The 57,671-nt window shown below is 45.5% G+C and carries 39 protein-coding genes (1 of these 39 only partly in view); 38 read left to right on the top strand and 1 reads right to left on the bottom strand.

Annotated features, from left to right (window positions below):
• The 5 genes from AC58QM_RS10345 to AC58QM_RS10325 form a co-directional block, all read left to right on the top strand.
• On the top strand, positions 1–51 hold the final stretch of the coding sequence (locus AC58QM_RS10345; RefSeq protein WP_497283599.1) for a LacI family DNA-binding transcriptional regulator. The gene continues 972 nt to the left of window position 1, outside the view; 51 of the gene's 1,023 nt are visible here — the last part of the coding sequence; the start codon falls outside the window, past its left edge; its stop codon occupies positions 49–51.
• 79 nt (positions 52–130) lie between these two features.
• Positions 131–3,271 (top strand): alpha-mannosidase, encoded by a 3,141-nt coding sequence (locus tag AC58QM_RS10340; protein WP_497283597.1) that lies wholly within the window; start codon positions 131–133, stop codon positions 3,269–3,271.
• Positions 3,272–3,473: 202 nt separating this feature from the next.
• The gene (locus AC58QM_RS10335) at positions 3,474–4,892 is read left to right on the top strand and encodes a spore germination protein (protein WP_497283596.1); all 1,419 of its coding nucleotides are present in this window, start codon (positions 3,474–3,476) and stop codon (positions 4,890–4,892) included.
• Between the two features lie 19 nt (positions 4,893–4,911).
• Complete coding sequence (locus AC58QM_RS10330) at positions 4,912–6,009, top strand: GerAB/ArcD/ProY family transporter (RefSeq protein WP_497283594.1); 1,098 nt, start codon at positions 4,912–4,914, stop codon at positions 6,007–6,009.
• The gene (locus tag AC58QM_RS10325) at positions 6,006–7,145 is read left to right on the top strand and encodes a Ger(x)C family spore germination C-terminal domain-containing protein (protein WP_497283593.1); all 1,140 of its coding nucleotides are present in this window, start codon (positions 6,006–6,008) and stop codon (positions 7,143–7,145) included. The genes AC58QM_RS10330 and AC58QM_RS10325 overlap by 4 nt, the downstream gene beginning before the upstream one ends.
• 360 nt (positions 7,146–7,505) lie before the next feature.
• Here AC58QM_RS10325 and AC58QM_RS10320 read toward each other — a convergent pair whose 3' ends face one another.
• Positions 7,506–8,729, bottom strand: coding sequence for an amidohydrolase (locus AC58QM_RS10320; RefSeq protein WP_497283591.1), 1,224 nt, complete (start codon positions 8,727–8,729; stop codon positions 7,506–7,508).
• Between the two features lie 309 nt (positions 8,730–9,038).
• Between AC58QM_RS10320 and AC58QM_RS10315 the strand changes: the two genes are divergently transcribed.
• The 33 genes from AC58QM_RS10315 (at position 9,039) to AC58QM_RS10155 (ending at position 57,573) form a co-directional block, all read left to right on the top strand.
• A complete protein-coding gene (locus tag AC58QM_RS10315; protein ID WP_497283590.1) occupies positions 9,039–10,016 on the top strand; it encodes an ABC transporter permease in 978 nt (325 codons plus the stop codon).
• Complete coding sequence (locus AC58QM_RS10310) at positions 10,016–10,885, top strand: carbohydrate ABC transporter permease (RefSeq protein WP_497283589.1); 870 nt, start codon at positions 10,016–10,018, stop codon at positions 10,883–10,885. Before AC58QM_RS10315 ends, AC58QM_RS10310 begins: the two co-directional genes overlap by 1 nt.
• Positions 10,886–10,948: 63 nt before the next feature.
• A complete protein-coding gene (locus tag AC58QM_RS10305) occupies positions 10,949–12,556 on the top strand; it encodes a type 2 periplasmic-binding domain-containing protein (protein ID WP_497283587.1) in 1,608 nt (535 codons plus the stop codon).
• 83 nt (positions 12,557–12,639) lie between these two features.
• Positions 12,640–14,415, top strand: a complete 1,776-nt coding sequence (locus tag AC58QM_RS10300; protein ID WP_497283585.1) for a sensor histidine kinase — start codon at positions 12,640–12,642, stop codon at positions 14,413–14,415.
• Complete coding sequence (locus tag AC58QM_RS10295; protein WP_497283583.1) at positions 14,412–15,848, top strand: response regulator transcription factor; 1,437 nt, start codon at positions 14,412–14,414, stop codon at positions 15,846–15,848. The genes AC58QM_RS10300 and AC58QM_RS10295 overlap by 4 nt, the downstream gene beginning before the upstream one ends.
• Positions 15,849–15,873: 25 nt before the next feature.
• Positions 15,874–18,180: a glycoside hydrolase family 95 protein gene (locus tag AC58QM_RS10290; protein WP_497283581.1), complete on the top strand. Its 2,307-nt coding sequence runs from the start codon at positions 15,874–15,876 to the stop codon at positions 18,178–18,180.
• A 420-nt stretch (positions 18,181–18,600) separates the two neighbouring features.
• The gene (locus tag AC58QM_RS10285; RefSeq protein WP_497283579.1) at positions 18,601–19,941 is read left to right on the top strand and encodes an ABC transporter substrate-binding protein; all 1,341 of its coding nucleotides are present in this window, start codon (positions 18,601–18,603) and stop codon (positions 19,939–19,941) included.
• Between the two features lie 69 nt (positions 19,942–20,010).
• On the top strand, positions 20,011–20,964 hold the full coding sequence (locus tag AC58QM_RS10280; protein WP_497283578.1) for a carbohydrate ABC transporter permease: 954 nt from the start codon (positions 20,011–20,013) through the stop codon (positions 20,962–20,964).
• Positions 20,961–21,842, top strand: coding sequence for a carbohydrate ABC transporter permease (locus tag AC58QM_RS10275; protein ID WP_497283576.1), 882 nt, complete (start codon positions 20,961–20,963; stop codon positions 21,840–21,842). Before AC58QM_RS10280 ends, AC58QM_RS10275 begins: the two co-directional genes overlap by 4 nt.
• Positions 21,843–21,853: 11 nt before the next feature.
• Positions 21,854–24,577 carry an alpha-mannosidase gene (locus AC58QM_RS10270; protein WP_497283574.1) on the top strand — a complete coding sequence of 908 codons (2,724 nt, stop codon included), beginning with the start codon at positions 21,854–21,856 and terminating at the stop codon, positions 24,575–24,577.
• Positions 24,574–25,491, top strand: coding sequence for a class II fructose-bisphosphate aldolase (locus tag AC58QM_RS10265; protein WP_497283573.1), 918 nt, complete (start codon positions 24,574–24,576; stop codon positions 25,489–25,491). Before AC58QM_RS10270 ends, AC58QM_RS10265 begins: the two co-directional genes overlap by 4 nt.
• A gap of 28 nt (positions 25,492–25,519) precedes the next feature.
• On the top strand, positions 25,520–26,245 hold the full coding sequence (locus AC58QM_RS10260; RefSeq protein ID WP_497283571.1) for an MBL fold metallo-hydrolase: 726 nt from the start codon (positions 25,520–25,522) through the stop codon (positions 26,243–26,245).
• A 51-nt stretch (positions 26,246–26,296) separates the two neighbouring features.
• Positions 26,297–28,732, top strand: coding sequence for an alpha-mannosidase (locus tag AC58QM_RS10255; protein ID WP_497283569.1), 2,436 nt, complete (start codon positions 26,297–26,299; stop codon positions 28,730–28,732).
• A gap of 176 nt (positions 28,733–28,908) precedes the next feature.
• Positions 28,909–29,715 (top strand): DeoR/GlpR family DNA-binding transcription regulator, encoded by an 807-nt coding sequence (locus AC58QM_RS10250; protein ID WP_497283567.1) that lies wholly within the window; start codon positions 28,909–28,911, stop codon positions 29,713–29,715.
• Between the two features lie 394 nt (positions 29,716–30,109).
• On the top strand, positions 30,110–31,108 hold the full coding sequence (locus tag AC58QM_RS10245; protein ID WP_497283565.1) for a LacI family DNA-binding transcriptional regulator: 999 nt from the start codon (positions 30,110–30,112) through the stop codon (positions 31,106–31,108).
• A gap of 16 nt (positions 31,109–31,124) precedes the next feature.
• The gene (locus AC58QM_RS10240; protein ID WP_497283564.1) at positions 31,125–31,997 is read left to right on the top strand and encodes a carbohydrate ABC transporter permease; all 873 of its coding nucleotides are present in this window, start codon (positions 31,125–31,127) and stop codon (positions 31,995–31,997) included.
• 14 nt (positions 31,998–32,011) lie between these two features.
• Positions 32,012–32,863 carry a carbohydrate ABC transporter permease gene (locus tag AC58QM_RS10235; RefSeq protein WP_497283562.1) on the top strand — a complete coding sequence of 284 codons (852 nt, stop codon included), beginning with the start codon at positions 32,012–32,014 and terminating at the stop codon, positions 32,861–32,863.
• A 144-nt stretch (positions 32,864–33,007) separates the two neighbouring features.
• Complete coding sequence (locus tag AC58QM_RS10230) at positions 33,008–34,315, top strand: ABC transporter substrate-binding protein (RefSeq protein WP_497283560.1); 1,308 nt, start codon at positions 33,008–33,010, stop codon at positions 34,313–34,315.
• Positions 34,316–34,382: 67 nt separating this feature from the next.
• On the top strand, positions 34,383–35,654 hold the full coding sequence (locus AC58QM_RS10225; RefSeq protein ID WP_497283558.1) for an amidohydrolase family protein: 1,272 nt from the start codon (positions 34,383–34,385) through the stop codon (positions 35,652–35,654).
• Positions 35,651–37,684, top strand: a complete 2,034-nt coding sequence (locus AC58QM_RS10220) for a hypothetical protein (protein WP_497283557.1) — start codon at positions 35,651–35,653, stop codon at positions 37,682–37,684. The genes AC58QM_RS10225 and AC58QM_RS10220 overlap by 4 nt, the downstream gene beginning before the upstream one ends.
• A 14-nt stretch (positions 37,685–37,698) precedes the next feature.
• Positions 37,699–39,078 (top strand): sedoheptulokinase, encoded by a 1,380-nt coding sequence (locus tag AC58QM_RS10215; RefSeq protein ID WP_497283556.1) that lies wholly within the window; start codon positions 37,699–37,701, stop codon positions 39,076–39,078.
• Positions 39,068–39,733: an aspartate/glutamate racemase family protein gene (locus tag AC58QM_RS10210; RefSeq protein WP_497283555.1), complete on the top strand. Its 666-nt coding sequence runs from the start codon at positions 39,068–39,070 to the stop codon at positions 39,731–39,733. The genes AC58QM_RS10215 and AC58QM_RS10210 overlap by 11 nt, the downstream gene beginning before the upstream one ends.
• A gap of 61 nt (positions 39,734–39,794) precedes the next feature.
• Positions 39,795–40,715: a class II fructose-bisphosphate aldolase gene (locus AC58QM_RS10205; protein ID WP_497283554.1), complete on the top strand. Its 921-nt coding sequence runs from the start codon at positions 39,795–39,797 to the stop codon at positions 40,713–40,715.
• A 16-nt stretch (positions 40,716–40,731) separates the two neighbouring features.
• Positions 40,732–43,164 carry an alpha-mannosidase gene (locus AC58QM_RS10200; RefSeq protein ID WP_497283553.1) on the top strand — a complete coding sequence of 811 codons (2,433 nt, stop codon included), beginning with the start codon at positions 40,732–40,734 and terminating at the stop codon, positions 43,162–43,164.
• Complete coding sequence (locus AC58QM_RS10195; RefSeq protein WP_497283551.1) at positions 43,165–43,824, top strand: class II aldolase/adducin family protein; 660 nt, start codon at positions 43,165–43,167, stop codon at positions 43,822–43,824. It abuts the gene before it with no gap.
• Positions 43,821–45,110 (top strand): four-carbon acid sugar kinase family protein, encoded by a 1,290-nt coding sequence (locus AC58QM_RS10190; RefSeq protein WP_497283549.1) that lies wholly within the window; start codon positions 43,821–43,823, stop codon positions 45,108–45,110. The genes AC58QM_RS10195 and AC58QM_RS10190 overlap by 4 nt, the downstream gene beginning before the upstream one ends.
• Positions 45,111–45,134: 24 nt before the next feature.
• Positions 45,135–45,767 (top strand): D-sedoheptulose-7-phosphate isomerase, encoded by a 633-nt coding sequence (locus tag AC58QM_RS10185; protein ID WP_497283547.1) that lies wholly within the window; start codon positions 45,135–45,137, stop codon positions 45,765–45,767.
• On the top strand, positions 45,764–46,735 hold the full coding sequence (locus AC58QM_RS10180) for an ROK family protein (RefSeq protein ID WP_497283545.1): 972 nt from the start codon (positions 45,764–45,766) through the stop codon (positions 46,733–46,735). Before AC58QM_RS10185 ends, AC58QM_RS10180 begins: the two co-directional genes overlap by 4 nt.
• A 14-nt stretch (positions 46,736–46,749) precedes the next feature.
• Positions 46,750–48,888: a Sip1-related alpha-galactosidase gene (locus AC58QM_RS10175; RefSeq protein WP_497283543.1), complete on the top strand. Its 2,139-nt coding sequence runs from the start codon at positions 46,750–46,752 to the stop codon at positions 48,886–48,888.
• A gap of 17 nt (positions 48,889–48,905) precedes the next feature.
• Complete coding sequence (locus AC58QM_RS10170; protein ID WP_497283541.1) at positions 48,906–51,914, top strand: FAD-dependent oxidoreductase; 3,009 nt, start codon at positions 48,906–48,908, stop codon at positions 51,912–51,914.
• A gap of 31 nt (positions 51,915–51,945) precedes the next feature.
• The gene (locus AC58QM_RS10165; protein WP_497283540.1) at positions 51,946–53,475 is read left to right on the top strand and encodes an FGGY-family carbohydrate kinase; all 1,530 of its coding nucleotides are present in this window, start codon (positions 51,946–51,948) and stop codon (positions 53,473–53,475) included.
• A 37-nt stretch (positions 53,476–53,512) separates the two neighbouring features.
• Positions 53,513–54,982, top strand: a complete 1,470-nt coding sequence (gene gtfA / locus AC58QM_RS10160) for a sucrose phosphorylase (protein ID WP_497283539.1) — start codon at positions 53,513–53,515, stop codon at positions 54,980–54,982.
• Between the two features lie 29 nt (positions 54,983–55,011).
• Positions 55,012–57,573 (top strand): glycoside hydrolase family 2 protein, encoded by a 2,562-nt coding sequence (locus AC58QM_RS10155; protein ID WP_497283538.1) that lies wholly within the window; start codon positions 55,012–55,014, stop codon positions 57,571–57,573.
• Positions 57,574–57,671 lie beyond the last annotated feature (98 nt).

The raw sequence follows: 57,671 nt of genomic DNA, 5'->3' as shown, positions 1-57,671 counted from the left end.
ACGACGACAATCATGGTGCCATGTCAGTTAGTCTTGCGAAGCAGCATCTAATAGGTAAGCAGTGAAGAGGATTACGGCGCCTCTTACGCTTTGATAACACGTTATATCACTTAAAAACGGAGGTTTCTACATGCTATGGACGTATGAGAAAATCGCTAAGCGAGTAGACGAGCTTAAAGGATATAGGTATCGAGATGCTATTGTACTGGATGAATTTAATTTTCGTTTGGATCAAGAGGGCGACATTGGAGCGTATCCTTCAGAGGAAGGGGACTGGGAGAAGATAAAGCTTGGCGCTACGTGGCAAGGGTATGACCAGTATGCCTGGCTAACGTCCAACGTCACGATTCCACAAATATGGACCGGGAAGAAGGTCGTGGGCCGCTTTGATTTTGGGCAGACGGGAGGTGGGAATAACAGTGGCTTTGAATCGCTGCTATTCGTGGATGGCCAGCCATATCAAGGCGTTGATAGTAATCATCAAGAGGTGTTCTTGGAAGAGGGATGGATCGGAAACAGCGTCCAATTGAGCTTTCGGTTATGGTCCGGACTAAGGGGCTATGATCCCAATCCGGCGCCTATCCAGCATCAGCTGCAACTCGCCGAACTCTGCTGGCTAGATGAAGCAGCGGATGACTTGTATTTTACGGGGAAGGCAATTATTGAAACGGTCAAAATACTGTCGGAGCATCAGCATGAGAAGCATATCCTATTGTCGCTTGTGGATAAAGCTTTCCTACAAATGGATTGGTCAAGACCAGGATCGGATCTTTTCTACGATTCCATTCGAATAGCTAGAAACTTGCTCGTCGAGGGTCTTGAACAGCACCCCAAAACGAGTGAAATCATCGTTCAATGTATCGGTCATACGCATATCGATGTGGCTTGGCTGTGGCGGCTTAGCCATACAAGGGAGAAAACAGCGCGATCCTTCTCTACGGTGCTGAGACTGATGGAGCAATTTCCTGACTATATCTTTTTGCAAACACAACCGCAACTTTACGAGTACATCAAGCAGGATTATCCTGAGATTTACGATAAAATAAAAACGCGCATTGGAGAGGGTAGATGGGAAGCGGGCGGTGCGATGTGGCTCGAGGCTGACTGCAACTTATCTTCCGGTGAATCACTCGTGCGCCAAATCTTGTATGGTACGCATTTTCTGCAAAAAGAGTTTGGCGTAGCCTGCAGCTATCTGTGGTTGCCGGATGTGTTTGGATATAGTTGGGCACTGCCACAGATTTTAAAGAAGAGCGGCATTACCATGTTTATGACGACCAAAATTAGCTGGAATCAATATAATCGCATGCCGCATGATACGTTTCGTTGGCGCGGGATTGATGGTTCGGAGGTACTGACACATTGTATAACAACACCTGAATTAGGGGCTACGGAAGGGTCGTTCTATTATACGTATAATGGCGGGATTACCCCCTACTCCGTTAAGGGCATCTGGGAAGCGTATCAGGATAAGAGCTTGAATCGTAAGCTACTGCTGTCTTATGGATACGGAGATGGTGGCGGTGGCGTCAATCGGGAGATGCTGGAGATGAGGCGCCGATTAGCTAAAATGCCAGGGTTGCCGCAGGTGACAACGGGCAGAGCGGATTCCTTTTTCCAGGAGCTAGAGAGGGAAGTAGCTTCATCTGACAACTATGTGCATACATGGGATGGCGAACTGTATTTGGAGCTTCATCGCGGTACGTACACGAGTCAGGCTTATAATAAACGGATGAATCGCAAGCTCGAACTGCTGTATCGGGAGACGGAATGGCTGGATGTATTCGCTAGGCTAGAAGCAGGGGAACGAGGGGGGAATGCACCGGAAACCAAGCTGCAAGAAGGCTGGAAAATCATACTGCGTAATCAGTTCCATGACATTATCCCAGGCTCTTCCATCCGTGAAGTTTATGAAGACAGTCGAGTTGAGTATAGGCAGGCTGAACAGTTTGCTTCGGAAGTGTGGACAGCGGCAGCGGAATTGATAACAGCATCTCCAGTGAAAGAGGGATACACGGTTATCAATAGCTCATCCTGGCAGCGAACAGATCTGATTGAGGTTCCAGATTGTGTCGATGGGGAGGACATCCAGTGGGGGACGGCTGCTGGAGCACTTTGTAGAAGGCAAAAGACGAGCAAAGGCTGGCTTGTTGAGGTACCGGATCTACCTGCAATGGGTTATCGAACGCTTACACCGATTCAACAGCAGTCAAGCGAGGAACTGGATGAATCGAGTTTTCATTACCAGGGGAATAACTTAGTAACACCGCATTATCAACTTAGCTGGGACGAGAGCGGTAGGTTGACTCGTTTGTTTGACATTCAAGCTCAGCGTGAAGTGCTTGCAGCAGGTGAACTGGGCAATGTTCTGCAGGTCTTCGAAGATAAACCGAAGGGGCGTCACGAGGCGTGGGATATCGATATTTTCTATACCGAGAAGCAGAGGAATGTCGAGGTATGCACGAATATAAGTGTTATCGAATTAGGCCCTTTGCGTGCTACGGTGGCATTCTCTTGGGTATATGGGGATTCAACCATCGTTCAACACATGAAGCTCTACGCACATAGTCGACGCATTGATTTTGAAACGAGAATTGACTGGCATGAACAGCGTCAATTGTTAAAGGTTGCTTTTCCAGTGGCAATCCGATCGACCGAAGCGACCTATGATATCCAATTCGGCAATGTTAGACGTCCGACTCATTGGAATACGAGCTGGGACTATGCCCGTTTCGAGACAGTGGGACATCAATGGGCCGACTTGTCGGAGCGCGATTATGGCGTAAGCCTCTTGAATGATTGCAAGTACGGTTACGACATCAAGGATCATGTTATGCGGCTTACGCTCATTAAGTCGGCTATGGTGCCTGATCCCACTGCCGACCAAGGTGAGCATGTGTTCACCTATGCTTTATTGCCGCATAGCGGCGATTGGTTCGAGGGTAGGACGGTTCAAGAAGCATGGTCACTAAATAACCCAATTTCTATCATCCAAGGCGTATCAGCTTTTGAGGCTTTGCGGTCGCTTCTCACCCTATCAGCAGCTCATGTTATGATCGACGCCGTGAAGTGGTCAGAGGATGGAACAGGGATTATTGTACGTGTACATGAGTTTGCTGGAGCACGCGGCCCACTCACGATGGAGACGGGATTTAGCGTAACAACGTGGCAGGAAACGGATCTGATGGAACGTCCAATAGGCGATGAGATGACAGGCAGGATAAGCTGTGAAATCTTGCCTTATGAAATCAAAACATGGCTCATTAAATAAGTCGGATATGGATGTCTTCTTAGGCGTTTACTCAAATTGAGTGAGCGCTTTTTTAGTTGCCAAATTTAATTCTCAGTAATTATGACACCACACAGCGGGTTTATTTTATATATGTATTGACTTCACCAAAAATTGGAATATAAAAAGCTACATAAGGGGAAAATAACCGAAACTTTCCATTCAGAGAAGAGAGGGAACTCAAATGAAAGTCGATCCATCTCTAAACGTCAACGAAACATCGCTGCGAAAGTTGCTTTTCGACAGCGCTGACTTTAAATCGAGCACCTTTCAATCCGGTAGCCGTAGTTATCGGCTCTTATATTTAGATACCATGATTGAACTTGCTGTGGTACAAGAGCACATCATTCGACCCTTGCTTCAGCAAACGGAAGAACTCAATCTTCGTGAAACTGTGTCCGTATTGGAATTTTTGGAGACGGAGCTGCTGAGCGATGCAGTGAAAGCACTTGTGGAAGGTAAAACGGTGCTTCAAATCGACGGAGAAGTGAAGCTTTATTTACTTGGAACGGAAGTGAAGAAAGAACGTGCTGTTAACCTGCCTGTGAATGAACGAGTACTGCGCGGATCTAATGAAGCGTTGATTGAAAATGTGAATACAAACATTAATTTACTGCGCAAAATGATCGTCACACCTGACCTTGTTGTCAAATACTATCATCTTGGCAGACGATCGAATACGAAAGTCGCCTTACTGTACCTGCAAGAGCTTGCTAACGAAGAAGTTATCCAAGAGTTTGAGCGTAGAATTGGCCTTATCGACATCGATTATGTGGAAGCACCAGGCTTTATTCAAGAACTTATTGAGGATCGGAAATTTTCTTTATTTCCACAAATGATGATTACAGAAAGACCAGATCGCGTTAGATCCTACTTAATGAACGGAAAAATAGGAATCCTAACCGATGGTTCGCCGGATTGCATTATAATTCCCATCTCCTTCTGGGCATTCTTACAATCCCCTGATGATTATCAAATTGGTTGGTTACTTGGCAGTGCCTTCAGGTTTCTTCGCATAGTAAGCTTTATTACTGCAATGAGCTTGCCTGGAGCGTATGTTGCGTTAGTCACATTTGATCCGCGTATGCTTCCTTTTGAAATTTCATTAACTCTTCAAAGCACTATGCAATACGTTGCCATGCCCCCAGTGCTCGAAGCGATGTTCATGTTGGTTACGCTCGAAATATTAAGGGAAGCGACTGTAAGGTTAGCAAGTCCAATTGGGCAAACCATAGGTGTTGTTGGCGGTATCGTCATAGGAACTGTTGTTGTTCAGTCAAATCTAGTTTCCACCATGATGGTCATCGTCGTTGCTTTTACGGCTGTCGCGTCCTTTAGTATTCCGTCTTATGAAATGAGCAGTGCCGCACGTTTATTATCATTTCCTTTCATTATAATGGCCGCAGCCTTTGGCTTAATTGGCTTGGAATTGTCATACCTGATTGTGCTGACGCATTTAGCGCGTTTAAATACAATGGGACTCCCTTATTTTTACAGTGGACTTAATAAAAGTACAATGATGGATACCTTTTTCCGAGGGCCTATTAGGAGTCTAAGGGAACGTACGAAAGAGAGCTTGTCCAAAGATAAAACGAGAATCTGAATGCAAAGGGGGGAAGTGGATGATTCACCTTAAGAAGCTTTCTTTAACACAGCTTTTTAATCTCATTATTTTAACGCAAGTTGGTGTATCCGTCTTAACAATCCCCTTTGCAGAGTCCTCACACGCAGGTTATGACTCATGGATATCTGTATGCATTGGAGGGGTGATTTCGCAAGCAATTATCACGATTATCTATTGCCTTAGTGCAAGGTACGCAGATCGGGCGTTGCCTCAATATATGACTAACATTGTTGGAAAAGTTATGGGATCTATTCTGAATTTGGTCATCGGATTATATTGTGCCGAGTCTAGTCTAATGGTCATTGTTTCTTATTCCGATGTGTTAGGTAGGTGGGTATTGATTAGAACGCCCTGGTTAGTACTAGTTGGCATCTCAATTGGAATTGCTGCCTACATCGCTTCTTCTTCACTTCGATCAATTGCTGTAATTACACAGAATATTATGATTATGTTTTTTCTTGCCATGCTCATCATATTTATCAGTGGGATAGGGAAAGGGGATATACGTCATTTATTTCCAATCGGCAGTCATGGGATGGGAGCTATTCTGAAAGATGCTATTCCAGCCTTTTGGGCTTATGCAGGTTATGAACTCCTTCTGTATGTCTTTCCAACATTAAGTTACCGAAAAAAGAAAGATGTCTTTCTTGTAATGACTGCCGCTAATGGGTGTACCACCCTCTTTTATATGTTAATCGCTTTAATTGTAACGTTTAATTTCAGTGAAAATCAGCTTAAAGTAATCCCTGAACCGATGGTCTTTATACTCCGCCAATTCAAATGGCCTGTCGTGCAAAGTTTAGATATCGTTTTCATGACAATTTGGCTCTCGGTCACGACTGTCACAGCGTATGTGTATTTGTTTTTGGCAGCTCGATACGTTTCTTTTTCTTTTGGAAAAGAGAGGGGGAACCATACGATCATCGTCTGGTTATTAGCACTCTTTTGTTTCATATTAGGTGTATTTGGATCAGACCGTAAAGTGATTTTCCAACTTTCCAGCTATCATAGTTTTGCAACAATTGTCGTTATTGCCGTAATACCGTTTCTCCTTCTGTTAATTTCGATAATGCGGGGGAAGGTGGGGGCAAGATGAAAAGGGTTGTAGGAAGTATTATGATCTTGTTCCTTCTCACCGGATGCTGGGACAGATTGCCGCTGCGTAATCTTAAAATAGTTGATTTAGTTGGGGTCGATTATGATGAGAAGAGTAGCAAAGTACTGCTGAACTTTGTTGTTACCAAATTAAGTAAAGCCGGGCATGGGAGCGGTGAGTCTGTTTCGGAGTCAACAGAGATTTCAGATTCAAGTGTAATCAAAGCGGTTGGACAGGGGTTATATCGAGACCAGGGTCCGTTTATTGGAATTAATACAAGATTGTTTTTAATGAGTGAAAAATTCGCAGCCCATCAACCAGTGCGAGAGCTTGCTTTTTTGCTCGGTACGCCATTTACGACAATTAATTCGCCGGTAGTCATTCTGGACGATCAAGATTCACCATTTTTCAAACAGTTTAATGGCAGCACAATCACAGATAAAACGAAAGTGTTGAATGATTTTGTGAAATCCTTAGAACCATATGGTATTGTCCCTAACATTACAATGATGGATTTTCTTTTATCTAAGGAAGAGCCATTAAATGATTTCGCTTTACCTGTCATCAAACATGTTAATTCTCGAATGGAATTTAATGGAGCTTTATTATTTCGTCAGAGCGAAAGCACAGGTATTAAACTTAATAATGAACAAGTTCAGAGCATCATGTTTCTGGTAGGGAACGGGAATGTTATGCAGAAATTAAAGGGATTTTCATCCAAATTCAATTATGGGCGGGTTACCAAAACAGGACATTTGGATGACAAGGATTACGCTTTTTTTATCAAGAAAATAAACAGCAAAATTATCGCAAGTCAACAGTTGAGTGAACTTCCGGATATTACGATTAGGGTAAGTATGAACATAAATGCAACCGAACTTGGAGAAGAGATTAAGGGTCTTAAGACTGAATACGTCAATGAAATGGAAAAAGCACTTAGTCATCATTTAAACGAATTGGCAAGTAAGTCGATAAAAAAAATACAAGAAGCGAATTCGGACGTGCTTGGCATCGGAAAGGAGTTAAAAGCATTTCATCCAGATCTATGGAAAACGTTGGAGTGGAGAAAGGATTATCCTCAATTGTTGATTAAGCCAGATTTTGAAGTTAGGATTTTAAATACAGAGATTGAATGATAAGTTGAAAAAATAGGCCTGTGATTCTTAGTTCCATAGGGAGCTGAAAGTCAGAGGCCTTTGTTTAATTCTAATGATTGCTGTGTTTTTTCATTGCTGTTATAGTGGTCTACGTAGTTGCTCATAAAAGGTGACTATCGGCATTATCCCCTTCGCTCAGACAGGTTGACCCTCAACATGGATATGGATAATATTTCCATATAGTTTCTTCGGTTACTTCAAGCATACCATCAGGTGCTTAACTAGTTAGCGTGTCGTTTTGAAACACGTAACCCCAAATAGGGGTTATCGTGTAGTTGAAAAACTAATATGATATATTAACTTTTTTTTGTGATTTGAATTGTCATCATTAAGATAGCTTCACAGAGAACCGCTAACGAGTGCTCCCTTGTACCAAACGGCTTGACGTTTCGATCTTCGCGCTACGGCTTCTGCTGAGCAGCTGGCAGACAAGAGTACAAAGCTTGCGGTATCACCGACCTTTGGCCATACTTGTTCCCCTTTGTGGTCGAGCGGCGTGATCCCGCCAGTAATGAATCCAAGGGACTGAGATAGCGAATACTCATCGTTATACCCATAAAGTTCAGCGAACCGTCCAGCTCTCTCTAACTGATCGCCACTTCCAAAGGGAGACCAGTGATCTGTCAGGCTGTCTGTTGCTAATTTCACTTGAACACCCTTGCTATGCAGCATCGGGAGAGGCATTGTTGATTTCCCGATTGGCACTGTCGAGGCAATGGACATGCCCAGAGATGACATCCTTGCAGCTACTTCTTCGGATTCCTGCTTAGTAGCACTAGCAAACCAAAATGCATGGCTAACGGTCACTCTGCCTTGTAAGCCAGCTTCTTCTGTCAAATCAGCCAGCCGCAGCAAAGTTTGCTTCCCGGCTTCATTGCCATCATGCAAGTGCAGATCGATGCCGGCATTGTTCATAACCGCTAATTCTACCATGGTCTGCAGTGATTTTTCAATGTTGCCATCTACCGTATAGGGATCTACGCCGCCGACAAGAGTTGCTCCTTCTGCCAAGGATTGCTTTACGAGCCCAACAGAATCTGATCGAAGCAGTCCGTGCTGTGGGAAAGCAACGATTTCAGAGGATATTTTACCAGAGAATGTCTCCAAAGCCAGCATGGTTGCTTCCAAACGGTGTAGTCCACTGATGGGTTCAATGTTACAATGGCTGCGGACATGGGTGGCACCAAACCCTTGAATAAGCGCTAGAATGCTCTCGGCTTGTTGTCTTGCCATAGGGAGCAGTCTAGGCAATAATCGTTGTTCTTCTTCAATCCGCTCGAAAATGCTGGAGACTTTGTTGACAGCTTTCCATGGCCCGTCATAATACGTTTTATCTAAATGGATATGCGCCTCTTCGAAAGAGGGCAGCAGCAGGAATTCCTTACAATCGTACCTCGGAAGGTTCCCTTGAGGCTCTAAATCCGAGCTGATCACTTCAGCTATGGCTTCACCGTTGATCCTAACATGACATATTTTCGTGTGCGTACCAACTACTTGACCGTCTTCTTTGACATAGCCCTGCTCTAATCTCACATTGGTTAACCAATAAGAAGCATTTAACACAATATCCCGTCCTTTTCTCAGAATTAACGACAATTCATTTTACAATAAAGTTGAGAAACAACAAAACTATGTTCGCGATACGCAAGAGTTACATCGTAAAACGCCAGCTGCGCAATCCGCGTTAACGGTACAGGTAACTAAGTAAAATTGGTTCTGACGAAGAACGATTACTGACTTCACTCAGTAGTCGTTTTTTCTTATGTTAAACCTTAATACTTTCCATAGCGATGCTTAGTTGACTCCATACAAGTGACAACGCTTCCATACTACAATAGATGTAACAACATCACAGATGAAGGAGGAGCGCAATTGGCATCATCAACAGAAACATTTAGGCAGACGCATTCGGTTGATCTAAAGAAAACCAACAGTAAGAGCAAGAGCAAATACGGTAAAGTCATTTGGGAAGCTAGATATTTATTCATTTTACTGCTGCCCATGCTCATCTATTATGTTGTATTCCATTATGTGCCGATGTACGGCTTGCTGCTGGCATTCAAGGAATTGAATTTTAAAGAAGGGATAATGGGTAGTCCTTGGGTGGGATGGAAGCATTTCGAAACCATGTTTGGGTTACCGGATTTCACCAGAGCATTCAAGAATACGTTAATCATTGCCTTCGGGAGACTGGTATTCGAGTTTCCGGTTCCTATCGTATTAGCCATTATCATCAATGAAGTTCGGCATAAGGCGATGAAGAAATTTTATCAAACGGTATACACCTTCCCACATTTTCTTTCTTGGGTCATCATCTCGGGAATTATGCTGAATTTCCTTGGCAATGATGGGATTTTCAATCAACTGCTGCAGGGTCTCGGATTTGAGAAAATAAGTTTATTACTCGATGCTGATAAATTCAAAGGGTTGTTGTACAGTACAAACATTTGGAAAGAGATGGGATGGGGGACCATTATTTATTTGGCAGCGATTGCCGGTATTAACCCCGAATTGTACGAAGCAGCCTCGATGGATGGAGCGAATCGTTTTCAAAAAATTGTTGCCATCACGTTGCCAGCGATGAGAGGCACGATCCTCGTACTACTCATATTAGCACTCGGGAATATCATGGGTGGCGCTGGCTTCGATCAAATTTTCAATATGGAAAATCCGGCTGTGCGAGATACGTCAGAAATATTGGATACGTACATTTACCGAGCTGCCTTTACGCAAGGAGCAGGATTTGGATTAACGACGGCAGCTGGCTTGTTTAAATCAGTCATCAATTGTCTCATGCTGTTGGCTGCCCATTATATCGTCAAATCCAGAGGGCATGGAGGACTTTTCTGATGAAACCCAAATTCACACCTGTCGATACAGGCATTCACGTCATCCTTATGCTCGCTGCCGTTGTGATGGTGCTTCCTTTCTACACGGTTGTCCTTCAATCCTTTGCAACGCCTGCCGCAATAGCGAAACAGCCGATTTACCTCGTGCCGACAGTGATTGACTTTGCAGCTTACAAAACGATATTTGAAGGCAAGGAAGTTTGGAGCTCGCTTGGCAATTCGTTTTTCGTAACGTTAGTTGGAACTGCCATTAACATGCTCCTTACGACATGCGGAGCTTATGCACTTACGAAAAAGCATTTGCCTGGACGCGCATTCTTTGTAGGTCTAATCATCTTCCAATTCCTATTTCACGGAGGACTCGTTCCAACCTACTTAACCGTGAAAAACATTCATTTGCTGAACAGCATCTGGTCCATGATTTTGCCGGTTGCCGTCAATACCTTTTATTTAATCATCATGATGAATTACTTCCGAAGTGTGCCTGAAGCGCTGGAAGAATCGGCTAAGATTGACGGAGCTAACGATATTCAAATTTTGTTCCGTATCATATTGCCGATTTCCATGCCGATGATCGCTGCAATTACTTTGTTTTATGCGGTAGACCGTTGGAATGAATGGTGGAATGCGATGTTGTACATCCAAGATGCAGGGAAGTATCCGATGCAATTGTATTTGCGTGAATTGTTATCGGATTTAAGTAAATTAATGTCGGCTGATGCAGCTGCAGATTTCATTAATAAAGATGTGTTTACCAATGGTGTCAAAATGGCACTCGTCGTTGTCACCGCACTTCCCGTACTGCTCGTGTATCCGTGGCTGCAGCGCTATTTTACCGCTGGTGTTACGTTAGGGTCCGTCAAAGAATAATTGATTTTAAGAGCTTGTGCTTAAAATAAATCTAAGTATGATTACATTGTGGGGGGATTATCAATGAAATACGTAACAAATTGGAAGAAGCACACAGCCGTTGCTGCAGCTTTAACACTAACGATTGCATCGCTTGCAGCTTGCGGATCAAAGGAAGAGTCTGCTTCAGCTCCAGCTAACAGCGCAGCGCCGGCGGCTGCGAGCACTGCACCAGCTAAACCGACAGAAGTAACAGTCGCCCTGTGGGATATCGGAAAGGCCCTCGCTCAACCGGACACGGATGATTTGCTGCAATACATTCAAAAAGAGACCAACATGATCTTTAAGCCGCTGAACGTGACTGCCAACGATTACAAGGAAAAATTCCAACTATGGGCCGCTTCTGGTGAACTGCCGGACATGTTCATGACGGATTCCCGACTGACGCCGACGGTGGAGCAGTGGGTTACACAAGGTCTAATTCGTCCTCTTCCGGATCTTAGCAAGTATCCGAACTTAAATAAAATCGCGCAAATGCCCGATTCTCAAGCCTTAAAAATTAACGGGAAGTTTTACTTCCTTCCACGTATCTCCAAGCTGTCTACGGATGAGTGGGCATTGGAGCGCGGTTTTGTCGTGCGTAAGGATTGGCTAGAAAAGCTGAATATGAAAGAGCCGAAAACTTTTGATGAGTATAACGAGATGTTTAAGGCTTTTGCAACGAAGGATCTGGATGGCAACGGGAAGAACGACACCATAGGGATGACGCATAACTTCCTCGATGTCCTCAATACGACGCTAAGACTTGGCTCTTCTGTACCTAATCTAGGTGGCTGGATGCAGGAAGACGGCAAGTGGATCCCTTCTTTTACATCGAAAGGGATGGCAGATTTCCTAACGAAATTTAAAAAGATTTACGCAGACGGCGGTTTGGACAAAGACTTTGCGCTGTTGAAAGCAGGAGATGGAACGTCCAAATTCGCACAAGGGAACGTTGGTGCTCTGAACATTCAAATTAATGATGGCTCACTGAAAAAAATTAAGGACGAGTGGGACAAATTTAATCCGAATAAATCATTCGAAGATGCGATCACTATTCTACCTATTTGGCAGTCGCCAGATGGCAATACGTATCGCCAAGGCGGTTCCATCGCTTACTCTGATCTCTACTTCAATGCAAAGCTAGATGACAAGAAGTTGGATGCGATCTTGAAGTTCTTGGATTTTAACCTATCGGATAAAGGAAAAGATGCATACTCGTACGGGGTAGAAGGCAAGGATTATAAAAAAGATGGTGGCAAAATTGTAGCCCTCCGTCAAAAACCAGCCTATCCAAGTAGTGGTTTCTTCTCCTTCGTGGAGGGGATTGGCCACAGCATGAATACCTCTCGTGATGCGAAGTACAATGCCATTCCGAAAAAACTGGTTGATATGGCGTATGACAAGTACGATTGGCTTCTTAAGAACACGAAAGAGCAGCCAATTAATTATAATGTAGAGTTCATTAGTTCACCTGCCAAAAATCAGCTGCAAGCGCTAAATACGAAAATGTACGACAATGTCGTCAAAGCCGTTCTTTCCAAAGAGGATCCAATGATCACATGGGATAAATTCCTCAAAGAAAATCAAGCGCAAATTGATTCAGCAGTCAAGGAAGTTAATGACATTGTAGTCAAACAAGGCATTAAGTAATTAAAATAAACGTAGAAAGTCTGGAAATCAGACCTTCTACGTTTTATTATCATGAGTAGAACTTCATGGAAGGGGGAGCAGTGATGCTGGGATTTTTGAAAAATCGAGCGATAAAGGTACAGCTGCTTGTTGTATTCACGATAACGTTCTTCCTGATGTCAGTCGTTCAGTATGTGAATTACTGGAAAACGACGGACGTTATCTATCAGAAAAACAGCGAATACGCGACGGAGCTGATGAACAACGTAGAAACGACCTTATATGCCAATGTCGAATCGGTGAATCGCATTATGACAGCGCTATCCTTTAATGATACGGTACAAAATTTTTTCGTTGAGACGGATCCCGTCAAAGACTTTGAGCTGCATCAGGAATTAACTGGTTTTTTGGATAAAATGAAAGAACTGAAGCAGGGAATCGCAGAGTTTATTTTAGTTGGTGATAAAGGAAGATCGTTCAATGTAGGCTTCTCAGAAAGACTTGCGGATGTTGGGGCGATTATGCAGGACATTTCAATTCATAAAGAGCAGAAAGCCAAGTTCAAGATCCTTGGTTTAAGGTCTGTCTATTTAAACGATAAACGGGATAATTATGTCGTAGCTAGCACACCAGTTCGGTCGATTAAACAAGGAAGCTCTTACGGACAGGATGTCGGCTATTTGCTGATGCTGATGGACGTGAAAGCGATCAGTCCACAAATCGAAGATTTCTCACAAAAAACATCGGGTAACTTTTATGTCCTAGATGCCGCAGGATCTGTGGTTACGAGTAATGATAAGTCAAGTTTAGGGACGACTTGGAAGAAGGATGCTGGGGATGATACGATTACGAGAGAAAAGCATATCCCCAATATCGGTTTTACGATGGTCAGCGCTACCCCCAAGAATGAGCTCTACAAAGGGCTGCAGCAGGCCAGGCTGACGACGATTTGGTTATTTTTAGCCATGATTCTCATTGTGTATGTTTTGTATAAAGTCATTGCGAACAACTTTGTACAGCCGATACGCGCTTTTGGCGAGTTCATTAATCATATTCGAGGTAAAAATGTCCATCTCCTCACGGAACGTGTGCAGCTTGACGGCTATGCGGAAATAGGGAGTATGGCGGGGAAGTTTAACCAGCTGCTCGATGAAATTCGGGATTTGACGCAAAAGCTGCTCCACTCCCACTCGCAGGTCTATGAGCTGGAACTGCTGAAAAAGCAAGCCGAAATCGGCTTTCTGAACAGTCAAATTAATCCGCATTTTTTGTATAACACATTAGAATGCATTCAGGGCATTGCGGTTGTCAGAGGCGCACCGGAAATAGGCAGGATGACCTCTAATTTAAGCCATATTTTTCGATATAGCATTAAAGCCGCCGATGACGTTACGCTACAGGAAGAGATGCAGATTGTTAAGCACTATGTATCGATACAAAAAATCCGTTTTGATGAACGATTTGACGTGCAGTATGATTTTACGGATGAAATGCTCGCCTTTAACGTAAAGAAAATGATTCTGCAACCAATTGTTGAAAATGCGATTTTCCATGGGATTGAGCTGAAAATGGAGAAAGGTCATCTCTTGATTCGAGGTGAGCTTGATGAGAAGAGAAACCTGCGTATTACTGTACAAGATGATGGAATTGGAATGAGCAATGAACAGCTTCAGGAGTTGCAAAAGCGTTTGGATGTTGAACTTTCGAGCGAATCTCAGTTATCGAAGGACGGGAATCAATATCGCGTGGGGCTTTCCAATGTGAATCAACGAATCAAACTTGCGTATGGCAGTCCATACGGCATCACCGTGAAAAGCATGGAAGGCGTAGGGACGGAAATCGTGCTGCAGTTGCCTGGCAGAAAGGATGAGGACAGATGATTCGTGCATTTCTAGTGGATGATGAGAAGTGGATTCTGGAGAGCATTAAAGCCAAAGTGGATTGGCAGCGGCATGGCTTAACCTTGATAGGGGAAGCTTATAATGGCATTGCTGCGGTTGAACAGATTCGTCTTTTACAACCCGACATCGTGATCACGGATATCCGGATGCCAGGCATGAGCGGGATTGATCTCATGGAAACCGTGAAGCGAGACGGTCTTAATACCGAATTTATCGTCATTAGTGGATATTCGGAATTCGAATATGCGCAAAAAGCGATCAATTTAGGGGCGGAAGGGTATATTCTGAAGTCGATTGAAGCGGAAGAGATGAATCAAATCCTGAGCAAGGTCGTGCAGAAATGTAACTCAGCTAGACGGAATGAAATCTCTTATTTATCCACGCTGATTCAAATCCAGTCGCCGAAGGATGATGTGGAAATCGTAAGGCTCCTTGGTAAAATGGGGCTACAATGGGAAGAAACTGGCGTTGCGGTGCTCGTGTTTCGGGGGATGGATGAGCTGCAGCTTTCACAAGAGGTGCGCCATGTGCAATTGCAAATCGGTAAAAACATGCATGCTGTTTTACTTTGCCAAAGCGATCTTGAGCACATGGACCGATTAGTAAAACAAACGGAGTTTACTGGCAGGGGCGGAATTGGGCAAGGGTTGCCGGCTGCTAAGCCCGGACAATTGCATGCAGCCATTCAAACTGCGGCTGAAGCGTCTTGTCAGTTTTTCATGGATGGCAAACATAGCCAGATTCATACATATGAAGCTGCTGGTATGCTAACAAATGAAGTTACATCTAGACTTTATACAGCTATTCGCAGCAACTATAGGGAACAGCTTTCGAGTCTATTTGATGAGCTTGATTTGCAAGCGTATAATGGGCAGCTGACGATTCGAGATGCCCTTCATATTTATTACGCGATGCTATCCATTACACACGAGAGTTCATTGGAAGAAGATTACTTGCAGACGTATGAGCAGCTCTTCGTAAGGTTTGAGAGCTTTTCGAACATGTTGAACGAACTTAAATCCTTTATCCCTGAAACTTCGCGGATGAAAGATTCAATATCTGAAGAAAAGATTTCTAACGTTACGTTTAAAAAAATCATGAATTTTGTGGAAGAACATTTCCATGAGAATGTTTCCATACAGAGCATTGCGGAACAATTCGAGCTTCATCCTAATTATGTGAGTCAACTATTTCAGCGAGAACTGAAGATGACCTTCACCAATTACTTGCTTAATATCCGCAGTGAGCACGCATGTTCTTTATTGAGGGGGACGAATAGATCCATCAATGAAATTGCGGAGCAGGTGGGGTACAATGATTATTTTTATTTTGCTAAAATCTTTAAGAAACGCTTTGGCTTGACGCCGACTCAATATCGCATGTCAAATGAGAGGCTAATCATCGCAGATTAATTATTCGTTTCCTAATGGAGGTAACATGATGCAGCGTACAGACACAACGTTATGGTATAAGCAGCCTGCTAAAGCTTGGGTTCAAGCTTTGCCTGTAGGCAATGGAAGACTTGGAGGCATGGTGTTTGGGCTTGCTGCCGATGAACGCATTCAGTTGAATGAAGACTCCGTTTGGTATGGAGGTCCCAAATCTGATCGTAACAATCCAGCTGCTAATGAACATCTGGAGGAAATTCGAAGCTTGTTGTTTGCGGGTAAGCCGCAAGAGGCCGAGCGATTAGCGAGATTAACGATGACATCGGTTCCTCAGCATTTCGGTACCTATCAGACGCTGGGCGATTTATCTATACATATCGAAGGACTCGAAGGTGAGATTCGTGAATACAAGCGAGAGCTTGATTTAGAAACGGGCATCGCTTCGGTCGTTTATGTTTGTGGCGATACGACATACCGCAGAGAGGTGTTTGCCAGTGTTCCGGATCAAGCGTTGATCATAAGGCTAACTGCGTCACAAAAGGGATGTCTATCACTGAGTGCAGGACTGAACCGGCGCCCATTTGAAGGCAACCTTGAACTTACGTCAGATGACGAGCTTATGATGAGCGGCAGACTGGGGGCTGATGGTGTCGCGTATGCTACGGTGTTAAAAGCAGTAGCTGAAGGAGGCAGCGTGCAAACGATCGGCGCCTATGTCACAGTGAAGAACGCCGATGCGATTACGTTGATCGTCACAGCACAGTCGAGCTTTCGTTGTGACAACCCGGATTTGGTAAGCAGAGCGCAGGCTGAGGCTGTGGGAGAGAAATCATTTTCCGAGCTCCGAGAAAGTCATGTGAATGATCATCGCTTGCTATTTAGCCGGACGCGTCTTGAGCTTGGCGGTTCACAGGAAGCTGAGCTGATTGGGCTCCCAACGGATGAGCGGTTAAAGCGCATGCAGAAGGGGGAGACGGATCTCGGGTTGGAGGCGCTATTTTTCCAATACGGGCGTTACTTATTAATGGCGAGTTCAAGACCTGGCAGCCTGCCTGCGAATTTGCAAGGAATATGGAATGAAAGTCATACGCCGCCTTGGGAATCTGACTTTCATCTCAATATCAATCTGCAGATGAACTATTGGCCAGCAGAGGTTTGCAACCTAGCGGAGTGCCATGAGCCGTTGTTCGACTTTATGGAACGACTGCAAGCGAACGGCCGTCAGACTGCCAGAAGAGTTTACGGAGCAGGTGGCTTTGTTGCTCATCACGCTACCGATTTGTGGGCAGATACAGCGATTCAAGGCACGTACATTCCGGCTGTTATGTGGCCAATGGGTGGTGCGTGGCTTGTTCTGCATGCTTGGGAGCACTACTGTTATAGCAAGGATGAAGTGTTCCTTCGAGAACGAGCGTATCCGCTAATGAAAGAAGCTGTGGAGTTTTTCTTTGATTTCCTGATTGAGGATCAACAAGGACAACTGGTTACTGCGCCTTCCCTTTCTCCGGAAAACACCTACGAACTTCCGAACGGGAACAGAGGCAGACTTTGTATTGGCCCGTCAATGGATTCTCAAATTTTGTACGAACTGCTTATGGCTTGTTTAGCTGCTGGGGAACGTTTAGGGCTGGCGGATGATTTTCAAAGGAAGGCAACTGCAACGTTAATGAAACTTCCTAAACCACAGATTGGACGAGAAGGGCAATTGCTGGAATGGACTGTCGAGTATGGGGAACCAGAACCTGGACATCGCCATATCTCTCACTTGTTTGCCCTTCACCCAGGCCAGCAGATTACACCAGACGGCACACCGCTGCTTGCGGCAGCTGCTCGTCGAACACTTGAAATGCGATTAAGCCATGGTGGCGGACATACGGGTTGGAGCCGGGCATGGATTATTAACTTTTGGGCGCGTCTGGAGGATGGCGAGGCTGCCTACGAGAATCTAGTCGCGCTGCTTGGACATGCTGTGCATCCTAATCTGTTTGGTGACCATCCTCCATTTCAAATCGATGCCAACTTTGGAGGGACAGCGGCAATCGCCGAGATGCTTTTGCAGTCTCATAATGGGGAGCTCCGTCTGCTGCCAGCCTTGCCAAAGGCATGGTCGAGCGGCCGTGTATTGGGATTACGTGCGCGTGGCGGATTCGAGGTGGACATCATTTGGAAGGATGGCTTGCTTTTGAAGGCTAAGATTCGCTCCTCGGTCGGTGGGGCATGTACGGTTCGGTACAAAGCTGCTTTCATTGTTAACGAAGTAGGAAATAGCACGCCAAGAACTGAAGTCAAAGACGGTTCGAGTTCTCAATTGCTCGTGACTGAAGCGGGTAAGCAGTATGAAGTGAATTTGATCTAAGCCTATAAGGAACACGAACCCAATTCGGGCTAACGTGTTCCTTTTTTTTAATCCTTCTGTCTGTTCACCTAATACCCGATTCACATGGGACTTGTTCAGCTGATGATCAAACGAATTATCCGGGAACGACTTTGGTCGATGAAGGTGATGATCTTCTATGCAGAACAGGGTTAGGGAATGGAGGTTATTATTAATATGCAAATTATCACGGAAAAATGTGTGATTATGACTGATTTTATATAGGACACCACATAAACACATTTGTAAGCGGTTAAAAATGAATTGACAATGTGGAATCTTTGAGTATTATATAGATATAGGCTTCAAGAAACCACATTGGAAACGCTTCAAGATGTGGGATTGTTAATCCGCAATGTGGCATTGGCTGTCTAACCATTTTATTAGGGGGAATGTAACCGTATGAAGAGAGCAAATAAATCCATGTTGGTCGTACTTAGCACGGCGCTTACTACAGGCTTAGTGTTGACGGCTTGCAGCACGAGCAATACGGCAAGTCCGAGTGCTTCCGCTGGTACAGCAGCAAGTCCAGCAGTAGAGAAACCGAAGGGTAAAGTAACACTGGATTTTTGGACGCATTGGGGTTCTACTACACGTCGTCCTATTATCGAGAAAATCATTAGTGACTTTAATGCTTCTCAGGATCGCATCACGGTGAAACATACTTTCTTACCTTACGGAGATGGTTGGACAAAAGAACTAGCCGCCATTGCAGCGGGTAATCCACCTGATGTTATCATCCACGATATTAGCCAAGTTGCTCAACGTGCAAGTAAAAAGCAAGTGATGAATCTTACGCCTTACCTGGCAAAAGATAATATCAAGGATCGCTTCTTCCCGCACTTATTAAGTGCTATGCAATATAAAGATGAAGTGTACGCGCTTCCATTTGTTACAGATACTCGCGTATTGTTCTATAACAAAGCACTCTTTAAAGAAGCGGGTCTTGATCCGGAGAAACCGCCAAAAACATGGGCGGAATTGGAAGAGTACTCCAAGAAAATTGATAAAATTAATAATGGTAAAATTGAGCGCTTAGGCTTCCATCCTCGTATTGCAGGCGGGCAAGATATGTTCCTGAACAACGCTGACGGCGGAAGACCTTGGCTGGATGACAAAGGCATTTATATCAATTCTCCTAACCGAATTGCTGCTTTGGAATGGTTTAACAGCTGGGATACCCGCCTAGGTAAAAAAGAAGTCGATGCCTTTAAAGCTAGTTTCGGCAGTAAAACGAATGATCCCCTTATTGCTGGTAAGTTAGCGATGAAGATCGATGCGGGAACGTTCTGGACGCAAATTCGTGACTTTGCACCGAAGAAAGAAGATTTTGGTGTCGCAGCAATGCCTGAATTCAAACCAGGCAGCGGTAACTGGAGTAATGGCGGAGGCTTTACGATTGAAATTCCGTTTGGCGCTAAGCATCCAGATGAAAGCTGGGAGTTCTTGAAATACATGACGGATATTGATGCACAGAAATATTGGGCACAATTCAACTTCGATAATGTATCCAATATTAAAGCGTCCAATGATCCAGAGTTGATCAAGGATCCAATTTATAAGTTCACGGTAGATAACTTAAAATCAACAGTTTTGGGAACGGTCCCAGTAACAGCACCCGATTTCCTTAACCTGGTAAATCCACAAATTGATGAAGCGATTTTAGGTAAACAAACACCGAAAGAAGCCTTGGATAAAGCTCAAAAAGCGGTCGAAGATTTAGTTAAATCGAATACAAAATAAGCTTTAGAGAAAAAGGGTGGAGGCGTAGTGTGTGACTACTCCACCCTTTTCATATAAGGAGGGAAACAAGTGAATCCTCAATTGACGAAAGGTACACAACCGAAAAAAACAAGGAAGTGGTCCTTGGATAAAAAAGAAGCACTAGAAGGATACAGTTTCATTGCTCCGTGGTTTATAGGCTTTCTCATTTTCACAGCAGGTCCACTGTTGTTCTCTTTATACGCCAGCTTTACGAACTATGACATCACTTCGCGCATGGATTATATCGGGCTCGATAACTATAAACGTATGTTTACCGAAGATCCGTTGTTCTGGAAGTCACTCCGCAATACGCTTTATTATGTTGCACTTGCCGTCCCTTTAACGACGATGGGCTCTGTCATTCTTGCCGTTTTGTTGAATGTGAAAATTCCCGGTATGCGATGGTTTCGGACGATTTATTATCTGCCAACCGTTTTGTCCGGTGTCGCTGTTTATATGCTTTGGATGATGCTGCTCAATCCAGAATCAGGTCTCATTAATACCGTTCTTGGTTGGATTGGCATCGAGGGACCTGCTTGGTTATCGGATCCTGCTTGGACGAAAAATGCGATTGTTATGATGAAAATGTGGGCTGTCGGCGGTGGGATGCTGCTGTTTCTAGCAGCGTTGCAAGGGGTATCCGATCATCTATATGAAGCGGCAGAGATTGATGGTGCTTCTAAAATCCGCAAGCTATGGCATATAACCGTGCCAATGATTACGCCCGTCATCTTCTTTGATGTTATCACTAGCCTAATTGGCGGCTTTCAAATTTTCCAAGAAGGCTACGTCATGGCCGATGACCCTGGTGCGCCGGGTTCTCCATCGAACTCGCTATTATTTTACAACCTGCATATGTTCCTGAAAGCTTTCAAAATATTCGATATGGGATATGCGATGGCCATGGCCTGGTTCCTCTTCGTAATCGCCATAATTGTTACTGTAATTAATATGGTGCTGTCCAAATATTGGGTTCACTATGAAGGAGGAGATTCGCGATGACGGTTGCTGCAACTGTTACTAAGAAATCGTATCATCAAAGCCGCCGCAATAAGGAAAGAATCTCAAAATGGGTCGTAACTCTGATTCTAATTGTTGGCAGCTTGTCTTTTCTTATGCCGTTTTGGTGGATGATTCAAACTTCGTTGAAATCACTTTCGGAAGTGGTTTCGTATCCGCCAACTTGGTTCCCAAAGAAATTCGTTTGGTCCAACTATATAGAAGCCTGGCAAGCTGGCAATTTTGCAAGATATTCGGCCAATACACTGTTAATCGCTACGGTTGCTGTGTGCGCGCATGTCATTTCAAATTCTTTCATCGCTTATGGGTTTGCTAAAATTCGATTTCCAGGCAAGGGGTTTCTCTTTTCCATTATTCTTGGAACGATGATCATTCCGGGATTCGTAACCCTGATTCCTCAATATATTTTATTTTCCAAATTACACTGGGTAGGCACGTATTTACCGCTCGTCATTCCAGGCTTTTTTGGAAGTGCATTTCATATTTTCCTAATCCGCCAATTTTACTTGGGGATCCCGAATGACCTTGTGGAAGCTGCGAAAATCGACGGCGCAAACCACCTCTACATTTGGCGTTCGATCATGCTTCCTCTGGCTAAGCCTGCACTTGCAACGGTTGCAATCGGGACATTCACTGGGGCGTGGAATGACTTTCTCGGACCGCTTTTATATGTGAATGATGAAGCCAAGTATACGTTACAGATTGGTTTACAAGCTTTCAAGGTTAGTTCCGGCACAAGCCAATGGCATCTATTAATGGCAGGTTCCGTCATGGTGATGATTCCAGTTATCGCAATCTTCTTTATTTTTCAACGATATTTTATTGAAGGTATGAATATTAGTGCGGGTACGAAAGGGTAGGAGGAAATAGCTTGGAGCGTAAATATCGCGTTTTTGTGTACCATCACACGCATTGGGATCGGGAATGGTGGGCGACGATGCAGGATTTCCGCATCCGATTGGTGGAGCTAATCGACGAACTGTTAGATACGTTGGATAACGATCCAGCGTTCCGCTGTTTCTTACTCGACGGGCAAACAATCGTACTGAAAGATTATCTGGAGATTCGACCAGAAAATCAAGCGCGTTTGCTGCGATACATCAACGAAAACCGTATTCAATGCGGTCCATGGTACATTTTGCCGGATGAGTTTCTCGTCAGCGGTGAGGCCCATGTACGCAATCTGATGTTGGGGAATCGGATGGCTGAAAAGCTTGGATTTACAAACCTGGATGTAGGGTACATACCGGATACGTTCGGTCATATCTCGCAAATGCCGCAGATCCTGCAAGGCTTTGGCATTGATAATGCGATGGTTTGGCGAGGGCTGGGAGGACCAGCTTCTGAGTTCAAACAAGAGTTTCTTTGGGAAGCGCCAGATGGCACACAAGTGTTCACCTATTGGTTCCCAGATGGCTATTATATGGTGGATTTTCTCCACTTCGATAATCCGAAGAAGACGTATGAAGAAACGTATGGCAGAGTACGAAAATCAATCGAACGCTTGTCAGCGCGAGCTACCACAGATTGCTTGTTAATGCCATACGGCGGTGATCATAGACTGATCGATGCTCGATTGCCCCGCTTAATGAAGCAGGTTCAAGAGGATTTGCAGGAGATGGCGGAGCTTCACTGGGGAACAACGAAGGAGTTCATGGAGGCTGTCCGTGCACAAAATCCTTCTTTGGAAGTAATCAAAGGGGAGCTCAGGAATTTCGGCGCAGAGCTGCCTCATGTATTACCTGGTGTACTGTCTGCCCGAATGTACCTGAAACAGCATAACTTCAAAGGACAGATAGCCCTGGAGCGTTACGCAGAGCCATTATCAGCATTAGCATGGCTGCATGGGCGCAAGTATGAAGCGGCACTTCTGTGGACGGCTTGGGAGCTTCTTGTTCAGAACCACCCCCATGATAGTATTTGTGGTTGCAGTATTGATGAAGTCCATCGGGAGATGATCCCTCGCTTCGCACAGTCCAAGCAAATAGCTAACATTTTGACGGAGAAGAGCGTTCAGTACATCAACAAACTTATTGATACAAGTGCATTGCCTGAGGATGCTTTCGCGATTGTTATCCATAATTCACTCTGTTGGACGAGGAGTGATACTGCTGCAGTTTGGATCGATCGCAAGCTGACTGTTCACCCTAGAACGCATGTTCTTATGGACTCCGACGGACTTGAGATTCCATTTCAAGTGAAGGATGTCAGCGGAATGAAGCCAATGACGGATAAACATTTCTATACGGAAATCAGTTTCTTGGCGAAAGAACTCCCAGGCCTAGGTTACAAGACGTTTGAGCTACGAAAAAGAGAGACAGTATGCGATCCGAAACAAGTCTATTTCAATACGCTGCTGCCAGCTGCCAAGATCAAGGGCAGTGAAGCCAAATCTGACTTGCACATTAGTAACAACACGATAGAGAACGAGTTTCTGCGTGTGGAGGTTCAAGCACAGAACGGTACACTGCGAATCACGGACAAACGAAGCGGGTCCATCTATGATGGCTTAGGCGCATTTGAAAGTGGTGGAGACGCAGGGGACACGTACAATTATGCGGCCCCATTAATCGACCACGTACGACGTACTACGGATCATTCGCTGAAGGTACATATTTCAGCTGCAGAAACCGGATATGCAAAAGTCACCCTTCAGGTAGACATTCATTGGTCGTTGCCGACGAAGCTTAGCGAAGATCGGTTAAGCAGAATGGCATCATACACGGATTACCACATAACGAATTATGTGACATTAACTTCGGGATCCGAACGAGTGGATGTACGAACAGTTTGGAACAATCAAGCGGAAGACCATCGGTTAAGGGTGTTATTCCCTCTAGGTCAGAAGTTTAAAGTCTCGCATGCGGAAGGCCATTTTGATGTGGTGGAGAGAGAAGCAGCTGTTCTGGATATGGGAAATGGATGGCCGGAAACGTACGTGCCGCAGAAGCCGCAGCAAGGGTTTGTCAGTGTAAAAGGCAGCGATAAAGGACTGACAGTCGCTACTAAAGGGCTGACCGAGTATGAAATGCTGAATGATGAGCAAGGAACACTGGCGATCACGCTTCTGAGGGCTGTAGGCTGGTTATCTCGTGAAGATACCCTAATTAGACACGGCGGGGCTGGACCTGAAACACCTGTACCTGACGCTCAGAGCTTGGGGATGAATGAAGCGGAGTATGCCATATTTGTCCATCAAGGAGATTGGCTAGAAGCCCAAATCAGTACGAAAGTACATGAATATTTAACGGCAAGCTATGGCTCAGTCACAGATAGACATGATGGTGTTTTAGAGCAAACTGGCGGTTGGCTGGAGCTTAAAGGCGACCATACACTTATGCTTAGCGCTTGCAAAAAATCCGAAAAAAACGATGCGCTCATTATGCGCTTCTGGAATACGTCGAAGGAAGCTACCACTGCCAACGTGCAGTTAAAGATCAAGCCTCAGCAGGTTCGTTACGTAAAACTAAATGAACAGCCGATGGATCGAGAAAACCTGATCAATAATGCCGATGGCACGTTCACCCTGCATGCCAAAGGTGCAGAAATTATCACACTTGAAATCTATTTCACGACGAAGGAGAGATTGATATGACAGCAGGAACTAGACCAAAGAACGTTCTAACGCTCAAACAAGCCTTGGAGGTAGCTGAGAAATTTGGCTTCGCTATTGGCTCATTTTCCCCAAGATATACACCAATGATAACGGCCGTGTTACGGGCTGCGGAGAAGATGAAATCACCAGCTATTGTCCAAATCTCTCATAAAGAATTGGTTCGATATGGCATTACTCCGAAGGAATTCGCTGATGAGTTCTATGACAAAGTGGTTGCGGAAAATATTACTGTGCCGTTGGTCTTGCATCTCGACCATACGAAAGAATTGGCGACGATTGCTGAAGCGATTGATGCAGGTTTCACTTCGGTCATGATTGATGCTTCTGAGAAAAATTTGGAAGAAAACATCGCTATTTCAAAGGAAGTTGCAGATTATGCACGCGCCAAAGGCGTATCAGTCGAAGCCGAGCTTGGCATGATCGGCACAACGGATTTTGTAGAAACGGATACAGATGAAGAGTTATACACGGACCCACTGGAAGCACACCGCTTCGTTAATGAAACGGGAATTGATGCATTGGCCGTTTCTTGCGGAACTGCGCATGGCGTGTATATGGTGAGACAACCTAAGATCGACGTTGATCGATTGCAAGCCATTCGTTCACTAACGCCTGTTCATCTCGTCTTGCATGGTGGTTCCGGTGTGCCGGCCGACATGATGGCTGGCGCCATTCGCCTTCCAGGCGGCGGTGTGAGCAAAGTTAATATTGCAACAGATCTTGAACTTGCCTTCTTGGGAGCATTGGGACGCGAGGAAAGGCTAACAAATGCTGAGTGTCAGGCACTAGAGCCTTCGCTTTTAGAAGTAGGAAGAACTGCGGTAGAAAACACAGTCATCGATAAAATGACTCATTTCCTTGGAAGCAAAGGGCAAGATGACCATTTTGTGTAGATAGTCATGGCATAAAGGAGGGAACCCAATGCCGAAAGCAGTCAAGCTTGCCGAAGATTTCTATGTCATTTCTGGCGATAAATTAACCCATCCATGGGATGCAAGTGCTTATTTGCTTACAGGAAGCGAGCCTGTCCTGATTGATTGTGGAGGTTCTGAGGGGTACCCTGCACTGAAACGAAACCTCGAAGAGCTTGGACTACATCCACGAGATATTACAAAAGTGATAGCCACGCATGGTCATTGGGATCATGTTGGTGGATTTGCGCAGCTAGCCAAGGAAAGCCAAGTTGAACTGTGGATGCACGAAAACGATCGCGAGCAAGTGGAACAAGGTGATTACGATCGAACGGCTGCTTTTCTCTATGGCAAGCCTTTTCCAGCTGCACAAGTTCACAGGACATTAAATGATGGAGAAATCATACAAGTGGGCAGATTCATTTTGGAAGTAATTCACACCCCAGGACATTCGCCTGGGAGTGTGTCTCTTCTATTAAAAGATGGCATCCACAACGTATTAATTGCTGGAGATACTTTATGGGGCGGCTACCATCCCAGGGTAGGATCTGATTTGGCCGCGTGGGAGCAATCTATGGATAAGCTTCTGACCTATGATTTTGACTTGATGACCTTCGGTCATTTACCACCGACGCTGGTCTATGATGCGAAGAAGAAAGTTGCTGAGGCACGCAAACAGCTAGGAACGTATTTTAACCCTTGGTTTAAGCCGATGTGCGAAGCCTTTCAGTATTAACTAGCTTGATCAAACGCAAGTAACTACGTAGAGAGAAGGTAGAGAGAACCTATGAAACATAAGAAACTTTACATGATCGGGAATGCCCATCTAGACCCAGTCTGGCTATGGCAATGGCAGGAAGGCTTTCAAGAAACGAAAGCAACATTTCGTTCAGCGCTCGATCGCATGAAGGAATATGATGATTTTATTTTCACGTCTAGCTCCGCTGCGAACTATGAGTGGGTTGAAAACAATGATCGCAAAATGTTTGAAGAAATTAAAGAACGCGTCCGCGAAGGCCGTTGGCAAATCGTCGGAGGCTGGTGGATCCAACCGGACTGTAACATACCTGGCGGGGAATCGTTTGTCCGCCAAGGCTTATATGGTCAGCGGTATTTCAAAGAGAAATTGGGCGTAACCGCGAAAGTAGGTTATAACGTCGACAGCTTCGGACATCACGGCATGCTGCCGCAAATTTTGCTCAAAAGCGGAATGCCTTACTATATTTTTATGCGTCCTATGCCGAATGAAAAAGGCTTGCCAGGTCGATTATTCCATTGGGAATCCGATGATGGCAGCCGTGTCATGTCGTATCGAATTCCATTCGAATACTGCACGTGGGGCAAAGATTTGGAGAAGCACGTACGCCGCTGTATGGAGGAGCAGAAAGATCCGTTCGGCAACTTGATGGTCTTCTATGGGGTTGGTAATCATGGCGGTGGGCCGACCAAAGAAAACATCAACAGCATCAAGCGGATGAATGCATTGCCTGAATTTCCAACGCTGGAAATGGCGGCACCAAATGAATTTTTTGCCGATATGGAAGCCATGGATTTACCTATTCCCGTCGTTCACGATGATCTCCAGCATCATGCAAGTGGGTGTTATGCTGTGCACTCGGGTATTAAGCACTGGAATCGTCAAGCAGAGAATACGCTCATTACTGCTGAGAAATGGTCCTCGCTGGCCGAAATCATCACGGGGCAGCCGTATCCGGCAGACTATCACCGAGCATGGAAAAATGTCCTCTTCAATCAATTCCATGATATCCTCGCTGGAACAAGTCTGGAATCGGCTTATGAGGATGCGCGGAACATGCATGGTGAGGCTATGACCATTGCAGAACGTGGATTAAATTATGCCATTCAATCCCTATCTTGGAACATCGGCATTGAACAGGAAGAGGGCATGAAGCCGATTGTGGTATTCAATCCTCATTCTTGGGACAGCCGAGTGAATGTAGAGCTTGAAATTGGCGGTATCAAGGATACGACCATCGTAGTGGATGAGACGGGGAAACAAGTGCCGTTCCAGTTGGTGCAATCACAGGCAACGGCTGGTGGCAGATTCCGCCTAAGTTTCATTGCAGAGCTGCCTTCGTTGGGTTACCGCGTGTATAAGGTGAAGACATCATCGCTGGAACCCAAGTTAGCCTTACAGCCGATCAAAGCAAATGACTATTCCTTAGAAAATGATAGATTCCGGTTGGAGTTCGATCCAAAGACAGGTTTTATTTCCAGTCTTTTTGATAAGAAAGTCCAATATGAAGTATTCCGCGGCCCAGCGGCCAGACCCGTTGTAATCGAAGATAAATCGGATACGTGGAGTCATAATGTGTTCCATTTTAACAATAAAGTTGGCGATTTCATCGCAACAAGCGTCCAACGTGTGGAACATGGGCCTATTACATCCGTGATTCGTGTCACTAGTGAATATGGCAGCTCGAAAATCGTTCAGGATTTTACGCTATTCAAAGAGTTGGACTATATTGACGTTAAAGTGACAGTGGATTGGCGCGAACAGTTTAAAATGTTGAAATTGGTATTCCCGATTAATTTGATATTTACCAAACAAACGTACGAAATTCCTTATGGTTTTAAGGAAAGAGAGCATAATGGCGAGGAAGAACCAGGCCAAAGTTGGGTGGATTATGGCGGTATTCTGAGGGATGGCGGCGATCATAGCGGGACAACGTATGGTGTGTCGTTGATGAATGACGCCAAGTATAGTTATAGCATTATGAATAAAGAGTTGGCGATAACAGTGCTTCGCAGTCCGATTTATGCCCATCATGATCCAGTTGTGCCTGAGCCTCATGGTCACTATTCCTTCATTGATCAAGGGATTCAGTCTTTCACTTACAGATTGCTGCCGCATCAAGGAAGCTGGGAGCAGGCGGGCACTGTCAAGCATGCGCTTGAGCTGAATCAACGTCCAACGATGATCATTGAATCCTATCATGAAGGCGAACTTCCACAGAAGGACTCTTATTTACATGTAGATAAAGACAACATCATTGTTAGCGTAGTTAAACAAGCGGAAGATGGTAGTGACTTGATTATTCGTGCTTATGAGACTACGAGAGAGTCAACAGATGCAACTATCCAATTGCCGCATGTGAATCGAATGATTAAGGCGCGATTTGGCCCTTGCGAAATCAAAACGTTCCGCGTTCCATCTGACCCGAACCTACCTATCACAGAGACCGATTTGATTGAGTGGTAAGGCGGTGGGGACTGCAATGGAAGGGAAGATTAAGTTGACAACATGTCAAAGAAAAGCGATATTAGAATTTGCAACATTGTTTTTTATTTCCATTGTAAACTCCCCAGTCAGAAATCCCTTTCTGATACGGAAACTAATAGGTGAAAAGGTATTCGAGGATTAGAGGGGGATTGGGCATGATAGCCATACACCGCAGAACCAAAATTAAAGAATTGCTCTTCCAAGAACGCAGTGTCAAAGTGGCTGATTTGGTGAAGGAATTCAATGTCTCCGAAGAAACGATTCGACGCGATTTGAACCAATTAGAACAAGATGGCATCATTCAAAAAAATTATGGCGGCGCCATTCTTCTTGAAGAATTGCAAACGAGCTCGCAACAGATTGCACCTGTCGAACAGCGTAGGTTTCAATACTACGAGGAGAAGGATGCTATCGGTAAAATGGCTGCTTCTTTGGTGGTAGGCGACGAGATTGTCATTTTAGACGCAGGCTCTACGACATGGTGTGTCGCTCGTCACTTGCGTAATGTGCCAGGTCTTATGGTCGTTACGAACGGGTTAAATGTGGCGGAAGAAAGCAGTCAGAATGAAGATGCTTCTGTCTTTATGATCGGTGGCAAACTAATCAAGAAATCGATGAGTCTTGTGGGGCCGCAGGCCGAGCTTGAGCTGCAGAAATATAATGCTGATTTCTCCTTTTTAGGTGCCTCAGGCATTTCCAAACGTAAAGGATTTACAAGTTCTGATCTTTATGAAGCCGAAGTGAAGCGGGCAATGATTGCAGCTGGACAGAAGATTGTAATCGTAGCAGATCATAGTAAATTCGAGCGGCAGGGATTGATTTCATTTTCGAGCTTTCAAGGTGTGGATATCCTAGTTACCAGTGATTTGGTTGAGCAGAGTTTGCTTGACGAGATTAGTCAATTAGGTGTTGAAGTGATGGTGTGCCCGATTAAGCATCTACTTCAGAATGAGGACGAATAAGAATTGAGGCATAGTCCGATTCTACCGAACTAAATGAACACTTTTGACGGATAGGAGTCATTTGAGGTAATTTAGTTCGGCTAATTCGGATTATTCGAGGATTGTTGGTGAAGACAGTGGAATTAGTTAAGGAAATGGAAATTAATTCGTTGACAATCTTGTCTGTAAGCGATAACATATAGAAATAGATATAAGAGAAATGATTTTGGGAACGATCCCAGAAATGTGTGTAATACGAGGTGCCGATAGTTCTTTTTTTTGAATGAAATGTGGGAACGTTCCCAATAATGGAAACGACGATTATAAGTTACAAAACAAGATTGCGCACACTAGTTTGGGAACGTTCCCGTTTTTAGGAATATAAGATTCGTTAGAGGAAAAAAGGAGGCAAAAGATGGGGCCTACAATTCATGATGTCGCTAGAGTAGCGAATACATCCAAGAGCACGGTTTCACGCTATTTAAATGGACAAAAGGTGAAAAAAGACACGCAAGAGGCGTTAGAGAAAGCCATAGAATCACTTAATTATCATCGAAATGAAAATGCCAGAAGATTAGTGATGAGTCGGACGAATACGATCGGTATCGTTGTCGATAACATCTCGAACATATTTTACTCCGGTATTATACGGGGTATTGAAGCTGTTGCGAATAGAAAAGGATACAATTGTATTTTTTATAGCGGGACATCGAATTCTAAACACGAAGCATCCTTTCTCCATCTGCTTTATGAAGGTCACGTTGACGGGATTATCTTACTAAGCTTCCAGAAAAGAGATCAACAGGAGCTGGAACGAATGATCGAGATACCGTATCCATTGGCTTTAATCGGCGATCACGGGGAGTTGGACGGATTATTCTCGGTGGATATCGACAATGCAGCCGGGGTTTCGGATTTGGTGACCTATTTACATGGATTAGGACATCGCCGCGTTGCATATATTTCGGGTCCTGCTCATATGGGGCCAATTAAATATCGGTTGAAGGGCTTGCAACAAACGATGAGCGCATTGGACATGGAATGCAGGCCAGAGTGGATCGTGAACTCTGACTGGAGCAATCAAGGCGGCTATGAAGCTATGAATGAGTTGCTCCAACATGAAGGTTTCACAGCTGTTATTGCATCCAGCGACGAAACGGCAATTGGCGCACTGCGTGCGATACAGGAATCAGGACGTCAAGTTCCTGAACAGATGTCCATCGTCGGGTTCGATGATATTACGTTGTCCAGCTGGGTGTCGCCCAAATTGACAACCGTTCGCCAGCCGCTGCAAGACGTAGGGATGAAGGCTGCTGAGGGGTTGTTTGCCCAAATTGAAGGAGAAGAAGTTGAACGAACAGCATATTTATATAAACCGACACTGATGGTTCGTCAATCGTGTACCACACTTTAGAAAAGGGTTGTGAGCGATGATTTCTAAAATCAATAAGTCGAATTACGGCTATCTATTTATTGCCCCATTTTTTATAGGATTTGGCATCTTTGGATTGATTCCGATTTTATATACGTTCTATTTAAGCTTTACCAAATGGGATGGATTTTCAGATCCGATTTATATTGGTTTCGCGAATTACACACGGCTGTTGCATGACACGTACTTCTATCAAACGATAGGGAATACCATGATCATTTGGATCATGTCGATTGTCCCGCAGCTCATCATAGCTCTCGTACTTGCGATTGTATTAAATGAGAAATGGATACGTGGTAAGCATTTTTTCCGGGCTGTGTACTATTTTCCACATATTATTACGCCAATTACGCTAGGTGTCATGTTCAGTTTAATGTTCGATTGGCAAACAGGCTCGGTGAATAAAGTACTTATGGATCTGGGGATTGTGAGCGAGCCGGTGAATTGGTTTAGCAGTCCTTGGTGGTCACGTACGATTGTATCTGGTGTCATTTGCTGGCAATACTTCGGGTTTAATTTAATTGTATTTATCGCTGGTTTACAGTCCATTTCGGATGAAGTGTATGAAGCAGCCAAAATTGATGGCGCAAACAAATGGCAAAGCACCCTGTTTATTACGCTCCCCTTACTGCGTCCCGTGTTACTTTTTACATTCATTACATCCGTCATCGGGGGGCTGCAATTGTTTGATGCACCATTGATGCTGGGCAGCGGTCCGGACAACACGACAAGAACAATGGTCATGTATTTATATGAGACAGCGTTCAAAAATTTCAATTATAGCTACGGAGCGACGGTCGCATATGGCATTTTCGTGGTTGTCATGATCTTGACGGCAATTACAGCGAAAGCTTCAAAGTTAAATGAGTAGGAGGTAACCATCCAGTGGTTAGAAGTGAAGAGAAACCGTTTGAACTCCATCTTTTACTGTTGAAAATCATCATCTATGTGGGTTTAATTGCGATAGCCCTGACTTGTTTGCTTCCTTTCTACAGCATGTTGATTACGTCTACACATACGAATTCAGACATAGCTCGGAAGCTGTTGATCGTTCCTGGTAATCAGTTTTTTGTCAATTATCATCGGTTAACTGAAACCGTTAACATATGGCGGGGATTTGGTAACACGGTTTTCATCACGGTGACAGCAACCTTGATTAATGTATACTTTGCAGCTTTAGCTGGTTATGGCTTTTCCAAATACAATTTTCGCTATAAAAGCGTGCTGTTCATGATGGTGCTTGCAACTATGATGATTCCTGGACAGTTGGGTATTATCGGGTTTTATAAGTTAATGGATGTTTTCCATATGTTGAATACGTATTATCCGCTGTTGCTGACATCCATGTACAATGCTTTTGGTATTTTCCTTGTCAAACAGTTTGCTGACACCTCGGTGCCATCTGAAATTATCGAGTCTGGAAGAATAGATGGTTATGGCGAAATTCAAATTTTCCATCGTATTATTTTGCCTTTAATGAGTCCAGCACTGGCTACATTAGCGATTTTTGCTTTTATTGGAAAATGGAATGACTTCTTAGTTCCGATGATTATTTTATTCGACGGTGATATGCAAACTCTTCCGGTTATGATTGCAAGTGTCAAATCGCAGTTCTCCTCCGACTTTGGTGCACAATACGTAGGGATTGTTATTTCGGTCATTCCTATTTTGGTCTTCTTCTCTTTTATGTCCAAACGGATTATTAACGGTGTTGCAGCCGGAGCTGTTAAAGGCTAATAAACGAACATTGAGAGGAGTGATGCTCACCGTACAATCGCCTGACTTACTGAACCTATTCGTTTCTATTTCATAGGAAAAAAATCGTTACATGTTCAAGCCAGAAGAATTACTATTTCAATTACATCAAAGGGGCGAATTCTCATGAAAGCACAAAAATGGACATCTATTTTAATGACTGCAGTACTGACTACAGGGGTTTTGACAGCATGCGGTGCGAAATCGAATACGAATAACTCGGCAACTACGAGTCCAGCTGCAACAGCTGCGCCAGCAGTAGACCCAGCTAAGCTCTCTGGTACGCTTTCTCTTTGGACTTTCTTTGATGGTACAAAGGGCATTGCAACTGCATTTGAAAAGAAATATCCAAATGTCAAAGTGGATGTCAAGGTGTTCCCGGGCGATCAATATCAAATCAAATTGTTGTCTGCGCTACAATCCGGTAAAGATGTACCTGACGTGCTTGATCTTGAAAGAAGTTATGTAGGTAAATTCATTGAATCACCTTTCTTAATGGATTTAACACCAATTGGTGCAAATGAACTCGTGAAAAATTATATCCCTTATGTAGCTGAGCTTGGTAAATCATCGGATGGCAAAATTAAAGCGATCTCTGACCAATCCTCGCCGGGCGGCTTCTGGTATTTGAAAGAAAATGCGAAAAAGTTCTTAGGAACCGATGATTCAGCGAAAATCAGTGAAATGGTGAGCAGTTACGATAAGATCATTGAGCTTGGCAAAAAAGTTGCGAAAGATAGCGATGGCAAAGTTCATTTGATCGCGAATACGGGCGATTTGTTCGATATTGCCAGTTACAATACGCAGCCATTCTATGTAAATGGCAAATTAAACGTCGATGCGAAATGGGAAAAAGTATATAACACGCAGAAAGATATCCGCGCGAATAACGTCGATGCTAAACTGCCATTCATGTCAGCAGGATGGGGAAATGCCCTGAATGATGGAAGTGTAGTACTCGTTGCCATGCCAGCTTGGGCTTCGTTCATGATCGGTAACAAAGATAACAAAGCGGTAGGCAAATTTGGCGTTGCCAAAACACCAGAAGGCTTCTATAACGGTGGTACATTCCGTGCGATTTACAATAAAACAGCAAATAAAGACATCGCGAATGAATTTATCAAGTTCTCTGCAAGTGCTGAATGGCAAAATGCAGATTTGCTCGCAAGAGGAAACTTGCCAGCACTGAAAAGTGTGTATGATGCCAATGTTGATAAATACACAGGTACGCTAACAGGCGATCAAAAAGTACTTCAACCTTATTACGAGATGATGAAGGCAATGCCAGTTATTAAGTCTGATAAATACAGCGATTCCATCCTTAGTACGTGGAGAAAAGTGGCTGGTCAAGGGATTACAGATAACAAAAGTTATGCGGATGTCGTAGCTGCTTTCCAAAAAGAAGTGAAAGCTGCGTTCCCAGAGCTTCAATAATGACAAATATAGAGAGCGGCTGCTTCACAAGAAGCAGCCGCGCATGTAGAAGGAGAGAGACCCGCTAATGAGCATCCTTCATGATTATGTTAACAAAATCCGCATCATTGACGGTCATGAACATCTAGCAACACCGCAAATTCGTAAGAAAGAAAATCACGATCTGTTCTCTCTCCTGCATTACTTGGACTCCGATTTCTATAGTGCGGGGATGAAACAAGGTTCTCTAGGAAGACAAAGCTCCTTGGATATGCAGCAAAAGGCTTCGATGTTTATGGACTATTGGCATAAAACGAAAAATACGACGTACGCTCGGATGTTCCGGACCGCGCTGGAAGATTTGTATGGCGTCACGGAATGGAACGTGAAAAGCCTATTAGAGGCAAATGAAAAGGTTTTGCAAGCTACGCACAACCCGAATTGGTATGAGCAAGTCATGGCTGAAAAGTCCGGTATTGATCTTGCCTTTACACTCATCCAAACAACGAAATTGGACTATGATCGTTTTCGTCCTATCATGTTTATGGATTTCGCATTTAAGTTACGAACATTAAAGGATATTACCACAGTAGAACGGATGTCTGGCGTCACGGTCTATCAATTGCGCCAATATTTAGATGCAGTGGATGCCTTATTGCATAGATATGTTCAGGAAGGGATGGTCGCAACAAAGTTCGGGCATGCGTACTGGCGCTCGCTTGCTTCAGGAAAACCGACCTTCCACGAAGCGGAGCTCGTGTTTAATCGATTACTCGGCTGTAGCTTGGAAGAGTCTCTCTCACAAGCTGAAACAATAGCGCTTCAGGACTATTTAATCCATTTTATTATCCAGCGTTCAACAGCTTATGGACTCCCGATTCAAATTCATACTGGACATCATGAAATTAGTGTTTCATCCAACGGCAACACGATCACGAATTCCAATGTAGAGTTGCTCATTCCATTGCTACTGGAATACTCAGAAACGAAATTCGTTTTGCTCCACAGCGGCTATCCTTATTATTTACCTTACTTAAGTATCGTGAAAAATTTCCAAAACGTTTATGCCGATCTGACCTGGCTGTATATTATTTCGCCGACGGCGGCTAAACAAATTTTGCATCAATTCATTGAAATGGTACCCATGACGAAAATACAAGGCTTTGGCGGCGATTATAACTATATCGAGGGTACGTATGCTCACCAGAAACTAGCGAGGAAAGTCGTTGCCGACGTGTTGACAGAAAAGGTAGCCCAAGGTGCACTCGATGAATCTGAAGCGATGACATTTGCTGATCGAATTTTCCGCTTAAATCTAATTGACATCTATCGTTTGAAGGACATGGGGGGACAGGAATGATACAGTGGGGGTTATCGGATAACGGGCACATGAAAGCAGTTGAGATTCGACACGCGGAATCCAAGCAAGAAGCCTGTCTCTCATTTGCCCAATTGCTGACGGTAAGCAACCGACAAGGAGATAAGGAAATCGTCCCGGTGGAAGAAGCAGCTTCGACTTTGGATGGGCTTGAAGTGTCCGGGCAATCGGCAAACTTTCAGGTTAGCTCAAGATGGAAGCAACATCAGGGGATTTGTGATTATTACGAAGTGTTTGTAGACATTCAGTATAAAGGTAGGGAAGCATCTGCCCATAATTTACAGTTTGGCTGTCAGTTAGAAGGAGCAGGTAAACCAGACTGGATGATTCCGGGTGCATTTTATAAAGAGAATCGATTCGAGAAGAACTTGCGTCCATACCCGCGTTATGATTTCCAAGGCGGTGACCCGCAGCATATGGTGTCAGACTACTGGTCCTTCCGTGCGGACCGCGCAGCTCTTCCAGCTGTATTCGCGTGGAATGACGGCATGTGCGGCGCACTATGTACGGAGGAAATGTCACCGTTCGGAATAAGCGGCTTGGGCTTCCGCGGCAATGCTGCAGGTACGGAAATTTGGCTTAACTTTCCTTACAAAGAGGAACCCGTTACGTTTATTGGCAACGCTGTGCCTGCACCAGCCGATTTGGTTATGCATACCTTCCAGCCAAACGAAAAAGTGCAGCTCCATCTCTATGTGTATGCAGGTACACCAGATCCACACAGCTATAATCCATTTGTTCGTCAAATGTATGCGATACATCGCCAAGAGCACGGTCTTAATCCATGGATGGGCTTAGAACAGGCTGCAGAATTAACAGCTCATGGCTTATTCGAATGGCATTATGACAAAGAGAACGAGATCTTAAGGGAAACCGCTGCATTCGACCGAGAGTTTAATAACAATGTGAAAGGGATGGGCGATCGTCCTCACATGCATGTCAGCTGGGTAAGCGGTGTGCCTTATGCCTATGCTTTGCTGATGTACGGTAGGAAAAAAGATAACTCTTCCTATACGGATGCAGGGATTGCAGTCTTGAATAAGATTGCAACAGGTCTTGCACCGAACGGAACCTTCTGGGCTTCTTGGGAGCTTGGCAGAGGTTGGACGGCCGGCTGGAATCCGAAGAGGACTTGGCTTCAAGCAAGAACGGTATCGGAAGCTACGTTATTTCTTGTTCGGGCGTTAGCTTTCGAACGAGAAGCGGGCATCGCGCATCCGGATTGGGAACATGCCGTGCTGTCTAACCTACGATATGCGGTCGATCATCAACGTTCGGATGGAAACTTCGGCTCCTATTACGATTGTGAAACGGGCGAAGTGCAAGAGTGGGACGGCGCAGGCGGTATGCTCTGGATTGCAGCCTTACTTGAGGGAGCGAAATACTTCGCAGACGATGCATTCTCAGCTGCTGCAGTTCGTGGAGGAAGTTATTACGAACGGTTTATCCGTGACGAGTATATCTATGGTGCGCCTGAAGATGTTCATTTAACACCAACTTCCGAAGATGCATACAATGCGGTTGTTTCTTATGTGTTGTTGTATGAGTTTAATCGTCAGCCACTTTGGTTAGAGCTTGCATCAAGCGCAGCAGACTGGATGATGACATTCCGCTGGACTTATAATTTACAATTTCCTAAGCATTCCTTACTTGCGCAATACAACTACTGCTCACGTGGTGCAGATCAAGCCTCAACATCGAACCAGCACTTACACAATTATGGATTGTTCGCAGTACCTGAGATGTTGCGTCTATGGACATATACAGGAGATCGCTACTATCTAGATCGTACCCGTGATCATATATCTTGCTTCTTGCAATTTATTGCCAGAGAAGATGGAGATTTCAATGCTTATAAAGGAATGGTTACCGAACGATTCTATAATACGAATTGCTTTCAGCCTAAAGGAATGATGTTGACACTGTCCCATTCCTGGTGCATTGGACTTATTTTATATGCTGCTCAAGCCTCACTGTCTTATGAGCAGGAGTTAAATTTATTCGATCAATAATGGGGGGCTACCTGATGTATGCGGCGGGCATTGATATTGGCACAACATCCATTTGTGTCGTCATAACCAATATCCAAGACGGATCCATTATCCGTATTGCATCTAGAGCAAATGACTCAGAAATACCTGCTATGGAATTTTGGGAACGTACCCAAAATGCAGATCGGGTTGTAGAACTGGTCAATGAATTACTTGTAGAGTGTCAGGAAGACTGGATAAACGTTCGCTCTATTGGTGTTTCCTGTCAAATGCACGGTGTGCTTTATGTTGACAGAGAAGGTCAAGCAGTTAGCCCGCTCTTTACATGGCAGGATGGCCGCGGAGATTTGCATTTTGCTTCGGGACAAACCTATGCAGAAACGTTAAAGGACTGGACAGATTATCCGATCAATACGGGATTTGGCCTAGTCACACACTTTTACATGACACAGCAAGATGAAATTCCAATGGGTGCTGTAAAGCTGTGCACGATTGGTGATTATGTAGCTATGAAGCTTTGCGGGGAAGCTGCTCCGCTAATGGATCGCACGAATGCCGCAAGTATTGGACTCTATTCGCTAGAGACTGGGAGATTTGCTAACGAAAAGCTGAGTGCAGCAGGGATGGATGCCGGCTATTTGCCAGAGCTTGCCATTGACCGACAGCTTGTTGGAGAAACGACTGACGGGAAGAAGGTCGTCTGTGCGATTGGCGATAATCAAGCAAGCTTTCTGGGGGCAGTTCCTACTTTCGAAGGCAATTTACTTGTTAATGTGGGAACTGGCTCGCAAGTGTCCGTATATTCTCCTCATTTTATGCAATCTCCCAAGCTGGAAACTCGTCCGTTCGTAGACGGGGGGTATCTGCTTGTTGGGGCTTCGCTTAGCGGTGGTAAATCGTATGAAGTGCTGGAACAGTTTTTCCGTTCTGTGCTTGACGCTTTTGCCGAGGAGGATGAAGACCGACTTTACGAGGCGATGAATCGTATGGCGGAAGAAGCGATGACGGAGGCCGTACAACCGCTGCGAGTTGGAACCCAATTTTACGGAACTAGGGAGTATCCGCAAGCCACGGGCTTCATTCAAGGAATTCGAGCAGATAATTTCAATGCCAAACAGTTAACAGCAGCATTCCTTCATGGCATTTTAGATGAATTAGTTGGCTGTACACTGCAGTTTCCTACTCACATTGTTGAAAAGCTAGTCAGGCTGATCGCATCAGGCAATGGGCTGCGTAAAAATACTGCGATGCAACGAATCGCTCAGTTGAAATGGCAGCTCCCTTTAAGTTTTGGCAAGGTAAAGGAAGAAGCAGCATTTGGCGCAGCCATTCACGCTGCAGTCGTAACCGGTTATTTTAGGAATTATGAAGAAGCCCTACAAAGGATGCAAAGGAGCGATAGTCATGAAGCATAAACTTGCCATTATTCATACAACCCCCGTCACTGTAGACAGTCTAAAAGCGTTAGCGAATGAGCTTCTGCCAGGCGTTGAAGTGATGAACTGGGTGGATGATTCGATTTTGCCGCAGCTTGCAGTAAACGGTGGGCAAATTGATGAGATCGAAGATCGCTTTCGTCAATACGCACTCATTGCAGAGAAAGCAGGCGCATCTTGTATTTTAAGCGCATGCTCGTCGATTGGTGAGCTCGTTTCTCGTGTACGTCCTCAGCTGAGCATCCCCATCATTCGAATTGATGACGCGATGGCCGAGTTTGCCGTGAGTTCGGCGCAAACCATCGGTGTGGCAGCAACGCTTGAGACGACGCTTCAACCGACCAAACAATTGATTTCCAGTAAAGCCGCGCTAGCTGGCAAAACGGTGCACATTGAAGCTGTTGTAGCTAAATCAGCCTATCAGAAGCTAATAGCAGGGGATAAAGAGGGGCATGATGTGGAATTAGCTGAGGTTCTTCGCCAGCTTGCATCGGAAACCGATCTGGTCGTACTTGCTCAAGCTTCTATGGCTAGAGTCATTTCGCAGTTTAGTCCAGAAGAGCAAACACATTTTCTTAGCAGTCCAAGGTTAGGCATGCTGCGTGTCAAACAAGTGATCGAGCAACTTTCATAGATAGATAGATAGATAGATAGATAGATAGAGATAAAAATAGGAGTACAAAGGAGAGTTCACCATGACACAAACATCCACGAATTCATCAGTCATTACATTGAAACAAGCACTAGAGGTGGCTGAAGCAAACCATTTTGCCATTGGTTCCTTTTCACCGCGCTATACACCTATGATTGCAGCTGTATTGAAGGCAGGGCAATTAGCGAACTCACCGTTAATTGTTCAGATTTCACATAAAGAATTAGTTCGCTATGGCATTACGGCAGCTGAATTCGGAGAAGAGTTCTACCGTCAAGTAGAAGAAATGAAAATTACCGTTCCAGTCGTCCTTCACTTAGACCACACGAAGGAATTAGAAACGATTAAAGAGGCGATTGCAGCAGGATTTACGTCCGTTATGATCGATGCTTCTGAGAAGCCTTTTGATGAGAATGCCGCGATTAGTAAAGAAGTTGTGGACTATGCTCGTCCCAAAGGTGTATCCGTGGAGGCCGAACTGGGGATGATCGGTACGACAGATTTCGTGGAGACAGATAAAGATGAAGAGCTTTATACAGACCCCGTTGAAGCAGGTGAGTTTGTGGCGATAACAGGTATTGATGCGCTAGCTGTTTCTTGCGGTACGGCACATGGTGTGTATGTCGTCAAGCAGCCCAAAATCGACTATGACCGCTTAATGAAAATCCGTGAACTAACGCCTGTACATCTTGTTCTTCATGGCGGATCTGGTGTGCCTTCGGAAATGATGCGTAATGCCTACAAGTTGCCTGGCGGCGGCGTTAGCAAAGTGAATATTGCCACTGATTTAGAACTGTCACTGCTCAAGGCTCTTGGTCGTGAAGAACGTATGACGAACGAAGAATGTAAGAACTTGTCACCTGACATGCTGCAGGCTGGTCGCGATGCGGTCACGCAAACGGTTATGGAAAAAATGAATGAATTTTTGAGCAGCACTGGGAAAGCGGACGCTTTTAATAACTAATCTGGGGGTTCTTACGATGAAAGAAAATAAGCTCTACATGATCGGCAATGCACATCTAGATCCAGTTTGGCTATGGCAATGGCAGGAAGGCTTCCAAGAAGCGAAAGCTACTTTCCGTTCCGCATTAGATCGTATGACGGAATCCGAAGATTTTATTTTCACTTCCAGCTCCGCTGCGATGTACGAGTGGATTGAGAATAACGAACCAGCGATGTTCGCTGAAATTAAAAAGCGCGTACAAGAAGGCCGCTGGAACATTGTAGGCGGTTGGTGGATTCAACCGGACTGCAACATTCCCAATGGCGAATCCTTTGTCCGTCAAGGCTTATATGGCCAGCATTATTTCAAAGAGAAATTCGGGGTAACGGCTAAAGTTGGCTATAACGTAGACAGCTTTGGACATAACGGCATGCTTCCGCAAATTCTGAAGAAGAGCGGGATGGACTATTACGTGATGATGCGTCCGATGCCAAATGAAAAAGGGCTACCAAGCCGTCTGTTCATGTGGGAATCCGATGATGGTTCACAAGTCATGACCTTCCGCATTATGTATGAATATTTATCTTGGGGCAAAGATTTGGAAAACCATGTTCGCCGTTGCTTAGGCGAGTTCAAAGAGCCGCTCAACGAACTTATGTTGTTCTATGGTGTTGGTAATCATGGCGGAGGCCCAACGAAGGAAAATATTGAGAGCATTCGCCGCATGAACGCGGACCCTGCTTTGCCTAAACTTGAATTTGCGACGCCAGATGAATATTTCAAGCAAATGGAGAGCAGAAATTTAAACTTGCCGGTGGTCCATGATGACTTACAGCACCATGCTAGTGGTTGTTATGCGGCTCACTCTGGCATTAAGCATTGGAACCGTAAAGCGGAGAATCGCCTTATGGCAGCTGAAAAGTACTCCGCACTTGCTTCATGGATTACAGGGCAACCCTATCCGGCAGAGTTCAATCAAGCATGGAAAAATGTACTCTTCAATCAATTCCATGACATTCTCGCAGGAACAAGTCTTGAGCCTGCGTATGAAGATGCGATGTACTTGTACGGCGAAGCAATGGCGATTGCCGATCGTTCCCTGAATTATGCGGTTCAATCGTTATCATGGAACATTAACATCGAACAGGATGTTACCATGAAGCCTATCGTTGTCTTTAACCCGCATGCATGGGAAAGCCGTGTGAATGTTGAGCTTGAAGTTGGCGGTATCAAACCAACGACTGTTTTACTAGATGACAAAGGAACACCAGTTCCATTCCAAACGGTGCAATCTCAGGCATCCGCCAACGGCCGCTTCCGTCTAAGCTTTATGGCTGACCTGCCTTCGATGGGGTATCGCGTGTATAAATTAGTAGCGGAGTCGACTTCTCATAAACCAGTTGGAGAACCGATTGTGGCCAGTGATGTGATGATGGAAAACAAGCGTTTCCGCTTGGAATTTGATAAAGAAACTGGCTTTATTAAAAGCTTATTCGATAAAGTTGCTGATCATGAAGTGTTAAAAGGTGAAGGTGCGAAGCCGATTGTTCTCGATGATAAATCGGATACATGGAGCCATGATGTTCTGCATTTTAATCAAAAAGCAGGTGCCTTTAAAGCGAAAAAGGTATTCCGCGTTGAGCACGGTCCTGTGAAATCGGTCATTCGTGTAGTCAGCGAGTATGGCAGCTCTAAGCTTGTTCAAGATTTCGCTATGTACGCTGATCGGGATCAAATCGATGTTCAGGTGATGGTAGACTGGCGCGAATCGTTCAAAATGTTGAAACTGGTATTCCCTGTGAACGTGATCTTCAGCAAACAAACCTACGAAATTCCGTACGGGACGATTGAGCGTGAACATAATGGGGAAGAAGAACCAGGATTAACGTGGATTGATTATTCCGGGGTTACACGCAAAGGCAATATCATGTACGGCCTGAGCCTCATGAACGATGCGAAATACAGCTACAGCATCCATAACCAGGAAATGGCGATGACGGTACTAAGAAGTCCGATTTACGCGCATCACGTACCATTCGAACCAGATCCAAATGGTGAGTACTCCTTTATCGATCAAGGTATCCAACGGTTCTCCTACTCCTTGCTGCCGCATGAAGGAACTTGGGAACAAGCAGGCACAGTGAAGCGTGCAGCCGAACTGAACTGCAAGCCGATTGCTGTGATCGAATCGTTCCATCAGGGAGAGCTAGCACAAACGGATTCTTATGTGAACGTCAATAAAGACAATATTATTGTGAGTGCGATTAAGAAAGCTGAAGATAATCAGGATCTCATTATTCGTGTGTATGAGACGAACAAAATGGCAACTTCTGCTGAAATTATGTTGCCTAGATGGAATCGTGTTATTAAAGCGGATTTCAAACCATGCGAAATCAAAACGTTCCGCGTACCGCACAATCCAGAATTACCGATAAAAGAAACTAATCTGTTGGAATGGGACGTGGAATAAATGGACGCATCGGTTTGGCAGCAGTTGCAGGAAGCAGGGCGATACATGCTGAATAACGGCTTAGCTTGGGGAAACGCCGGCAACATCAGTGCACGAACCACAGATGGCCATTATCTAATTACCGCAAGCGGAACAGATTTAGGAGAGCTCGGCGAAGATGATTTCGTCGAGTGCTCAATCTCAGAGGGAACTTCCTCTTCTTCGGCAGGAAAGAAACCATCGAAGGAAGTTCCCATGCATCAAGCGATTTATGAATCCCGTCCAGACGTAGGCGCTGTCCTGCATGCGTCCCCTTTTTACAGCACGATGCTAGCTTGTTCGTCAGAAAGCCTGCCGTCTGAGTGGTTTGTGGAAACGATGTATTACCTGGAGCGAATTGAGCGAGTTCCTTATTTTCATCCAGGTTCCCGTGAGCTTGGAGAAGCTGTGCGTGAAAAAGCGTGTAAAGCTAACATTCTGTTCCTCGAAAACCACGGTGTGCTTGTTTACGACAAGAACGTGAAGGAAGCACGAATGGCCATGCATACGCTTGAAATGGCATGCCATATGTATGTCGTGGCGAAGAGCTCAGGCATTTCCCTGCGCAAGCTGCCCGAGGATGTTGTACAGAGCTTCTTAAATGAGTCCGGTTATCGGCCTAGAAGGAGGTTGTCAGAGTGATCGGTATTATCGCAGACGATATTACAGGCGCGAATGACATCGGGATTATGTATGCGAAGGCAGGCATTACAACGCATGTCTACCCGATGGAAGCGTGGACGGATCAAACCAAAGGCGATAAGCCAGAGGTGCTCGTTCTTGATACACACTCCCGATTGGACACAGCAGAACAAGCTTACAAGAAAGTGTTTCAGATGACGAAGAAGCTGAAGGATGCGGGAGTTTCACGTTTTATGAATAAAACGTGCTCCGTGTTCCGAGGCAATATCGGTGCCGAATTCGATGCTATGTTAGATGCCCTAGAGGCATCTTTTGGCATCATAGTCCTTGGTTTTCCGAAAAATGGTCGTACGACACTAGATGGGATTCATTATGTGCATGGTAAAAAACTGGAAGATTCTGAATTTCGTAATGATCCTGTTCATCCCATGCTGCAATCCAATTTGGTTGATATTTTACAATCACAAACAGTTCGCCGTGTAGGACTATTATCCATAGATCGGATTGATCAAGGCTCATCCGTGCTGCAAGAAGAAATCGCTAGAATAAAGAATGAAGGCTTTCAATATGTGATCTTGGACGTGCGCGACCAGCAGTCTCTTCAAATTATTGCTCAGGCTGTTCAACATGAACCGATCCTATGCGGAAGCTCAGCGCTTGCGGAGGAATTGGCTTTATTAGAGGAGCCAGTTGCTGCTGAACTGGGCAATCAACGGAATCAACTGCCTGACCTGGGAAGATCCGCTGTGCTATGTGCGGCAGGAAGCTTAATGCCGCAGAGTGCTGCACAAATTGCCTATGCCAAACAGCAAGGCTTGCAAGCACTGGAACTCGATTCGCTGCTATTATTCGATCGTTCGGAAAAGCAGGCATATTGCCACCAAATCGTTGAGGAAGCGTCTCGACTTCTGAAGGAAGGTCAGGATGTGCTCATTTATGCCTCGAACAGCCCGCTAAAGGTGGCAGCGACGAAAGTGAAGGGAGCCGAACTCGGCTTCGACAATACCGAGGTATCTATGCTCGTTTCGAATGAACTGTCCGACGTGATACGTTCTATCGTCGTGGAAACAGGGCAACAACGGCTGCTCATCGCAGGTGGAGAAACGTCCGCCGCAGTTTGCGACAAGCTGGGAATTGATGGACTTTGCATATGGCAAGAAATACAGCCAGGATTGCCTTCGTGTTTAACCATCCAGAAGCCGCAAAGGTTTTTGGTACTGAAATCAGGCAGCTTCGGCACGGAATCCTTTTTCATAGAAGCGATTGAACATTTGAAACAAACTTAAGATCAGCCGGGAGGAGATTGGCGCATGAGATCAACGTTTGAGCAACTATTCGTGAAATACCCCGATTTGGAGCCATGTCGTGCATCCATTCAAGCCGCATTTGAGGCAATGAAGCTTTCATTCGAAAAGGGAGGCAAAATGCTGCTGGCCGGGAACGGAGGAAGTGCAGCGGATTGTGAGCACGTAGTAGGTGAATTAATGAAAGGTTTTATGTCTCCTCGTAAACTCCCTAAGAAGCAAAGGGATCTCATGATGGTTCACGGTGAAGAGCAGGGAACCTATTTAGCGGATCGTTTGCAGGGAGCGCTTCCAGCGATTTCATTAGTGAGCCATACCGCATTTGCAACAGCATTTAATAATGATGTGGCAGCAGATATGGTATTCGCACAGGGAGTGTATGGTTACAGTCGACAAGAAGATACCCTCGTTGTGTTCAGTACATCGGGGAACTCGGCCAACATTGTTCACGCTGTACAAGTCGCCAAGTCAATGGGGGTAACGACGATTGGTTTGACGGGGAATGGCGGCGGTCGATTGAAAGAACTTTGTGATGTTACTATTCGTGTTCCGTACAACGCAACACCAGATATTCAGGAACGTCATCTTCCGATATACCATGTGCTTTGTATGATGTTAGAGGAGGCATTCTTCGTATGAGTCTCCTGCTAGGCGGCATGGATATCGGAGGTACCAAATGTGCTGCTGTACTTGGGAGATCGGCTTCTGAGACGGTGAACATTATCGATAGAATAAGCTTTCCCACACCTGCAACGCCCGAAGAGGCGCTAATGCAGCTAGGCGATGCGTTGGAGCAATTGCTGAAGCGCAACAACGCGGGTACTCTCCAAGCCATTGGGATTAGCTGCGGCGGACCTCTGAGTAGTAAGGATGGATGGGTCCTTTCTCCACCCAATTTGCCTGGTTGGGATCGTATTGATGTGCTGACACCTTTTCGAGATCGATTCCATGTTCCTGTTGGTTTGCAAAATGATGCCAACGCTTGTGCATTGGCGGAATGGAAATGGGGAGCCGGACGAGGCTCAGAGAATATGATTTTCTTGACCTTTGGTACCGGCATGGGTGCTGGTCTTATCTTAAATGGTCGAATCTATGGCGGGGCTAACGATATGGCTGGTGAAGTCGGGCATATCCGATTAGCGGAAGATGGACCTCTCGGCTATGGGAAATACGGCTCGTTCGAAGGCTTTTGCAGCGGCGGCGGGATTGCCCGGTTAGCTCAAAAGATGGTGGAAGACGGCGTAGGAGTCGGGGAGTCAACACTTTTGCAAGGTAATCAGCAAGCGCTGACAGCAAAAGCTGTGTTTGAAGCTGCACATGCCGGAGATGAACTAGCGATGACCGTGATTCGAACCGTTAGTGTACAGCTAGGCCGCGGATTGGCGATCCTGGTGGATATCTTGAATCCTGATACGATAGTTATTGGCAGTATCTATGAGCGTCAGGAAGCGATGTTAGCTCCTCTGGTTATGGCCGAGCTGCAGCGTGAAGCTTTACCGATTTCACTTGGTGTTTGCCGAATTGTCCCTTCCGGATTACAGGATAATGTCGGAGATGCTGCCAGTTTATCGGTTGCACTCCATGAATATGATCAACAGCGGAATTAGAGAAGGAGGACCTTATGCTACAAGGAAATGAGATTAGTTCAAACGGCTTACAGTCCGTTCTTGGCCATATTGGTGTTACGGTGACACCTGACAATGGTCCTGCATTGCCGCTTCTATGTAGAGCGACTGAAGTAACAACAGGCTCGGATGAGCGCGGTGCATATACAGAAACGAAGCAAGTTTTCCGCAACGAGAGTGATACAGCCGTCGTTCAGGTGCAGTTGCGCGCTTATGATTCCTCTGTGCTGGCCTCGGTGCAAGGTGAGTTCATCAATGCTAATGATTTCGGGAAACAGCTTTGTTTTGCCGCACAGAATGGCATTATCATCCATGCACAGAACATGGAGCAAGCAGAAGGTTTAATGGCCAACTATCAGCATAAAGACTGGTGGACTCGTCCTCATTTTACCCGGGATTGGTCAAAGTTGCCTGAACGTACACAATCTTTGCTGTGGCGTAAAGGAAAGGAGGCATCCTATTACCATCTGCTGCCTGTTTGCGGACCTGAATTCCGTACAGATGTATGCGGCGATGCGTCAGGGCTGCAAATTCGAGTGTCATCTCATCAAGGTGGAAGAACCAAATGTGAGACACTGTCTTTTGTGCTTGGGACAGGTACAGATCCTTATCTGTTAATGGAAAATCAAGTTGACACAGCGCTACATGCCCTTGATTACCCGACATTGCCTCGCACGCAGAAAACGTACCCAGAAATTCTGGATTCCCTAGGCTGGTGCAGTTGGGATGCATTTTACCATCAGGTCAATGAGGAAGGTTTGCTGATCAAAGCTGAAGAGCTTCAGGCTGCTGGACTGCCCGTGCAATGGGTGATGATTGACGATGGTTGGTCACAAACGATGGATAGGAAGCTATCCTCTTTCCAAGCAGATGAAGAAAAGTTCCCGCAAGGGCTTGGCGCAACGGTTCGCAAGCTGAAAGAGCAACATGGGATTCGCTGGGTTGGCGTTTGGCATACGATCGCTGGTTACTGGGGCGGAATTCATCCAGATTCGCCAATTGCGAAGCAATATAGCGACTATCTCTACAGCAATGCGAAAGGTAGCTTAATTCCTTATCCGGATGCGGGACGCGGCTTTGGCTTCTGGCATGCTTGGCATGCTTTCTTGGAGCGTCAAGGTATCGACTTTGTTAAAGTGGACAGCCAAAGTGCCGTCTTGAATTTCACAAAGCATGAATGGTCGATCGGTGAAGCGGCAGCTGCGGCTCATCAGGCACTGGAAGCATCGGCATCCTTACATTTTAATAACACGATCATTAACTGTATGGGGATGGCGGCTGAGAATATGTGGCACCGTCCGAAATCTTCGGTTTCTCGCAACAGCGATGACTTCGTCCCACAAGATGAATTTGGCTTTGCTGAGCATGCTCTGCAAAACGCATATAACTCCTACTATCACGGCGCGTTCTATTATGGCGATTGGGATATGTATTGGACGAAGAATCATGATGACATTCAAAATGCGGTACTTCGCTCGGTCAGCGGCGGACCTGTTTATTTCAGCGATGCGCCAGGCAACACCGATCCTTCAAAAATATGGCCGCTAATTTACCAGAACGGCAGTATCATTCGCTGTGAACAAACGCCCAGCCCTACGGCCGATTGCCTATTCTTAGATCCGACGAAGGAACAAGTACCATTGAAACTATGGAACACGTCGCGAGATTCAGGCGTTGTAGCAGCGTTCCATATCGGTAAGTTTAAGGATGAGATTAAAGGTTCGGTAAGTCCTTCTGATGTACCGGGATTACACGGGGAGCAGTTCGTACTTTATGAACATTTCTCTGGCGAGATGAAGCTCATGCGTTCGGATGAACACCATGATTTTGTACTTCAGCCAGCACAATGTGCACTTTACTTATTTATTCCAGTTGCAGGGGCGGCAACGCCAATCGGCTTGACCGATAAATATGTTGCAACGGATGCAGTAAGCCATGTGAAGACAGATGGTTCTACCGTTTCCTTCCAATTGAAAGAAGGCGGAATATTCCGGTTCATGTCAGCTGGCAGTAAAGTAGTCGTGGATGTAAATGGCAAGACACTTCCTGTCGTGATGGTGAGTAAACAATTGTATGAAGTCGAAATCCCTAATCTGGAAGACAAGCTTCAAGTTGTTCTTTCAGTTTCGGAATAAACTTGAGGTGAGATGACATGGACAAGATGACCCATTGGGAAGCTGATATTCCTGTTCTTGAAGAAAAAGATATTGTCATCATTGGTGGGTCTTTCGCTGGTATCGCCTGCGCGGTGGAATTAGCGAAAGCCGGACAACGAGTCATGATTATCGAGCCACGTACGTATTTGGGGCGGGAACTCTCCGCCCCTCTTCGTCCGTGGCTAGATCTTTCTGCGAGCGATAGCTCGAATCGACCTGAGCTTATTCAATTTGTCATCGAGCAGGCTGGTGAAGAAACGTTTGCTGCTGATAAAACATATTTGCCCCTGCATCCTGACCGGCTGAAGCGTGCACTGGAAGATAAGCTGATCGCGCACGATATTGCCCTCCTATATGCTTCACTTCCAGTTGCCATCGTAAAGAAACGTAACGAGCTGGAAGGGCTCGTCATCGCGAATAAAACGGGCAGCCAAGTGATTCTCTGTAAGCGTTTAATCGATATGACGGAAACAAATGTTGTTTCACAGTTGACTGGTCAAGCCCTGGATTCATTTGTCAATGGGAAAACGGCAGCGTTTGCAAGAACGTTAGAATTTACTGGCGTAACTTGGCAGGAAAATGAGCAAGCGGATGGACTCATCGTTCCCAGTAGTCTGGGACTGCTTAATGACAAAGTGAACATGCTACAAGGCTATCGAGATGGGCAGCATTATTACGTGGAATACTGGATGGAGTTGACAAGCGGCAGCCAGCTGGAAACAGTGGGTGAACGCGAACTGGAAGCTCGTAGGCGGGGCATGGACTTGACGGCCTATCTCGTACAGCACGTTCCAGCTTTCCGTAAAGCTAATTTGTGCTCGTCCTCCTTTGAGCTTCACGGACCTGTGCCTCTTGCTAGCGGAACAGAAACGCATTTGCAGTCTAAAGTTGATCCGATTGAAACAACCATTGCGGGTATGCAGCTGGCTGCTTCTTTCCTTAATGAGTTGGAAGAGAACACACCCGAGTCTGAGCAACAAGCTGGACAGCCGAGCACATACAGACATATAAAAGCCGAGGTTCCTACGTTGAAAAAAGTCGATGTTCTCGTGATCGGCGGAGGTTCCAGCGGTGCATGCGCATCGATCACAGCGGGAGGCGAAGGCGTTAGCACGATGCTCGTCGATATGAATCCCGGGCTTGGCGGTACAGGAACCTTCGGCGGAGTGGACAGCTATTGGTTTGGCCGAAGGGAAGGCTTCGCAGCTCGCATTCATGATGCAGTATTAACTGTGCAGCAAGGCATCGGCTACAAGGGGCATAAATGGAACATTGAAGCGAAAATGTTCGCTCTGCAGCAGGAGGCACAGTGTCAGCATGTCGATCTGCTATTCAATTCCTTTACGTATGCAGCGTTGATGGACAAGAACCGCGTTTGCGGTGTCCTGGTCGCTACCCGCTCAGGACCTGTTGCCATCTACGCCGATGTTGTGATCGATGCGACAGGCGATGGTGATGTGGCTGCTTTTGCAGGGGCAGAATTTGTGTACGGCTCTGCGAAAGACCAAACCGTGATGTGGTACTCCCTATCGCAATATAGCAAACCAGATAAAATTCAGAACAATTTTACAAGTATGGTGGATGTTTCGAATATTGTGGACTACACACGTGCGATTATGGCTGGACGCCGGAGAGGCGACCCGCAATTGCATGACCATGGCATTTATGTTGCGACAAGGGAAAGCCGGCATATTGTAGGCGAAGCTGTCATGCAGCTATCCGATCAGCTTCTGCAAAGAAGTTGGCCGGACGTAATTAATGTTCATTTTAGTAATCATGATGTCAAAGGGGTCAGCGGGGCAGATTGGATCAATATTGGACTTATCCCACCTAATTTAGAAATTGAAATTCCGTATCGCTTGCTGCTGCCGAAAGGGATTGAAGGCTTGCTAGTCGCGGGCAAAGCTATTTCTGCTACACATGATGCGCTGCCTGCGATTCGGATGCAGTCTGATTTGGAAAATTTGGGAGGTGTAGCTGCGCTTGCCGCTGCATTAGCTGTGCGAACTGGTGTTCTTCCAAGTGGCATTGCGATTAAGGAGCTGCAAGATCGCTTGATTCACGAAGACATTTTGCCTGAAGCGGTTAGAACAAGACAACTTGCGCCTATACAATACACAAATGAACAACTCAAGCTCTTAGTAGATAAAATCGAATCGGATCAGCCGCTCTATGAATATGCCAATATGCGAATGAATGAAATTTACAGGGAGCGCATTCCTTTTGTAGAAATATGCTCGTTAGGGCAGAGAATTGTCCCCTACTTAATTGAGGCGATGGGGCACGCAACAGGCATGCGGGAGCTCCGACTGGCCCAAGCATTAGCTATGCTTGGAAGTAAAGAGGCTGTTCCCATACTGATCCCAAGGATCATGGAAGAGTTGCAGGGACCTGAACTTCCACGTCGGACGGCGGATATGATGTATGTCCAGCTGCCACCTGATCATGGCGCAATGCCAGATGTCGTTTATTTGTTGTATTCCCTCGCACAAACGCAGGATTCACGGGCAATTGCCGTATGGGAGCGGGTCGTTCAGCTGATGCAGCCAAGCGAAGACGACTTCAAAGATACTTGGTTAGGTCTCTACTATTATATAGATGCGGTCAGTCAAGGAGCAGAAAGACTAGGTAGTCGCGATGCCATTCCAGTATTGGAACGATTACATCGCATTCCTTGTCTACATGCCCAGATGAGCACAAGCGCTCCGCAATCTGACTATTTTTTGGAAAGAAGAGCGATGCTGGAGCTGGTCATTGGCAGGGCGCTTGCCCGGTGTGGAAGCAGGCTTGGATACGAGGTGTTGATCCAATACGTCAGTGATGGCCGATCGCTGCTTGCGAAGCAAGCACTTCAGCAATTAAGGGCGATTAGCGGACAAGCGTTCACGAAGAATCTAGAAAGCTTACGACGTTGGCTGGATAACGAGCAGCCTTATCAGCATACGTATCCACTTCAGACTCAGCTCGATATTGAAATGAACAGTGAATCCATTTTGCGTTCGTAAAAGGGAACTATTTCAGGATGAGGTGGCTACATTGTTTTTAGCGCTGGATATCGGAACAACCAATATAAAAGCAGCGGTTGTAGATGAGAAAGGGAAGCTTCTCGGTACAGCTATTCGAGCTAACCAGAAGAATCAGCATCCACGGGGATATATGTATTATGATCCAAAGCATTTATGGAGTACCGTTGCTTCGCTTATCAAAGAAGCTCTTGCTATGGTAGGTGGCGTCACAGCGATTCGTTCTGTGGGTATAACCAGTATGGCAGAAAGTGGGCTTTTAGTTGACCGTCAAACTGGCGCAACCAGAACGATGATTATTCCCTGGTTTGATTCGTGTGCCCTCCCGCATGAGGGACGGATTAAACAGGAGATTGATGTTTATGAGCAGTTTTGCCAAAGCGGACTACACCCATCATTCAAACAAGGACTGTCCAAGCTACTCTGGGTTCAAGAAACACAGCCTGAAGCACTCCATGGCAGCATCTGGTTGTCCGTTTCTTCCTATGTGGCTTACTTACTGACTGGGAGATTTGCGGAAGAGGAAACGCTTGCTGCTCGAACCTTTGTGTACCGAATGGACAAAAGGGAATGGAATTCCTCATTGATCCGACATTTTGGACTGGCAGAGAATCATTTTCCTACGGTAATTACCACAGGTACTTCTGTTGGAACTGTTTTGCCAGAGGTTGGCAACAGACTTGGCTTAGGGGGAGAAGCAGCGGTTTGTCTCGCCGGGCATGATCATGTATGTGCATCGTTGACAATCGGTGAACCCGAACAGCGCAATGTGTATAACTCCATGGGCACGGCTGAAACATTAGTAGGAAGCTTCGGAACTAGAGCTCTTGGCAAGAACGATTACCATTCGGGACTTGCGTTTGGACGACATCCGTTGGCGGGTCAAATGTTTTGGATGGGAGGTCACTCTGCGTCAGGAGGTTCCATTGAATGGTTGAGGGACCTCTTGGATACTGGTGAATTATCCTATTCAGAAATACTGGGCTTGCTCGATCAGGTTAATCAGGTTGATTCAGGACCAACCGGTATTCTGTATTACCCTTATTTGTCCGGATGCGGTGCACCTTCTCCAAATGCGAGGGCACAAGCTGCTTGGATTGGACTTACTGCGCGTCATCAGCGTGGGGATATGTTCAAAGCTATTTTGGAAGGGAATGCCTACCAAATGGAATGGATGCGACTCCAAGCTGAAAAAGTAGGCGGAGAACCTATCAACAAGTTGGTTGTCGTCGGTGGCGGGGCCAAAAATAAGCACTGGCTGCAGATCAAAGCGGACGTGTCAGGTATCGAGCTAAATCAACCCGACTTGCCGGAAGCAACGCTGCTTGGTGCAGCGCTAACGGCTGGGGTCGGTGCCGGTGTGTATGCTTCCTTTGAAGAGGCAATGCGTATTGTGCCAGCAGGTGGATTGCAAATCTACAGGCCCGATCTTGCTAATCACAATCAGTACCAGTCCATCTTCCAGAACGGCTTCGCTCACCTTCGTCCGATGCTTTTAGAATACGACATGTGGTTAAGACAACAGTCTAGAAATGAACGCTAATCGATAATTCATACTTCTCAAGTCTAGGAGGACCACGATGCCACAGAAGAATCAAGTCCAGCTGATTACGTACCCCGACTCCCTTGGCGGAGATTTAAAATCCCTAAATGAGGCGCTGCGCAATTATTTCTCTGATATTTTTAAAGGCGGTATTCATATCTTACCTCCCTTTCCTTCATCAGGGGATAGGGGCTTTGCACCGTTAACTTATTTGGAAATTGAGCCTGCGTTTGGTACTTGGGAGGATATAAAGGCGATAGGGCATCAATATGATGTACTTGTCGACCTCATGGTTAACCATATTTCCAGAAAATCAACTTATTTTCAGGATTTTTTGAAGGATGGACGTAATTCCGAATATGCAGATCTATTTATTACGTTAGATAAAGTCTGGGAGGACGGACAGCCTGTCACCGAAGATGTCGAGAAAATTTTCTTGAGAAGACCGCGACCTTATTCAACTTTTGAAATTGAAGAAACGGGTACCGAGGAAACTGTATGGACCACATTCGGTAAGGAAGATCCTTCTGAGCAGATTGACCTTGATATTAAATCAGAGAAAGTTAAACAGCTTTTAACGGATTTCTTCGCCAACTTCTCCCAAAATAATGTGAAGACGGTGAGATTGGATGCGGTCGGCTTTGTCATCAAGAAGCTGGGAACAAGCTGTTTCTTCGTAGAGCCTGAGATTTATAATTTCCTTGATTGGATTAAGGGGATGGCAGATTCTCAAGGCATTGAGTTGTTGCCTGAAGTACATGCACACTACAAAATCCAAAACAAACTGGCTGAACGTGGCTACTGGATCTATGATTTTATTTTGCCGTATACGATTCTTGAAACGATGCTGAATTGTTCTAGCGAGAAGCTTTGCGACTATTTGAAAGTACGTCCAAGTAAGCAATTTACCATGTTGGATTGCCATGACGGTATTCCTGTACTGCCAGATTTGAATGATCTAGTCGATACAAAATCTGCAAGACATGTAGTCGATCTATGTGTAGAAAGAGGCTCAACGCTTAGCCTGATCGTTTCCGAAGAGCACAAAGGTGAAGGCGGTTTTGATGTTCACCAAATAGGCGGGACCTACTACTCGGTACTGGGTCGCAATGATGACGCTTATCTAGCAGCTAGGGCGATTCAATTTTTTGCTCCGGGCATTCCGCAAGTGTATTATGTTGGCTTATTGGCTGGAGAAAATGATTATGAAGCTGTCCAAGCGACGGGTGAAAATCGTGCCATGAACCGTCACAACTACACCATGCAAGAAATTGAAGCTTCCTTGGAAAAAGACGTTGTGCAACGCCTGTTAAAGCTTATTCGATTTAGAAATGACTATCCCGCCTTTGAAGGGGATTTTAAAGTGCTGGAATCAGCTGCGGACGAAGTTCATCTTTCCTGGCAGAAGAATAGCCACTCTTGTACGTTGTTTATCGATTTGAAAACGAAGCGAACTGTCATTGAGTATTTGGATAATAAGGGTGAAATGATTCAATATAGCGTTTAAATAAAGCTAACTCTCAGGAGGAATCAGGCATGAATAGCAAACTCTTTTTAAATGGTAATGACTGGGAAATATTAGATTTTATCGACGAGGCTTGGCGGACCAAACAGGTAGAAAGTGACGAACCGACAGATCCTCGGCCGTGGGTTAAGGCAACGGTTCCAGGGAGCATCCATCAGGACCTCTGGGACAATGGGATCGTGCCAGATCCTTATTTTGAACAAAACAGCCTTATGCTGGAGTGGATTCCGCAGCGCTCTTGGGTATATAGAAAGACGTTTTTTGTTGAAGGGGGGAAAGAGGGAAGCGGAGCACGGTTGCACCTGCGCGGTATTGATTATAGGGCGCACATTTACCTAAACGGTACGCTGCTCGGCACTCATGAGTCCATGTTTGTACCTGCCGAGTATGAAGTTACGTCTCATCTCCGATACGGGGCAGATAACTTGTTGACCGTGGTCCTTGACCCGGCTCCTCCTTCTGAGTCCCAGATGGGGCGAACGTCCAAAGTCGGACATACGAAAACGAGAATGAATTATTGGTGGGATTTTACACCCCGTATGGTTCATCTCGGTATTTGGCAGGAAGTGTTTATTGCCTTTACTGGAACGGTAACGGTTGAGGATGTTTACGTCCGGCCGCAGCTGAACGCAGACTATACCCGTGCGGAAGTTTCTGTAAGCATCGAACTTTCTTCCCAAAAGCATATCTCCGCCGAAGTCGTTCTGGGGATTAATCTGAACGGAAGTCAAGTTGCCCTCTTATCCTGCTCTTCGCAGCCGCTGTCTGAGGGAATAACTAAGCTTGAAGTCATGCTGCCCATTGAGAATCCTGAGCTGTGGTGGCCGAATGGGGAAGGTGCGCAGCCGCTCTACCAGCTGACCGTTTCTGTCATGGAAAAAGGGTCAGACGAAGTGTTGTATCGCAAGGAGACCGAGTTCGGTATCCGAAAGGTAGAGTTTTCGCCTAACGAAACTTCCCATCCAACGGCATTGCCGTACACCTTCACCTTAAATGGCCGTAAGGTCTATGTCAAAGGGTATAATTGGGTGCCGATTGACGTTCTTTATGGTGTAGAGCGCTTGGCAAAGATGGAGCATCTTCTCACGCTCGCGAAGGAAGCGAATGTCAATCTCATTCGGGTCAATGGGGTAGGCCTTATTGAGACGGATGTTTTCTATGAAATTTGCAACAGGCTCGGAATCATGGTCTGGCAGGAGTTCAACCTGACCAGCTCCGCTTTTAACAGTAAGCCAAAAGAGGACGAGTCGTTCATCAGCGGAGTTATTCAGGAAGCAGAAAGCTTCATTCCGCTCAAACGGAACCATCCTTCACTCGTGCTATGGTGCGGGGGCAATGAATTGGAGTCGTTGGACAAGCTTCCATTAAACGGGGAAGAACCTGTGCTTGCAGCGCTCAAAGCGACAGTCAAACGACTCGATCCAGACCGCTTATGGCTGCCTTGTTCACCTTCAGGTCCTCTGCCGTTCAACGGTATTAACATGAGTCGGAACCGGCCGGATGACCTGCACGATGTCCATGGTCCTTGGCACCACGAGGGCTTGACTGCGCAATATACGCTTTTCAATGCCGGAGCTAATTTGTTACACAGCGAATTCGGCGCGGACGGCCTCACGAACTTAAAAGCGCTTGAAGCGACACTGAAGCCAGAAAACCGCTGGCCAGTAACGCTGCAAAATCCAGTGTGGTATCACCTAGGCTCCTGGTGGGTGCAGGAAAAGCAATGGCGAGACATTTTCGGCGAACTTCCCGATCTGGAGACGGCCATTGAAGCAACCCAATTTTTGCAGGCGGAGGGTGTGCGTTACGCCATTGAGAGGAATCGTGCTCGAAAATTCCGCAACAGCGGTGTTTTGCCGTGGATGTTCAACGAACCATATCCCATGGCAGCGTGCACGTCGGCCGTTGATTATTTCGGCCGACCGAAGCATTTGTATTACGCCTCGGCACAAGCGTATAACACTGTTTCCGTAACGGCCAAATTCGCGAAGCAAGCGTGGGCGAACGATTTGGATTTTAACGCGGAATTGTGGGTGACCAACGGCGGTACCCAAGCGTACACAGAGGCGGAGCTACATTGGTCGATGGAAGAAGCTAATGGCAACGGCTTTGCAAGCGGCAAGCGTACGATAAATGTGGGAGTTAATGAAGCGGATAGCTTTGGAGATATCAGCTGTTCATTAGCTGAGATTACCGGAAATTTATTTTTTCTTTCCATTCAGCTCATCGATACGTCGGGTAACGTTATAGCTTCTAATCGTTATCTGTTTACGAAGACGGACAATCTTAAGCCGATGCTGGAGCTTCCGCGTACCTTGCTGGATATCCAATCGGAATGCACGGGTCCGAATTGGAGCGTCAACGTTACAAACAGAGGGAAGCACGCCGCCTTGCTTGTGCGGATCGATGATGATCGATCTCTGGATGCCGAAGGATGGGGCTATATTAGCCATAGCGGATTCCATCTGCTCCCGGGGGAGAGCCGCACAGTTACAGTTGTCTGGAAAGGTACCGGGAATCACAGTGTGCTGTCCGTCCAGGCACTTAATGCAGAAAAGAAGATAGTCCTATAGCGACTGAAGAATACAATGTATATGTTTAGCGAATCTCCATTACACAACAGTAAAATTTAATAACATACAGTTCCATAATTGAGAAAAGTGCAAATCTT

This window comes from Paenibacillus sp. J22P165, assembly GCF_059692015.1.
The sequence above is the reverse complement of the archived record's forward strand: the minus strand, read 5'-3'. Positions and strand labels throughout refer to the sequence as shown.

What these genes read in the sequence shown, in the direction of transcription:
- AC58QM_RS10340 (WP_497283597.1), top strand. Translation starts at nt 131, where the DNA reads ATGCTATGGACGTATGAGAAAATCGCTAAGCGAGTAGACGAGCTTAAA.
- AC58QM_RS10335 (WP_497283596.1), top strand. Translation starts at nt 3,474, where the DNA reads ATGAAAGTCGATCCATCTCTAAACGTCAACGAAACATCGCTGCGAAAG.
- AC58QM_RS10330 (WP_497283594.1), top strand. Translation starts at nt 4,912, where the DNA reads ATGATTCACCTTAAGAAGCTTTCTTTAACACAGCTTTTTAATCTCATT.
- AC58QM_RS10325 (WP_497283593.1), top strand. Translation starts at nt 6,006, where the DNA reads ATGAAAAGGGTTGTAGGAAGTATTATGATCTTGTTCCTTCTCACCGGA.
- AC58QM_RS10310 (WP_497283589.1), top strand. Translation starts at nt 10,016, where the DNA reads ATGAAACCCAAATTCACACCTGTCGATACAGGCATTCACGTCATCCTT.
- AC58QM_RS10305 (WP_497283587.1), top strand. Translation starts at nt 10,949, where the DNA reads ATGAAATACGTAACAAATTGGAAGAAGCACACAGCCGTTGCTGCAGCT.
- AC58QM_RS10300 (WP_497283585.1), top strand. Translation starts at nt 12,640, where the DNA reads ATGCTGGGATTTTTGAAAAATCGAGCGATAAAGGTACAGCTGCTTGTT.
- AC58QM_RS10295 (WP_497283583.1), top strand. Translation starts at nt 14,412, where the DNA reads ATGATTCGTGCATTTCTAGTGGATGATGAGAAGTGGATTCTGGAGAGC.
- AC58QM_RS10290 (WP_497283581.1), top strand. Translation starts at nt 15,874, where the DNA reads ATGATGCAGCGTACAGACACAACGTTATGGTATAAGCAGCCTGCTAAA.
- AC58QM_RS10285 (WP_497283579.1), top strand. Translation starts at nt 18,601, where the DNA reads ATGAAGAGAGCAAATAAATCCATGTTGGTCGTACTTAGCACGGCGCTT.
- AC58QM_RS10275 (WP_497283576.1), top strand. Translation starts at nt 20,961, where the DNA reads ATGACGGTTGCTGCAACTGTTACTAAGAAATCGTATCATCAAAGCCGC.
- AC58QM_RS10265 (WP_497283573.1), top strand. Translation starts at nt 24,574, where the DNA reads ATGACAGCAGGAACTAGACCAAAGAACGTTCTAACGCTCAAACAAGCC.
- AC58QM_RS10260 (WP_497283571.1), top strand. Translation starts at nt 25,520, where the DNA reads ATGCCGAAAGCAGTCAAGCTTGCCGAAGATTTCTATGTCATTTCTGGC.
- AC58QM_RS10255 (WP_497283569.1), top strand. Translation starts at nt 26,297, where the DNA reads ATGAAACATAAGAAACTTTACATGATCGGGAATGCCCATCTAGACCCA.
- AC58QM_RS10250 (WP_497283567.1), top strand. Translation starts at nt 28,909, where the DNA reads ATGATAGCCATACACCGCAGAACCAAAATTAAAGAATTGCTCTTCCAA.
- AC58QM_RS10245 (WP_497283565.1), top strand. Translation starts at nt 30,110, where the DNA reads ATGGGGCCTACAATTCATGATGTCGCTAGAGTAGCGAATACATCCAAG.
- AC58QM_RS10240 (WP_497283564.1), top strand. Translation starts at nt 31,125, where the DNA reads ATGATTTCTAAAATCAATAAGTCGAATTACGGCTATCTATTTATTGCC.
- AC58QM_RS10230 (WP_497283560.1), top strand. Translation starts at nt 33,008, where the DNA reads ATGAAAGCACAAAAATGGACATCTATTTTAATGACTGCAGTACTGACT.
- AC58QM_RS10225 (WP_497283558.1), top strand. Translation starts at nt 34,383, where the DNA reads ATGAGCATCCTTCATGATTATGTTAACAAAATCCGCATCATTGACGGT.
- AC58QM_RS10220 (WP_497283557.1), top strand. Translation starts at nt 35,651, where the DNA reads ATGATACAGTGGGGGTTATCGGATAACGGGCACATGAAAGCAGTTGAG.
- AC58QM_RS10215 (WP_497283556.1), top strand. Translation starts at nt 37,699, where the DNA reads ATGTATGCGGCGGGCATTGATATTGGCACAACATCCATTTGTGTCGTC.
- AC58QM_RS10210 (WP_497283555.1), top strand. Translation starts at nt 39,068, where the DNA reads ATGAAGCATAAACTTGCCATTATTCATACAACCCCCGTCACTGTAGAC.
- AC58QM_RS10205 (WP_497283554.1), top strand. Translation starts at nt 39,795, where the DNA reads ATGACACAAACATCCACGAATTCATCAGTCATTACATTGAAACAAGCA.
- AC58QM_RS10200 (WP_497283553.1), top strand. Translation starts at nt 40,732, where the DNA reads ATGAAAGAAAATAAGCTCTACATGATCGGCAATGCACATCTAGATCCA.
- AC58QM_RS10195 (WP_497283551.1), top strand. Translation starts at nt 43,165, where the DNA reads ATGGACGCATCGGTTTGGCAGCAGTTGCAGGAAGCAGGGCGATACATG.
- AC58QM_RS10185 (WP_497283547.1), top strand. Translation starts at nt 45,135, where the DNA reads ATGAGATCAACGTTTGAGCAACTATTCGTGAAATACCCCGATTTGGAG.
- AC58QM_RS10180 (WP_497283545.1), top strand. Translation starts at nt 45,764, where the DNA reads ATGAGTCTCCTGCTAGGCGGCATGGATATCGGAGGTACCAAATGTGCT.
- AC58QM_RS10175 (WP_497283543.1), top strand. Translation starts at nt 46,750, where the DNA reads ATGCTACAAGGAAATGAGATTAGTTCAAACGGCTTACAGTCCGTTCTT.
- AC58QM_RS10170 (WP_497283541.1), top strand. Translation starts at nt 48,906, where the DNA reads ATGGACAAGATGACCCATTGGGAAGCTGATATTCCTGTTCTTGAAGAA.
- gtfA (WP_497283539.1), top strand. Translation starts at nt 53,513, where the DNA reads ATGCCACAGAAGAATCAAGTCCAGCTGATTACGTACCCCGACTCCCTT.
- AC58QM_RS10155 (WP_497283538.1), top strand. Translation starts at nt 55,012, where the DNA reads ATGAATAGCAAACTCTTTTTAAATGGTAATGACTGGGAAATATTAGAT.